Annotated in this window: 50 protein-coding genes (1 of these 50 cut by a window edge); 18 read left to right on the top strand and 32 right to left on the bottom strand. The window is 71.3% G+C overall.

The window, feature by feature from the left end; all coding sequences use genetic code 11:
- Positions 1-197: 197 nt before the first annotated feature.
- A complete protein-coding gene (locus tag ACZ45E_RS25215) occupies positions 198-587 on the bottom strand; it encodes a winged helix-turn-helix transcriptional regulator (RefSeq protein WP_468224304.1) in 390 nt (129 codons plus the stop codon).
- Positions 588-678: 91 nt separating this feature from the next.
- On the opposite strand from ACZ45E_RS25215, the gene ACZ45E_RS25220 reads away from it, so the two are divergent.
- The 5 genes from ACZ45E_RS25220 to ACZ45E_RS25240 all read left to right on the top strand — a co-directional run bounded on the left by ACZ45E_RS25220 (position 679) and on the right by ACZ45E_RS25240 (position 4,970).
- Positions 679-1,536, top strand: coding sequence for an SDR family oxidoreductase (locus ACZ45E_RS25220; protein WP_468224307.1), 858 nt, complete (start codon positions 679-681; stop codon positions 1,534-1,536).
- A 192-nt stretch (positions 1,537-1,728) separates the two neighbouring features.
- A complete protein-coding gene (rarD, locus tag ACZ45E_RS25225; RefSeq protein ID WP_468224694.1) occupies positions 1,729-2,646 on the top strand; it encodes an EamA family transporter RarD in 918 nt (305 codons plus the stop codon).
- Positions 2,647-2,706: 60 nt separating this feature from the next.
- Positions 2,707-3,156, top strand: coding sequence for a VOC family protein (locus tag ACZ45E_RS25230; protein WP_468224308.1), 450 nt, complete (start codon positions 2,707-2,709; stop codon positions 3,154-3,156).
- Positions 3,157-3,337: 181 nt separating this feature from the next.
- Positions 3,338-4,291: a M28 family metallopeptidase gene (locus ACZ45E_RS25235; protein WP_468224310.1), complete on the top strand. Its 954-nt coding sequence runs from the start codon at positions 3,338-3,340 to the stop codon at positions 4,289-4,291.
- 91 nt (positions 4,292-4,382) lie between these two features.
- Positions 4,383-4,970, top strand: coding sequence for a flavodoxin family protein (locus tag ACZ45E_RS25240; protein ID WP_468224312.1), 588 nt, complete (start codon positions 4,383-4,385; stop codon positions 4,968-4,970).
- 13 nt (positions 4,971-4,983) lie between these two features.
- Here the strand turns inward: ACZ45E_RS25240 and ACZ45E_RS25245 are convergent, their stop codons facing one another.
- The 4 genes from ACZ45E_RS25245 to ACZ45E_RS25260 form a co-directional block, all read right to left on the bottom strand.
- Positions 4,984-5,871, bottom strand: coding sequence for an ABC transporter permease (locus tag ACZ45E_RS25245; RefSeq protein WP_468224315.1), 888 nt, complete (start codon positions 5,869-5,871; stop codon positions 4,984-4,986).
- On the bottom strand, positions 5,858-6,796 hold the full coding sequence (locus tag ACZ45E_RS25250; protein WP_468224317.1) for an ABC transporter ATP-binding protein: 939 nt from the start codon (positions 6,794-6,796) through the stop codon (positions 5,858-5,860). Before ACZ45E_RS25250 ends, ACZ45E_RS25245 begins: the two co-directional genes overlap by 14 nt.
- A 221-nt stretch (positions 6,797-7,017) precedes the next feature.
- Complete coding sequence (locus ACZ45E_RS25255; RefSeq protein WP_468224320.1) at positions 7,018-8,217, bottom strand: LolA family protein; 1,200 nt, start codon at positions 8,215-8,217, stop codon at positions 7,018-7,020.
- 384 nt (positions 8,218-8,601) lie between these two features.
- Positions 8,602-9,612 (bottom strand): polyprenyl synthetase family protein, encoded by a 1,011-nt coding sequence (locus ACZ45E_RS25260; RefSeq protein ID WP_468224322.1) that lies wholly within the window; start codon positions 9,610-9,612, stop codon positions 8,602-8,604.
- A 215-nt stretch (positions 9,613-9,827) separates the two neighbouring features.
- Between ACZ45E_RS25260 and ACZ45E_RS25265 the strand changes: the two genes are divergently transcribed.
- Both ACZ45E_RS25265 and ACZ45E_RS25270 read left to right on the top strand, forming a co-directional pair.
- Positions 9,828-11,351, top strand: a complete 1,524-nt coding sequence (locus ACZ45E_RS25265) for a peptide MFS transporter (protein ID WP_468224696.1) — start codon at positions 9,828-9,830, stop codon at positions 11,349-11,351.
- Positions 11,352-11,378: 27 nt separating this feature from the next.
- Positions 11,379-13,394 carry a CocE/NonD family hydrolase gene (locus tag ACZ45E_RS25270; protein WP_468224324.1) on the top strand — a complete coding sequence of 672 codons (2,016 nt, stop codon included), beginning with the start codon at positions 11,379-11,381 and terminating at the stop codon, positions 13,392-13,394.
- 101 nt (positions 13,395-13,495) lie between these two features.
- Here the strand turns inward: ACZ45E_RS25270 and ACZ45E_RS25275 are convergent, their stop codons facing one another.
- The 3 genes from ACZ45E_RS25275 to ACZ45E_RS25285 form a co-directional block, all read right to left on the bottom strand.
- Positions 13,496-14,299 (bottom strand): HAD family hydrolase, encoded by an 804-nt coding sequence (locus ACZ45E_RS25275; protein ID WP_468224327.1) that lies wholly within the window; start codon positions 14,297-14,299, stop codon positions 13,496-13,498.
- A 140-nt stretch (positions 14,300-14,439) separates the two neighbouring features.
- Positions 14,440-14,892: a hypothetical protein gene (locus ACZ45E_RS25280; RefSeq protein WP_468224329.1), complete on the bottom strand. Its 453-nt coding sequence runs from the start codon at positions 14,890-14,892 to the stop codon at positions 14,440-14,442.
- Positions 14,893-14,942: 50 nt separating this feature from the next.
- Entirely contained in the window at positions 14,943-15,431 is a 489-nt protein-coding gene (locus tag ACZ45E_RS25285) for a hypothetical protein (protein ID WP_468224330.1), read from the bottom strand.
- Positions 15,432-15,711: 280 nt separating this feature from the next.
- On the opposite strand from ACZ45E_RS25285, the gene fahA reads away from it, so the two are divergent.
- From fahA to ACZ45E_RS25320, 7 genes are all read left to right on the top strand, one after another.
- Entirely contained in the window at positions 15,712-16,953 is a 1,242-nt protein-coding gene (gene fahA, locus ACZ45E_RS25290; protein WP_468224333.1) for a fumarylacetoacetase, read from the top strand.
- 213 nt (positions 16,954-17,166) lie between these two features.
- Positions 17,167-17,949 carry a GntR family transcriptional regulator gene (locus ACZ45E_RS25295; RefSeq protein ID WP_468224335.1) on the top strand — a complete coding sequence of 261 codons (783 nt, stop codon included), beginning with the start codon at positions 17,167-17,169 and terminating at the stop codon, positions 17,947-17,949.
- A gap of 33 nt (positions 17,950-17,982) precedes the next feature.
- Entirely contained in the window at positions 17,983-18,210 is a 228-nt protein-coding gene (locus tag ACZ45E_RS25300) for a 4Fe-4S dicluster domain-containing protein (protein WP_394433300.1), read from the top strand.
- 15 nt (positions 18,211-18,225) lie between these two features.
- Positions 18,226-19,584 (top strand): ABC transporter substrate-binding protein, encoded by a 1,359-nt coding sequence (locus ACZ45E_RS25305; RefSeq protein WP_468224339.1) that lies wholly within the window; start codon positions 18,226-18,228, stop codon positions 19,582-19,584.
- A complete protein-coding gene (locus ACZ45E_RS25310) occupies positions 19,581-20,438 on the top strand; it encodes an ABC transporter permease (protein WP_468224341.1) in 858 nt (285 codons plus the stop codon). Before ACZ45E_RS25305 ends, ACZ45E_RS25310 begins: the two co-directional genes overlap by 4 nt.
- Before the next feature lie 22 nt (positions 20,439-20,460).
- The gene (locus ACZ45E_RS25315; protein WP_468224343.1) at positions 20,461-21,297 is read left to right on the top strand and encodes an ABC transporter ATP-binding protein; all 837 of its coding nucleotides are present in this window, start codon (positions 20,461-20,463) and stop codon (positions 21,295-21,297) included.
- 35 nt (positions 21,298-21,332) lie between these two features.
- A complete protein-coding gene (locus tag ACZ45E_RS25320) occupies positions 21,333-24,035 on the top strand; it encodes a fumarate reductase/succinate dehydrogenase flavoprotein subunit (RefSeq protein WP_468224699.1) in 2,703 nt (900 codons plus the stop codon).
- Between the two features lie 99 nt (positions 24,036-24,134).
- Here ACZ45E_RS25320 and recQ read toward each other — a convergent pair whose 3' ends face one another.
- From recQ to ACZ45E_RS25395, 15 genes are all read right to left on the bottom strand, one after another.
- Positions 24,135-26,294: a DNA helicase RecQ gene (gene recQ, locus ACZ45E_RS25325; protein ID WP_468224345.1), complete on the bottom strand. Its 2,160-nt coding sequence runs from the start codon at positions 26,292-26,294 to the stop codon at positions 24,135-24,137.
- Positions 26,295-26,462: 168 nt separating this feature from the next.
- Entirely contained in the window at positions 26,463-28,112 is a 1,650-nt protein-coding gene (nuoN, locus tag ACZ45E_RS25330) for an NADH-quinone oxidoreductase subunit NuoN (RefSeq protein WP_468224347.1), read from the bottom strand.
- Positions 28,109-29,707 (bottom strand): NADH-quinone oxidoreductase subunit M, encoded by a 1,599-nt coding sequence (locus ACZ45E_RS25335; protein WP_468224349.1) that lies wholly within the window; start codon positions 29,705-29,707, stop codon positions 28,109-28,111. The genes nuoN and ACZ45E_RS25335 overlap by 4 nt, the downstream gene beginning before the upstream one ends.
- A 5-nt stretch (positions 29,708-29,712) precedes the next feature.
- Positions 29,713-31,665, bottom strand: a complete 1,953-nt coding sequence (gene nuoL, locus ACZ45E_RS25340) for an NADH-quinone oxidoreductase subunit L (RefSeq protein WP_468224351.1) — start codon at positions 31,663-31,665, stop codon at positions 29,713-29,715.
- 15 nt (positions 31,666-31,680) lie between these two features.
- Entirely contained in the window at positions 31,681-31,980 is a 300-nt protein-coding gene (gene nuoK / locus ACZ45E_RS25345) for an NADH-quinone oxidoreductase subunit NuoK (protein ID WP_003974374.1), read from the bottom strand.
- A complete protein-coding gene (locus tag ACZ45E_RS25350) occupies positions 31,977-32,798 on the bottom strand; it encodes an NADH-quinone oxidoreductase subunit J (protein WP_468224353.1) in 822 nt (273 codons plus the stop codon). Before ACZ45E_RS25350 ends, nuoK begins: the two co-directional genes overlap by 4 nt.
- Positions 32,798-33,433, bottom strand: coding sequence for an NADH-quinone oxidoreductase subunit NuoI (nuoI, locus tag ACZ45E_RS25355; RefSeq protein ID WP_468224355.1), 636 nt, complete (start codon positions 33,431-33,433; stop codon positions 32,798-32,800). Before nuoI ends, ACZ45E_RS25350 begins: the two co-directional genes overlap by 1 nt.
- Entirely contained in the window at positions 33,426-34,817 is a 1,392-nt protein-coding gene (nuoH, locus tag ACZ45E_RS25360) for an NADH-quinone oxidoreductase subunit NuoH (protein ID WP_468224357.1), read from the bottom strand. The genes nuoI and nuoH overlap by 8 nt, the downstream gene beginning before the upstream one ends.
- Positions 34,814-37,312 (bottom strand): NADH-quinone oxidoreductase subunit G, encoded by a 2,499-nt coding sequence (locus tag ACZ45E_RS25365; protein ID WP_468224358.1) that lies wholly within the window; start codon positions 37,310-37,312, stop codon positions 34,814-34,816. Before ACZ45E_RS25365 ends, nuoH begins: the two co-directional genes overlap by 4 nt.
- On the bottom strand, positions 37,309-38,676 hold the full coding sequence (gene nuoF / locus ACZ45E_RS25370) for an NADH-quinone oxidoreductase subunit NuoF (RefSeq protein WP_468224360.1): 1,368 nt from the start codon (positions 38,674-38,676) through the stop codon (positions 37,309-37,311). The genes ACZ45E_RS25365 and nuoF overlap by 4 nt, the downstream gene beginning before the upstream one ends.
- Positions 38,676-39,545, bottom strand: a complete 870-nt coding sequence (gene nuoE / locus ACZ45E_RS25375; protein ID WP_468224361.1) for an NADH-quinone oxidoreductase subunit NuoE — start codon at positions 39,543-39,545, stop codon at positions 38,676-38,678. Before nuoE ends, nuoF begins: the two co-directional genes overlap by 1 nt.
- Positions 39,542-40,864: an NADH-quinone oxidoreductase subunit D gene (locus tag ACZ45E_RS25380; RefSeq protein ID WP_468224363.1), complete on the bottom strand. Its 1,323-nt coding sequence runs from the start codon at positions 40,862-40,864 to the stop codon at positions 39,542-39,544. Before ACZ45E_RS25380 ends, nuoE begins: the two co-directional genes overlap by 4 nt.
- The gene (locus ACZ45E_RS25385) at positions 40,861-41,601 is read right to left on the bottom strand and encodes an NADH-quinone oxidoreductase subunit C (protein ID WP_468224364.1); all 741 of its coding nucleotides are present in this window, start codon (positions 41,599-41,601) and stop codon (positions 40,861-40,863) included. Before ACZ45E_RS25385 ends, ACZ45E_RS25380 begins: the two co-directional genes overlap by 4 nt.
- A complete protein-coding gene (locus ACZ45E_RS25390) occupies positions 41,598-42,152 on the bottom strand; it encodes a NuoB/complex I 20 kDa subunit family protein (RefSeq protein ID WP_018528252.1) in 555 nt (184 codons plus the stop codon). Before ACZ45E_RS25390 ends, ACZ45E_RS25385 begins: the two co-directional genes overlap by 4 nt.
- 34 nt (positions 42,153-42,186) lie before the next feature.
- A complete protein-coding gene (locus tag ACZ45E_RS25395; protein ID WP_007383963.1) occupies positions 42,187-42,546 on the bottom strand; it encodes an NADH-quinone oxidoreductase subunit A in 360 nt (119 codons plus the stop codon).
- 679 nt (positions 42,547-43,225) lie between these two features.
- On the opposite strand from ACZ45E_RS25395, the gene ACZ45E_RS25400 reads away from it, so the two are divergent.
- On the top strand, positions 43,226-44,062 hold the full coding sequence (locus ACZ45E_RS25400; RefSeq protein ID WP_468224366.1) for a C40 family peptidase: 837 nt from the start codon (positions 43,226-43,228) through the stop codon (positions 44,060-44,062).
- Between the two features lie 102 nt (positions 44,063-44,164).
- Here ACZ45E_RS25400 and ACZ45E_RS25405 read toward each other — a convergent pair whose 3' ends face one another.
- Both ACZ45E_RS25405 and ACZ45E_RS25410 read right to left on the bottom strand, forming a co-directional pair.
- A complete protein-coding gene (locus ACZ45E_RS25405) occupies positions 44,165-44,491 on the bottom strand; it encodes a putative quinol monooxygenase (RefSeq protein ID WP_468224368.1) in 327 nt (108 codons plus the stop codon).
- Positions 44,492-44,555: 64 nt separating this feature from the next.
- Positions 44,556-45,863: a geranylgeranyl reductase family protein gene (locus ACZ45E_RS25410; protein ID WP_468224369.1), complete on the bottom strand. Its 1,308-nt coding sequence runs from the start codon at positions 45,861-45,863 to the stop codon at positions 44,556-44,558.
- Positions 45,864-45,959: 96 nt separating this feature from the next.
- Between ACZ45E_RS25410 and ACZ45E_RS25415 the strand changes: the two genes are divergently transcribed.
- Both ACZ45E_RS25415 and ACZ45E_RS25420 read left to right on the top strand, forming a co-directional pair.
- Positions 45,960-46,463: a GNAT family N-acetyltransferase gene (locus ACZ45E_RS25415; protein WP_468224370.1), complete on the top strand. Its 504-nt coding sequence runs from the start codon at positions 45,960-45,962 to the stop codon at positions 46,461-46,463.
- 341 nt (positions 46,464-46,804) lie between these two features.
- A complete protein-coding gene (locus tag ACZ45E_RS25420) occupies positions 46,805-47,092 on the top strand; it encodes a PASTA domain-containing protein (protein ID WP_468224372.1) in 288 nt (95 codons plus the stop codon).
- Here the strand turns inward: ACZ45E_RS25420 and ACZ45E_RS25425 are convergent.
- The 7 genes from ACZ45E_RS25425 to ACZ45E_RS25455 all read right to left on the bottom strand — a co-directional run bounded on the left by ACZ45E_RS25425 (position 47,076) and on the right by ACZ45E_RS25455 (position 56,777).
- Positions 47,076-49,907, bottom strand: coding sequence for a zinc ribbon domain-containing protein (locus tag ACZ45E_RS25425; RefSeq protein WP_468224374.1), 2,832 nt, complete (start codon positions 49,905-49,907; stop codon positions 47,076-47,078). The genes ACZ45E_RS25420 and ACZ45E_RS25425 overlap by 17 nt on opposite strands.
- A 125-nt stretch (positions 49,908-50,032) precedes the next feature.
- The gene (locus ACZ45E_RS25430) at positions 50,033-50,722 is read right to left on the bottom strand and encodes a demethylmenaquinone methyltransferase (protein WP_468224376.1); all 690 of its coding nucleotides are present in this window, start codon (positions 50,720-50,722) and stop codon (positions 50,033-50,035) included.
- A gap of 445 nt (positions 50,723-51,167) precedes the next feature.
- Positions 51,168-51,761 carry an imidazolonepropionase-like domain-containing protein gene (locus tag ACZ45E_RS25435; protein WP_468224378.1) on the bottom strand — a complete coding sequence of 198 codons (594 nt, stop codon included), beginning with the start codon at positions 51,759-51,761 and terminating at the stop codon, positions 51,168-51,170.
- A 7-nt stretch (positions 51,762-51,768) separates the two neighbouring features.
- On the bottom strand, positions 51,769-52,968 hold the full coding sequence (gene mqnC, locus ACZ45E_RS25440) for a cyclic dehypoxanthinyl futalosine synthase (protein ID WP_468224381.1): 1,200 nt from the start codon (positions 52,966-52,968) through the stop codon (positions 51,769-51,771).
- A gap of 58 nt (positions 52,969-53,026) precedes the next feature.
- Positions 53,027-53,719 (bottom strand): prepilin peptidase, encoded by a 693-nt coding sequence (locus ACZ45E_RS25445; RefSeq protein WP_468224383.1) that lies wholly within the window; start codon positions 53,717-53,719, stop codon positions 53,027-53,029.
- Position 53,720: 1 nt separating this feature from the next.
- Positions 53,721-55,523 (bottom strand): serine/threonine-protein kinase, encoded by a 1,803-nt coding sequence (locus ACZ45E_RS25450; RefSeq protein WP_468224386.1) that lies wholly within the window; start codon positions 55,521-55,523, stop codon positions 53,721-53,723.
- Between the two features lie 381 nt (positions 55,524-55,904).
- Positions 55,905-56,777, bottom strand: coding sequence for a menaquinone biosynthetic enzyme MqnA/MqnD family protein (locus ACZ45E_RS25455; RefSeq protein ID WP_468224389.1), 873 nt, complete (start codon positions 56,775-56,777; stop codon positions 55,905-55,907).
- A 287-nt stretch (positions 56,778-57,064) separates the two neighbouring features.
- On the opposite strand from ACZ45E_RS25455, the gene ACZ45E_RS25460 reads away from it, so the two are divergent.
- Positions 57,065-57,211: the 5' portion of a cold-shock protein gene (locus ACZ45E_RS25460; RefSeq protein WP_003948780.1), read on the top strand. It continues 57 nt past the right edge of the window; 147 of the gene's 204 nt are visible here — the first part of the coding sequence; its start codon is at positions 57,065-57,067; its stop codon lies off the right edge, out of view.

The raw sequence follows: 57,211 nt of genomic DNA on the forward strand, positions 1-57,211 counted from the left end.
ACACCCAGATGGCCGACCAGCTCGACACCGCCATCGAACAACACGGCAAAGGCGACCTCACCGCCCTCCTCACCGGCGGCGACACCTGGACCGTCATCGGCTGAGACGGCCGCACGACACGGCTACGGGGAACGGCAGGGGCAGGGCCCGGACACGACGACACCGCGTCCGGGCCCTGCCCCTGCCGTGCCCCGCCGTCAGGCCCGCGCCTCGTCGTACCCCTGCCGGGCCTCGGTCACCCGGGCCATCCGCCGCTCCGTCCAGTCCGCGAGCGCCCCCACCTGCGCCGCCGCCTCCCGGCCTAGACCGGTGAGCGAGTAGTCGACGCGCGGCGGGATGACCGGCTTGGCGTCGCGGTGCACCAGGCCGTCCCGCTCCAGGGTCTGCAGCGTCTGCGTGAGCATCTTCTCGCTGACCCCGCCGATCTTCCGGCGCAGCTCGCCGAAGCGGAACGACCGCCCCTCCAGGGCGAGCAGCACGAGCACGCCCCACCTGCTCGTGACGTGCTCCAGGAGCTGACGCTCCGGGCAGAGCCCCGCGTCGCCCATCCCCCACTCGCGCACCTTGCCCGCCTTACTTACTTCCATACCAGTACCTTACTTCAAAGTGGGTACTTACGAATCCACAGTGCTAGCTCTACGGTGAGGAAAGAACCGCTCACACAAGGAGATTTCTGCCATGAGCCTCGTCATCACCGGAGCCACCGGGCACCTCGGCCGCCTCGTCGTCGAAGGGCTGCTCGCCGCGGGCGTGCCGGCCGGCGAGATCGCCGCGGTCGTACGCGACAAGGAGAAGGCCGCCGGCCTCGCCGCCCGCGGCGTCGAGCTGCGCATCGCCGACTACAGCGAGCCCGGCACCCTGGCCGGCGCCTTCCGCTCCGGCGACAAGGTGCTGCTGATCTCCGGCAGCGAGGTCGGGCAGCGCGTGGCCCAGCACCAGGCCGTGATCGACGCCGCGAAGGCCGCGGGCGTCGCCTCGCTCGCGTACACCGGCGTGCTGGGCGGGCCCGACGCCGACTTCGCGCTGGCCGACGAGCACAAGGTCACCGAGCAGGCGATCCTCGACTCCGGCCTGACGTACACGTTCCTGCGCAACGGCTGGTACCACGAGAACTACACCGACAACCTGGCCCCCGTCCTGGAGTACGGCGCCGTCCTCGCCTCCGCCGGTGAGGGCCGGGTCGCCTCCGCGTCGCGCGCCGACTACGCCGCGGCCGCCGTCGCCGTCCTGACCGGTGAGGGGCACGAGAACACGGCGTACGAGCTCAGCGGCGATGTCGCCTGGTCGCTCGCGGAGTACGCCGCCGAGGTCGCGAAGCAGTCCGGCAAGGAGATCGTCCACCGGAACGTGACGCCCGAACAGAACCGCGAGGTACTGCTCGGCGCGGGCCTGCCCGCACCCTTCGCCGAGATCCTCGTCGGCGTCGACACCGCCATCGAGCAGGGGCTGCTGGCCCGGCGGAGCGGGGAGCTCGCCCGTCTCATCGGCCGCCCCACGACGCCGCTCGCCGACGCCATCGCCGCGGCTCTGAAGTAGCCGCCCCCGCCGACAGGACCGTATGCCGATACGGGCATGACACGTACCGCCCCGCGGCGCTACCTTGCTTGGTGGCCGCCGCGGGGCTGCCGGGTGTCATGAGGAGGGTCCGTGCGGGACGGGGCGGCAGGAGAACCGGGTCGGGGCGACGAGGGCCGCACAGGGCTCATCAACGGGTTCGCGGCGTACGGGATGTGGGGCCTCGTGCCCCTGTTCTGGCCGCTGCTCAAACCCGCCGGGTCGGTGGAGATCCTCGCCCACCGGATGGCGTGGTCGCTGGTCTTCGTGGGCGTCGCGATGCTCTTCGTACGGAAGTGGGGCTGGGCCAGGGAACTGCTGCGGCAGCCCAGGCGGCTCGGGCTCGTGGCCGTCGGCGCCGCCGTCATCACCGTCAACTGGGGCGTCTACATCTGGTCCGTGAACTCCGGGCACGTGGTGGAGGCGTCACTGGGGTACTTCATCAACCCCCTCGTCTCCATCGCGCTCGGCGTGCTGCTGCTCAAGGAGCGGCTGCGGGCCGCGCAGTGGACGGCCGTCGGGGTCGGGCTGCTCGCCGTGCTCGTGCTGGCCGTCGGGTACGGGCAGCCGCCGTGGATCTCGCTGGTCCTCGCGTTCTCCTTCGGCACGTACGGGCTCGTGAAGAAGAAGGTGAACCTCAGCGGTCTCGAGTCGCTGGCCGCCGAGACCGCCGTCCAGTTCCTGCCCGCCCTCGCGTATCTGGTGTGGCTCGGGGCGCAGGGCCGTTCGACGTTCGCCTCGGAGGGCGCTGGGCACGCGGCGCTCCTCGCCTCGACGGGTCTCGTCACCGCCGTCCCGCTGGTGTGCTTCGGGGCGGCCGCGATCCGGGTGCCGCTGTCGACGCTCGGGCTGCTCCAGTACCTCGCGCCCGTCTTCCAGTTCCTGCTCGGGATCGTGTACTTCCATGAGGAGATGCCGCCGGAGCGGTGGGCCGGGTTCGGGCTGGTGTGGCTGGCGCTCGCCCTGCTGACCTGGGACGCGTTGCGTTCCGCCCGGGCCGGGCGGATCGCGCTGGCCCGGGCGGAGCTCGCCGCAGCCGGAGCGCTCGACGAGGCCGAGGCCGAGTCCGCTCAGCGGGGCTCGGCTGTCTGAACGCGCCGGGCCGGCCGCAGTAGGTCACGGCCGGACCTACTGCGGTTCTATAACTGGGGCATGACCTTTGACTGGAAGCTCGTCGTCGACGCCGCCGATCCGCATGCGCAGGTCGAGTTCTGGGCCGCCGCGCTCGGCTACGAGATCGAGGACAACTCCGCCCTGATCGAGCGGCTCCTCGGCCTCGGCGCCCTGACCGGGACCGAGACCGTCGAACGCTGGGGGCGCCGGGCCTTCCGGGACCTGGTCGCCGCCCGCCACCCCGAGGACCCGGTCGACGGGCAGACCGGGACCGGACTCGGGCGGCGCATCCTGTTCCAGCGCGTACCGGAGGCCAAGTCCGGCAAGAACCGGCTGCACATCGACATCCACGCCGGGGGCGAGCGGCGCGACGCCGAGGCCGCGCGGCTGACCGGCCTCGGCGCGAGCGTGCTGCGGTCCGTGGACGCGCAGGGCGGCCGGTGGCTGGTGCTGGCCGACCCGGAGGGCAACGAGTTCTGCTTGCAGTGACGCGCGGCGGTGATGGATCGCCCCCGGGCCACCCCGGGAGCACCCCGGGAGCACCCCGGGGTGCAAGTGCCCGGTATACGAACAGCGTTGACCGGATTGCGCTCTTGACGGTGCATCAGGGAGCCAGGACCATCGGGCCACCTCAATCCCCGTACCCGCCCAGGAATCAGGAGCCCCCCACATGGCCCTGCACCCCATACGCGTGCGGCTCGCAGCCGCGTCCCTGCTCACCGTCGGCGCCCTCGTCGCCGCCACTCCGGTCGGTGCGACCCCGGCCGGCGCGGCGCCCGACGTCGCCGCCGCGCCCGACATCCCGGTGGCGTCGGTCAAGGCCCACCTCGACCGGTTCCAGTCCATCGCCACCGCCAACGGCGGCAACCGCGCCCACGGCCGGCCCGGCTACAAGGCCTCCCTGGACTACGTGAAGGCGAAGCTGGACGCCGCCGGTTTCACCACCTCCGTCAAGCAGTTCACGTCCGGCGGCCGCACCGGCTACAACCTGATCGCCGACTGGCCCGGCGGCGACACCGGCCAGGTCGTCATGGCCGGCGCCCACCTCGACAGCGTCACGGCCGGGCCCGGCATCAACGACAACGGCTCGGGGTCCGCGGCGATCCTGGAGACCGCGCTCGCCGTCTCCCGCGCCCAGTTCAAGCCCGTCAAGCATCTGCGGTTCGCCTGGTGGGGCGCCGAGGAGCTGGGCCTGGTCGGTTCCCGGAACTACGTCAACTCGCTGGCCACCGGGGACCGTTCGCGGATCGCCGGTTACCTGAACTTCGACATGGTCGGGTCGCCCAACCCCGGCTACTTCGTGTACGACGACGATCCGGCCCTGGAGAAGGTGTTCAAGGACTACTACACCGGCCTGGGCGTCCCCACCGAGATCGAGACCGAGGGCGACGGGCGCTCGGACCACGCCCCCTTCAAGAGCGCCGGCATCCCGGTCGGCGGCCTGTTCAGCGGCGCCGACTACCGCAAGACCGCCGCCCAGGCCCAGAAGTGGGGCGGCACGGCGGGCAAGGCGTTCGACGCCTGCTACCACTCGGCCTGCGACACGGCCACGAACATCAGCACGACCGCGCTCGACCGCAGCAGCGACGCCATCGCCTACGCCCTCTGGGAGCTGGCCGGGTAGACGCACCCCGCTTTCCCGCTTCCCCTTCCGCGACTTACTTGCGTGTGCATATACTGCACACGCAAGTAAGTCGTGACCGCTAGGGGGAGCCATGACCGCCCGCACTTTCCTGTTCCTGCTCGGCAGCAGCCGCGCCGACGGCAACACCGAGATCCTCGCGCGCAAGGCCGCCGAGCAGCTGCCGCCGGACGCCGGGCAGCGCTGGATCGATCTGGCCCGGCACCCGCTGCCCGACTTCGAGGACCTGCGCCACGACAGCGACCACGTGCGCCCGCGCGGGGACAATGCCGCGCTGCTCCTCGACGCCACCCTCGCCGCCACCGACATCGTCATCGCGTCGCCGCTGTACTGGTACTCGGTCTCCGCCTCCACCAAGCGCTACCTCGACCACTGGTCGGGCTGGCTGCGCACCCCGGGCATCGACTTCAAGGCCACCCTCGCCGGGCGCACCCTGTGGGGCGTGACCGCGCTCGCGCACGAGGAGGAGGTCGTCGCGGACCCGCTGGTCGCCACCCTGCGCAACTCGGCCGCGTACATGGGCATGCGCTTCGGCGGCGTACTCCTCGGCAACGGCAGCAAGCCCGGCGACGTACACCAGGACGAGGCGGCGCTGGCCCGCGCCAAGACGTTCTTCGCGCAGGAGGCACCGCTCGCCGCGTTCCCCTACGAGCAGCGGTAGGGCGCGGCGACGGCTACGCGGTGATGTCCTTCGCCGTGAAGCGGGCCCAGGCCGCCGAGCCGAACACCGCCGCGTACAGCGCCTGGAGTTCGAGGTTCTTGGTGAGGTCGTCCCAGTAGACCGGGTCGCGCATCAGGTCGGCGAAGGACAGCCAGTGGTGCGAGAAGAAGTATGGCTGGATCGTGTGCAGTTGAGGGATCTGGTCGAGGATCTGGACGGTGATCAGCAGGCCCACCGTCGTCGCCATCGCCGCGACGCCGCTGTTCGTCAGCGTGGAGACGAACAGCCCGAGGGCCGCGATGCCGATGAGGGACGCCGCCACCATGAGGGCGATGAGGAACGCCCGCCACAGCCCCTCGCCGAAACCGATCCGCGTACCGGAGATGGTGACGACGTCGCCCAGCGGGAAGAGGATCGCGCCCGTGACGAGCGCCGAGACGGCGACGACCACCGTCGCCACCAGGCAGAACGCCATCGTCGTCACGTATTTGACGAGCAGGAGGCGGCTGCGGCCGGCCGGGGCGACCAGGAGGTAGCGCAGCGTCCCGGCGCTCGACTCGCCCGCCACCGCGTCCCCCGCGACGACGCCGACCGACATGGGGAGGAAGAACGGGAGTGTCGCCGCCAGGGCCGTGAAGACCAGGAACAGCCCGTTGTTGGTGATCTGGGCGATGAAGGCCGGCCCGCCGCCGCCCTCGGGGCCTCCCCCGCCGAACGACTGCCCGTCGCTCGTCTCGATCTTCACCGCCACGCCGATCAGGACCGGGACGCCGGTGAGGACCGCGAGCAGCGCGAGCGTGCGCCAGCGGCGGAACGTCGTGGTCAGCTCGTTGCGCAGCAGGCCGAACGTCCACAGCGGACTGACCCGCGGGGCGGTGCGTACCGCCTCAGCCCGCGACATCGAAACCCTCTCCGGTCAGGGCGACGAACGCGTCCTCAAGGGACGCCCGCTCCACGCCGAAGCCGCGCACGCGGACGCCCGCGGTGACCAGTGCCGCGTTCAGTTCGGCCAGCTCCCTCCCGGCGGGCGGTGGTTCGGCCATCACGCGGTCGTCGGCCGTCTCCAGGACCGTGAGGTCCAGCTCCTTGAGCACCCGGACCGCGTCGGCCGGGTCGGGGGTGGTGACGGTCAGCTTCCCCCGGGTGCCCGCCGCCAGTTCGGCGACCGGGCCCTGGGTGATCAGGCGGCCCCTGGCCATCACCGCGGCGTGCGTGCAGACCTGCTCGATCTCGTCGAGGAGGTGGGAGGAGAGGAAGACCGTGGTGCCGTCGGACGCCAGCTCCCGCACGAGGCTTCGGATCTCGCGCATGCCCTGCGGGTCCAGGCCGTTCGTCGGCTCGTCCAGGACCAGGAGGCGGCGCGGCTGGAGCAGCGCCGCGGCCAGGCCCAGGCGCTGCTTCATCCCGAGCGAGTACGCCTTCGCCTTCTTCGCCGCGGCGGCCGTCAGACCCACCCGGTCCAGGGCCTGGGCGACCCGCGCCTTGCGGGTCCGCGGGTCGGCGGCCGGGTCGGCGGAGTCGTAGCGCAGCAGGTTGTCGCGGCCGTTCAGGAAGCCGTACAGGGCCGGGCCCTCGATGAGCGCGCCCACCTGCGGCAGGACGGCGCGGGCGGCGCGGGGCATGGGCCGGCCCAGCACCCGGGCGGTGCCCGCTGTCGGCTCGATCAGGCCCATCAGCATGCGGATGGTGGTGGTCTTGCCCGATCCGTTCGGCCCGAGGAAGCCGAAGACGGCGCCTTCCGGGACGGTCAGACTGAGCCGGTCCACCGCCGGTGGTCCGCCGCGGTACCGCTTGGTGAGCTCCTGGGTCTCGATGACCGGCGTCATGCCCCTCCCCCATCACCTGCCTCGTCCACGAGCGGTGGGGGGGGGGGGGGGGGGGGGGGGGCCCTCCCCCCCCACCCCCCCCCCCCCCCCCCCCCCCCCCCCCCCCCCCCCCCCCCCCCCCCCCTCCCCCCCTCCCCCCCCCCCCCCCCCCCCTTCCCTCGCGCGGGCCGGGGCAACCCCCCCCCCCCCCCCCCCCCCCCCCCCCACCGGCCGCCGTTCCGTCAGCCCGCGTCGGCCGCCTTCACCAGCGCGTCCTTGGTGACCGCTCCCGCGTAGACCTTCCCGTCCCCGGTGATCAGTACGTTCACCAGGCGGGTCGAGTACACGGTGCCGGACCCGAACTTCCCCGTCACCTTGTCGCCGAGGGAGTCGAGGAACTTCTGCGCGTCGCCCGGCATGTCGCGCGACGCGGTGCCGGAGGCGAGGCCCGCGACACCGGAGTCGCCGGGCAGCTTCAGCTCGGCGACCGAGGTCCAGCCCTCGCCGATCACCTTGAGGCCGTCGAGGCTCCCGGCGCCCTTCGGCGCCCGCTTCGCCCGGTCCCTGTCCCGCGCCGGCAGCTCGTCGGCCTCGGTGACCTTGGTGCCCTTCGACGGCTTGAAGTCGAAGGTGGACGCGGCCGGTTCACCGAAGTCGACCTTGGTGAAGCCCGCGTCGACGACGGCCGCGCCGCCGCTCGCCGGGGTCAGCGTGAACTTCAGCGGCGTACCGGTCTTCGCGTCCACGGAGACCGTGATCGCGCCGACCGTCGAACCGGACTGCTTGGGCTTGATCTGCAGCCGGTACGCGTCACGGCCGGCGACCTGCGCCGTGCCGTCGACGGTGTACGACGTCGTGGCGCCGGACGCCTTCAGGATCTCGTCCGTGAGCTGCTTCGGCGTGGCCGGCACCTCGGACGGACGCTTCTTCGCCCGGTCTCCGGACGCGCCCCCGGCGTCCTTCGCGTGGTACGCCTCGTCCGACGCGCTGTCGTACGCCCATACGTCGGCGCCCTTGTGGATCACGCTGTACTCGGACGCGTCGTCCAGGATCGACAGCTTCTGCCGCTCCTGGCCGTCCGCCGCGATCCGCAGCGTGTGCGTACCGGTGGCGAGTTCGGTCAGCTTCGCCTGCGGGTCGGCCGACGAGGAGCCCTTGCCGCCGGTGCCGGGCAGCCCCGAGGCCGCACCGCCCAACGACGGCAGGCCCAGATCCGTGTGGATCTTCACGGTGCCCGACAACTGTTCGGTGTCCGACTTGGCGATCTTCTCGATGAGTTCCCGGGCGGTGATCTTCGGGAGATCCGGGTCGCCCGAGTCGGCGAGCGCCGGGACGAGCCCGATCGTCACCGCGGCCACCCCCACCACGGCCACGGGGACCGCGTACCGGGCCGCCTTGCGGCGCCCGGAGCCCTGGCTGTCTTCGGATTCGTACGGTGCCATGCTGTTGCCCTACCTCCGTGTTCGGCGGCGGCCTACCGTCCTGTGCACACGTCGTCTGTCGATTCGGATGCGCTTCGCGCTCGTCCACCCCAAGCCGCCATTCTCACCCGAATTGGTCAGGAGTGGTGTAACCAATCTGACCGAACCGGCCACCTCGAAGCGTCAGACCGCGGGATCAACTCCGCCTACGCCTACGGGATGACACGGCGGGGCGCCGCGTCCCCCGACCCGTAGGGGTGCCGCCACGAAGGCCGCACCGGCCGGCTCGGGGAGGGTCGCGGCCGGCCGCGACCCGCCGCGGCACGGCGGCGCGGACCGGCGGGGTGGGCGCCCGGACCGAGAGCTCCGGGCCTGTGACCTACGTCACAGTGCAACGACAGGCTCTCAGCCCGCCCGGTGCACCACCGCGTCGCAGAGTTCCACCAGCGCCGCCTTCGCCTCGCACTCCGGGAGCGGGGCCAGCACCCCGCGGGCCTCCTCCGCGTACCGCACGGTGTCGCGGCGGGCCTGCTCCAGGGCGGGGTGGACGCGCAGCCGTTCGATCGCCTCGGCGAGTCGCGCGTCGTCCGCGAGGTCGGAGTCGAGCAGCTCGACCAGGGCCTGGTCGTCGGGGAGGCCGAGCAACCGGGCGCGCTCGCGCAGGCGCAGCACCGGCAGCGTGGGGATGCCCTCGCGCAGGTCGGTGCCGGGGGTCTTGCCGGACTCGTGCGAGTCGGAGGCGATGTCGAGCACGTCGTCGGCGAGCTGGAAGGCGACGCCGAGCCGCTCGCCGTACTGGGTCAGCACGTCCACGACGGTCTCGTCGGCGCCGGACATCATCGCGCCGAACCGGCATGCCACGGCGATCAGCGAGCCGGTCTTGCCGGAGAGCACGTCCAGGTAGTGGTCGACCGGGTCGCGGCCGTCGGCCGGGCCCGCGGTCTCCAGGATCTGGCCGGTGACCAGGCGCTCGAACGCCTCGGCCTGGATGCGGACGGCGTCCGGGCCGAGGTCGGCGAGGATGTGCGAGGCGCGGGCGAAGAGGAAGTCCCCGGTGAGGACCGCGACGGAGTTGTCCCAGCGCTGGTTGGCGCTCTGCACGCCGCGGCGCACGTCGGCCTCGTCCATCACGTCGTCGTGGTAGAGCGTCGCGAGGTGGGTGAGCTCGACGACGACGGCGGAGGGCACGATGCCCGGCGCGTACGGGTCGCCGAACTGGGCGGCGAGCGTCACGAGCAGCGGCCTGAAGCGCTTGCCGCCGGCCCGCACCAGATGCTGGGCGGCCTCCGTGATGAAGGGGACCTCGCTCTTGGTCGCTTCGAGCAGCCCCTCCTCGACAGCCACCAAACCTGCCTGGACATCGGCTTCGAGAGCCTGGTCCCGCACGCTAAGACCGAAAGTCCCGACGACGGTCACGAGAGGTTCTCCTGTCTGCTGACGATCACGACGCTCACATGGCGAACTCGGTCGATCATTCGGTCGTTCATTCGGTCGATCACACAGTTTGTCGATGTGTCGCTGCCATCACTCAAGTCAGCGTATCCGGTCGCGTTTCGATCACAGGTGGCGCCCGCCCGGACAACCCGGACCGGGCGCCTCTCCGGCGCCCCCGGTATGTTCTTGATCAGCCGATACGACCGGGAGTACGCACTTTGTCCCGCATCACGACCGACCCCGACCCCGCGGCCGGACCGCCGCCGGGGGACGACACCGCCTTCTTCGGACAGCCACGCGGCCTGCTCACGCTCTCCGGCCTGGAGGTCTGGGAACGCTTCTCGTTCCTCGGCATGCAGGCCATCCTCGTGCTGTTCTTCGCGGACACCGTCGCACACGGCGGCATGGGCATGGCCGCCGGCACGGCCGCCTCGGTCTCGGCCGCGTACGGCACCCTCGTCTACCTGGTCTCCGTCGGGGGCGGCTGGCTCGCCGACCGGATCCTCGGCTCGTACCGCGCCGTCCTGTGGGGCGGCATCCTCATCGCCTGCGGCCACTACTCGATGGCGGTGCCCACGCCGACGATGACCTGGGTCGGGCTCGGCCTGATCAGCGCCGGTACCGGGCTGCTCAAGCCGAACGTGGCCTCCATGGTCGGCAAGCTCTACCGCACCGACGACCAGCGTCGCGACGCCGGTTTCGCGCTGTACTACATGGGCATCAACATCGGCGCCTTCGCCGGACCGCTGATCACCGGCTGGCTCGGCGACCACAAGGGCTGGCACTGGGGCTTCTCCGCTGCCGCCGTCGGGATGACCCTCGGCCTGATCCAGTACGTCGCCGGGCGGCGCCACCTGGCCGGGCGCAAGCGCACCGCCGAGTTCGCGCTGCCGCCCGAGGGGATGCGCCGGGCGGTGCGCACGATGATCGTCGGCGCTGTCGTGGTGGCGGCCCTCGCCGTGCTCCTGGCCTCGGTCGGCTGGCTCACGATGGACCGTTTCGTCGACTGCCTCACCGTCGTGTCGGTGATCGCCCCGGTCGTGTACTTCACCGTGATGTTCAAGAGCCCGCGCGTCGCGGCCGACGAGCGCGGCCGCCTCCGTCCCTACCTGGTCCTCTTCGTCGCGTCCGTCGCCTTCAACTTCATCCTCTTCCAGGCGTACTCGACGATGATGCTGCTGGCCGCGACGAGCGCCGAGACGAGCCTCTTCGGCTTCCACTTCCCCGCGAGCTGGTACGCCTCCGCGCTCGGCGCCTTCGAGGTCGCCCTGGCGCCCGTGGTGGCGGGCGTGTGGGCCCGGATGGGCCGGCGCCAGCCGCACGCCTCCAACAAGATCGCCTTCGGCGTGATCCTGGGCGGCCTGTCCTTCCTGCTCATGGTCGTGCCGACGGCCGGTCACGGTGACGGCTCGTACCGGATGGCGGTCTGGTGGATCGTCGGCTCGTACCTGCTGCTCGGCCTCGGCGACATCCTCGTGGAGACGTCGGGCATGTCGGCGACGACGAAGCTCGCCCCGCGCGCCTTCGCCAGCCAGACCATGTCGCTCTGGTTCCTCTCCCTCGCCCTCGCGAACGGCATCCAGGCACAGACCGTGAAGCTCTACGGCGAGGTCTCCAACCCCGCCTATTTCGGCGTCAACGGCGCCGTCGCCGTGGCCGTCGGAGTCGCCGTCATCGCCCTGGCGCCGTGGTTGCGCCGCACCATGCACCCCGTTCACTGACGCCACCGACGCCACCGAGGAACTCCCATGAGCACTCCGAGCACTCCCAAGGTCCGGACGACCTTCCCGTACGGAACGGTCCGCGAGGACATCCGCGTACCCCTCTCCGACGGGACGACGCTCTTCGCGCGCGTCTGGCGCCCGGTCACCGAGGAACCCGTCCCGGTCCTCCTCGAATACCTGCCCTACCGGCTCTCCGACTGGACGGCGCCGCGCGACTGGCAGCGCCACCCCTGGTACGCGGGGCACGGCTACGCCTCCGTCCGCGTCGACGTGCGCGGGCACGGCAACTCCGAGGGCATGCCCGGCGACGAGTACGACGCGCAGGAGCTCGCGGACGGCGTCGAGGTCGTGCACTGGCTGGCCGCGCAGCCCTGGTCGAGCGGCAAGGTCGGCATGTTCGGCATCTCCTGGGGCGGTTTCAACTCCCTCCAGATCGCGGCCCTCGCACCTGAGCCGCTCAAGGCGATCGTCACCGTGTGCTCCGCGGACGACCGCTACGACAACGACGTGCACTACATGGGTGGTTCCGTCCTCGCCGTGGACATGCACGCGTGGGCGGCGACGATGCTCGCCTTCGTGTCGCGCCCGCCGGACCCGCTCTTCGTCGGCGACCGCTGGCGCGACATATGGACCGCCCGGCTGGAAGGCGTCGAACCCTTCATCGACACCTGGCTGCGCCACCAGACCCGCGACGAGTACTGGCGGCACGGCAGCGTCTGCGAGGACTACTCGGCGATCAAGGCGGGCGTCCTCGCGGTGGGCGGCTGGCACGACCCGTACCGCGACACCGTGCTCCGCCTCGTGGAGGCGCTCCCCGCCGAACAGGTCCGCGGCATCATCGGGCCGTGGTCGCACCAGTACCCGGACCGCGGCCTGCCGCCGGGCCCGGCGATCGGCTTCCTCCAGGAGACGCTGCGCTGGTGGGACCACTGGCTCAAGGGCGAGGACCGTACGGACGTGATGGCCGAGCCCGCGCTGCGCTCCTGGATCAGCGACTCGCACCCGCCGGCCACGGTCTACCCGGAGCTGCCGGGCCGCTGGGTCGGCGAACCCTCCTGGCCCTCCCCGAACGTCACCCCCGTCTCCTACGCGCTCCAGGGCAGCCCGGTCCTCGTACGCTCCCCGCAGCAGACGGGTCTGGACGCGGGCCGCTTCTTCCCGTTCGGCAACGACGCGGACCTGCCGCCCGACCAGCGGGACGAGGACGCGAAGTCGGCCTGCTTCGAGTTCGAGGTGGACACGGACGTACGGGTACTGGGCCGCCCGCGCGTCACGGCGCGGCTCACCAGCACGGTGCCCCGGGGCCAGATCGTGGCCCGCCTCTGCGACGTCGCGCCGGACGGTTCCTCGACCCTGGTCACCCGCGGCGTCCTCAACCTCGGCTCGCGGCACGGCCGGGCCGCCTCCGTGCCCTGGCTGCCGGGCAGCACCGAGGACGTCACCTTCGAGCTGAACGGCATCGGCCACACCTTCCCCGCCGGACACCGCATCCGCCTCGCGGTCTCCTCGGCGTACTGGCCCTGGATCTGGCCCCAGCCCGGCTCGGCCACCGGCTTCACCCTGACCCCGGTGGGCAGCACCCTCGAACTCCCGGTCCGCTCCGGCGACCTGGGCGCCGGAATCACCTTCGAGGAGCCCGAGCAGTCCGAGCCGCTGGGCGTGGTGTATCCCGCGTCGCTGGACGAGCCGCGCCCCGAGCGGCTGGTCGTACGGGACGTGGCCAAGGGCGAATGGCGCCTCGAGGTCGACCCCCGGTACGGCGGCACGCGGGTGTACCCGGACGGCCTGGAGTTCACCGAGGACGCCGTGGAGACGTACGTCATCCAGGAGGACGACCCGCTCTCCGCCCGCACCCGCTCCGACTGGTCGATCCGCCTGCACCGGCCGGATCTCTCCTGGGACGCGACGGTCCGGACACGGTCCGAGATCTCCTGCACGGAGCAGGAGTTCGTCACATCGAGCGAGGTGGTGTGCCGGGACGGGGACGAGGTGGTGTTCCACCGGACGTGGGAGGAGCGGATTCCGCGGACGGCGGGGTGAGCCGGGGTCCGGCGCCGGGCCGGGCGGGCGAGGCGGGGTGAAGCCCGGTCCCTGTCCCTGTCCCCGGCCCAGGGGTGCGGAAGCGCCGCGTCCGGGGCGGCTCAGCCGAACAGCCGCTCCAGCACCTCAGCCACCCCGTCCTCCTCGTTCGACGACGTCACCTCGTCGGCGACCGCCTTGAGTTCGGGGTGCGCGTTGGCCATCGCCACCCCGCGCGCCGCCCAGCCGAACATCGGAACGTCGTTCGGCATGTCGCCGAAGGCGATCGTGCCGGCGGGGCCCGCGCCGAGCCGGTCGGCGGCCAGTTCGAGGCCCGTCGCCTTGGTCACGCCACGCGGCTGAAGTTCGACGGTGCCGGGGCCGGACATGGTGACGGAGGCGAGGGGGCCGACCGCGGCGCGGGCCACGGTCGCCAACTCGTCGTCGCTCAGGCCGGGGTGGCGCAGCAGGACCTTGCTGATGGGTTTCGCCCACAGGTCGGCGCGGCGGTGCACCTGGACGGCGGGGAGCGTGGGGTGCGGCATGAGGTAGCCGGGCTCGATGAGGGTCGGGCCGTCGACCCCGTCCTGGTCGACGGCCGCGTGGACCTGGCCCACCTCCGCCTCGATCTTCCCGAGCGCCTGCTCGGCCAGCTCCCGGTCGAGGGTGAGTGACCAGAGCAGCCGGTCGTGCGCCCCGTCGTACAACTGCGCGCCCTGCGCGCACACCGCGAGCCCTCCCCCGCCCAGCTCGTCGAGGAGCGGCTTCACCCGGGGCGCGGGGCGTCCGGTCACCACGATGTGCCGGGCCCCCGCCGCGACGGCTGCGGCCAGGGCGGCGCGGGTCCGGGCCGAGACGGTGTCGTCGCCGCGCAGCAGCGTCCCGTCCAGGTCAGTGGCGATGAGGGCATATGCGGGTGCGGCCATGATCCGAAGAATACGGACCGGCCGCCCCGGCGAACCGTCGAGTACCGGCCGCCCTGGCGCGCTCCATCTCTTCGAGCTAAGCGGCGGTCAACCTCAGGCCTCAGGAGGGCAGTTGTAGTACAAGGGGCCGTCGCGGGCGGTCACCGGGTGCCCGCCCGGGACACGTAGGACTCGAAGCAGTACTCGGCCTCGATGATGACGACGAGCCTGTCGAGTGACGGGGACAGGAACATCCAGGGGTCCTCGACCGCGGCGCGCAGCCGCGCCGCCCAGCCCGCCGCGGGAAGGTCGCACTCCAGCCAGGGGCGCAGGCCCACATGACTGGCCACGTAGAGCTTCCCGGTCATGCCGTGCGCGCTGAGCTGGGCTTCGATCCACGCGTCGAGTTCCTCCTGCGGGGTGTCGTCGGAGAGGAGTTCGTCCGGCTCCGTGCCCGTCGACCGGGACCGGTCGATCGCCCCGCGGACCCACCCCGGCTCCCCGCCGGGCGGCAGGGCGTGTCCGGTGCCCAGGTCGCCCAGTTCCGCCTCCATGACCTCCAGGGCCACCTGGTCCCGGCGCTCACGGAGCTTCTGTCGCAGCTTGCTCTCCATCGCGTCGCTCCTGTTCCTGCCCCGGGTCCCGCCGGGGGTTCGGCGGCACCTCACCCGTGCGCGGCCGCCAGGTGCCGCGCCGACCGCGGTGACGCCAACTCCGTGCCGCACCCGAACCGCGTCACCGGCCCGTACGACGATCCGCCGAGCATGCCCGTGAAGTACAGCCCCGGGACGGACGAGACGTGGCCGGCGGCGAGCCGCGGTGCCTCCCGGCCGACCGCGGTCCGCGTGCGGAGGCCGTCACCCGGGAAGGGCGTCGCCGCCAGGTCCACGCGGTATTCCGTCCCCGCGATCACCTGGTCCGCGGACAGCTCCTGGCAGCCGCCCGCGTGCGTGCGGACGATGAGGACGGGGGTACCGCCCTCCGCCACCGAGGCCCCTTCGACCGCGGCGACGTCCCGCACCGCCACCTTTCCCTCGAACCGCTCGCGCAACCACCGCGCGCCCAGCGGACCCGGCATCCGCTTGACGAGGAAGTGCCTTGCGCGCGGGAGCAGTTGGCGGTAACGGCGCGGGGAGCGCGTGAGCGCGTACACGGACCGGGCCCGGCCGGAGGGGGTCTGCCGCGGAGGCCGGGGCGAGTGTGCGGGTGGTGGCGCGGGCCGGGTGCGGTTCGGGGCGCCGTCGTGGGACCGGCCGAGGTTCCGCCCCGAGCGCCGCCGCCTCCAGGGCGGACCGGCCCGCATCGACGCCACGCCGGAACCGACCACTCCATCAACGGGTCATTCGGACATTGCGAACTCTTCAGGCACTGCCCGAACCCCCCTTCCCCCACGTAACGTGAACCGCACTCGACGGAAAGAGAGGCAGGTAGGCATGGCCGGCACTCCCGAGCACACCCCGCTCGACCTCCCCGAAGGCGACCCCTTCGGCCCGCACAACCTTCCCTACGGAGTCTTCTCCACGGCCCCCGGCGGCGAGCGCCGCGTCGGGGTCCGCCTCGGCGACCACGTCCTCGACGCGGGCGCCGCCGCCGCGGCCCTCGGCTCCCCCTACGTCTCGCTCCTGGCCAGGCCCAGCCTCAACACCCTGCTGGCGGCGGGCCGTACGGCCTGGTCCGACGTGCGCCGCGCGCTCACCGCCTGGGTGACGGTGCCCGCCCACCGCGCCACCGTCCTGCCCTTCCTCCACCCGCTCTCCTCGGTCACGCTGCACCTCCCCTTCGAGGTCGCGGACTACGTCGACTTCTACGCCTCCGAGAACCACGCCTCGAACCTCGGCCGCCTCTTCCGCCCCGACGAGGAGCCGCTGAAGCCCAACTGGAAGCATCTGCCGGTCGGTTATCACGGCCGGTCCGGCACGGTCGTGGTCTCCGGGACCGACGTCGTACGCCCGTCGGGGCAGCGCAAGGGCCCGGCCGACCCGGCCCCCGTCTTCGGGCCCTCGGTCCGCCTCGACATCGAGACGGAGGTCGGCTACGTGGTCGGGACGCCCTCCGCGCAGGGCACCGCCGTGCCGCTCTCCTCCTACCGCGACCACGTCTTCGGACTCTGCCTCCTCAACGACTGGTCGGCGCGCGACATCCAGTCCTGGGAGACCGTGCCGCTCGGCCCGCACCTCGGCAAGTCCTTCGCGACGTCGGTCTCCGCGTGGATCACGCCGCTCGACGCCCTGGACGCGGCGCGCGTGGCCGCGCCCGCGCGCACGGTCCCGCTGCTCCCCTACCTGGACGACGCCGATCCGTCCCTGGACCCGGCCGGCTACGACCTGCGCATCACCGTCTCCCTCAACGGCCACGTCATCTCCGAACCCCCCTTCTCCGGCATGTACTGGACCGGCGCCCAGATGCTGGCCCACATGACGGTCAACGGCGCCTCGCTGCGCACCGGCGACCTCTACGGCTCCGGCACCATCAGCGGCACCGAGGAGAACGAGCGCGGCTCGCTCATCGAGATGACCTGGAACGGGCAGCGCCCCCTCGAACTCCCCGACGGCAAGCGGGGTTTCCTGGAGGACGGCGACGAAGTGACCCTCTCGGCCTGGGCCCCGGGCCCGGACGGCACCCGGGTGGGCCTCGGCGACGTCACAGGCAGGATCGTGGCGGCGCCGCCCCTCTAAGGGCGCGGGGAACGGCGCGAGCAACCACGCTCCGGGCCGCACCCGCACACGACCCCAGTACCCCGACGGCGCGCAGGCGCCAGGTGGCGCGGGTGGCAGATCGCCCCCACCCGCGCCCCATCGCCGCAGGTCACCGGCGAACCGCCGGAGGCACCCGGTGGCGCAACACAACAGCAACACCACCCCGCCCCACCCCCGGCTATCGTCCGTCCCATGCCCGCCGCAGACCGCGTACGAGACGCCACCGGAGCCGGGGCGACCACCGTCGCCGCCCGGCGCCGGCGGCTGCGCGCGGACCAGGCCCGACAACTCGCCGACCTCCTGCGGTACCAGATCCTCGCGGGCCGCTTCCCGGCCGGGGTGCTCCCCCACGAGGAGAGCATCGGCGCCGACTACCGCGCCTCGCGCAACACCGTCCGCCAGGCGCTCGGCCTGCTCTGCGCCGAGGGCCTCGTGGCCCGGCAGCCGGGCGTCGGCACGACCGTCCGCGCCCAGAAGTACCCGCACGGCCTCGACCGGCTGATGGGCCTCGCGGAGACCCTGCACGAACACGGCCACGTCACCAACGAGGTCCGCACCGCCGGCCCCGTCTCCGCGCCCGCCCCGGTCGCCGAACGCCTCGGCCTGCCGCCGGGCGCCGACGTCCTCTACGTGGAACGGCTGCGCCGCCTCGGGGGCCTGCCGCTCTCCCTCGACCTGACCTATGTCCCCCTCGACATCGGCCTCCACCTCCTCGACGCCGACCTGGAGAACACGGACGTCTTCCGGCTCCTGGAATCCATCACCGGGCAGCCGCTGGGACATGCCGACATCACCCTTGAGGCCGTCACCGCCGACGCGCACTCCGCCACCGTCCTGCAGGCACCGCGCGGCGCCGCCCTGTTGATGCTGGAGCGCCTGACGCACCTGGCCGACGGGCGCCCCGTCGACCTGGAGTTCATCCGCTTCCGCGGCGACCGCATCACGATGAGCGGCCAGCTGCGCCGCTCCCTCTAGAACGCTTTTGCTCGCACCTTCCTGGAGACAGCCATGCCTTTGGCGCCCCAGCGGGCCGACGTGCCCGTGACCATCGACGAGTCGAAGTGCATCGACGGCTGCACCCTGTGCGTCGACATGTGTCCACTCGACTCCCTCGCCATCCACGAGGACAGCGGCAAGGCCTACATGCACGTCGACGAGTGCTGGTACTGCGGCCCGTGCGCGGCCCGCTGTCCCACCGGAGCCGTCACGGTCAACATGCCCTATCTGCTCCGGTGAGAGGCCCGAACCCGTATGAAACGCCCCGTAGTCGCGGTGCTCGCGCTCGCCCTGATCACCCCCCTCGCCGCCTGCGGCGGTTCCGCGTCGGCGGGTGACGACTCGACGGTCACCGTGACCGTCGGCTACCAGTCCAAGACCATCAACACCGTCACGGCCGGTACGTTGCTGCGCTCCCTCGGCGCGTTCGAACGCGAGCTGCGGACGCTCGGCGCGAAGAACGGCACCACGTACAAGGTGAAGTGGGAGGACTACGCGACCGGCGCCCCGATCACCGCGCAGATGGCCGCCGGGAAGACCGACATCGGCTCGATGGGCGACTTCCCTCTCCTGCTCAACGCGGCCCGCGGCAAGCAGTTGGGCCGGCCGACGAAGCTGGTCTCGGTCACCGGGTACAACCTGCGCGGCGGCCTCAACACCGTCGTCACGGCGCCCGACTCGACCCTGACGAACCTCACCGACCTGCGCGGCAAGAAGGTGTCGACCAGCATCGGATCGGCCGCCGACGGCACCCTCGTACGCGCCCTGCGACGCGCGGGTCTCGACCCCGACAAGGACATCCGCAAGCTCAACCAGCAGCCCGCCGTGGGTGCTTCTGCCCTGTCGGCGGGGAGTGCGGACGCCCTGTCCCAGTTCGTGGCGTGGCCGGGCCTGCTCGCGTACCAGGGCAAGGCGAAAGCGCTGTACGACGGCGCCGAGCTGAACCTGCCGACGTTCCACGGCGTCACCGCGCGCGAGGACTTCGCCAAGAAGCGGCCCGCCGTCCTGGAGGCGTTCCTTCGGGCGCAGCAGGACGCCACGGACTACCTGAACGAGCATCCGGTGCCCGCGGCCCAGAAGGTCGCGAAGGCGACCGGCCTCCCGGCGGAGGTCGTCCTCCTCTACAACGGCGCTCAAGGCATCGCCACCTTCGACCCGACCCTCAAGCCGCGCCTCGTCGCCGCCCTGAAGAAGGACGTGCCGGTCCTGAAGGCGGCGAAACTGGTGGGCGACGTCGACGTCGACTCCTTCGTCGACGACCAGTACGTACGCCGCGCCCTCGGCTCCGCCGCGTACGACAAGCTGCTCCCCGCCACCGCACCGCGACCGCGCCCGGAGGTGTGGACGAAGGGCGCCTCCACGACGCGCTCCTTCGACTCCCCGACGCAGCTGCTGCGCCACGTGTCCACGCACCCGAAGTCCGTCCGGGCCGCCTACGTGCCGGACACCCGCACCGGCACCCTCTGGTTCGCCGACCGGGCCGTGTGGGTCGCGGACGGCTCCGCCCTGAAGCCGTTCGTCTCCGAGGCGGGCGCACGGACGTACGTGTCCGCTCATGCCGGTGCCTCCGTGCTCGACTCGTACGCGGACGCCCTGCGACGGGCGGCGTCATGAGGCGGCGCGAACAGCACCCGGGACCCGGGCAGCGCGCACGGTACCGGCGGTACGCGCTGCGCCTCGCCTCCCTCGCCGCCTTCCTCGCCCTGTGGCAGTCGCTGACCGCGCGGGACGTCGATCTGTGGCTGCGCTTCTCGCAGTTCCCCACCGTCACCGATGTCGCCGGGGCCTTCGGGGACCGGCTCGGCACCGGCGCCTACTGGCAGGACGTGACCGACAGCCTGGAGCGGATCGCGACGGGGTTCGTGCTCGCCTCCGTCGCGGGCATCGGCCTGGGCACCGCCGTGGCCCGCTCGCGGCTGGCCGAGGACCTGCTCGGGCCGCTGCTCGAAGTGGTCCGGCCGATCCCGGCGATCGCGCTCGTACCCGTGGCGATCCTGCTCTTTCCGAGCAACGAGCAGGGCATCGTCTTCATCACCTGCGTCGCCGCGTTCTTCCCCGTCCTCGTCGCCACGCGGCACGCCGTGCGGGCCCTGACGCCCGTATGGGAGGAAGCCGTGCGGACCATGGGCGGCGGGCGGTGGCGGGTACTGCGCTCGGTGGTGCTGCCGGGCGCGCTGCCCGGCATCCTGGGCGGCCTCTCCGTCGGGGTCGGCGTCTCGTGGATCTGTGTCATCTCGGCCGAGATGATCTCCGGCGAGTACGGCGTCGGCTACCGCACCTGGCAGGAGTACACGGTCCTCGACTACCCCGGCGTGTTCGTCGGGATGGTGACCATCGGCGTCCTGGGCTGGGCCACCTCCACCGCCGTCGAGGTGGCCGGCCGGCGCCTGACCCGCTGGCTGCCGCGCCGCGCGGTCGCCGGCGGACGCGGGAAGGAGCCGGTGAACCATGCGCCGCGGATCGTCTGAACCCGGGAAGGAACGAGCCGGAGTGCAGCGTGTCGGAGCGCAACGCGTCGGAGCGCACCACTCAGAAGCGCACCACGCCGGAGTGCACCGCGCCGCACCGGAGGGCGCCCACATCGTCCTGCGCGATGCCTCCCTCGGCCGGCCCGGCGCGGCCGTGCTCGACGGCGTGTCGGTGGACGTGTCACCGGGGCAGGTACTGACCGTCGTCGGCCCCTCGGGCTGCGGCAAGTCGACGCTGCTGCGCACCCTCGCCGGACTCCTCGCCCCGCTCGCCGGAGCGGTCACGGTGGACGGCACCCCCGTGCGCGGGCCCGGCGCCGAACGGGCCCTCGTCTTCCAGGAGGACGCCCTGCTGCCCTGGCGGGACCTGCGCGCCAACGTCGAACTGCCCCTCGCCATCGCCGGATCGCCCCGCGCGGAACGCCGAGCCCGCGCCGCGCACTGGCTGACCCGCGTCGGACTCGACGGCCTGGAACGCCGCCTCCCGCACCAGGTGTCCGGCGGGCAGCGCCAGCGCGTCCAGCTCGCCCGGGCCCTGGCGGGCGCGCCCCGCGCCGTCCTCATGGACGAACCGTTCGGCGCGCTCGACGCACGGACCAGGGCCGGGATGCAGGACCTCCTCGTCGACGTGTGGCGGGACACCGGCGCGAGCGTCGTCTTCGTCACGCACGACGTCGACGAGGCCCTCTTCCTCGGCGACCGCGTCGCCCTGCTCGACGCGGGCCGCCTCACCGCCGTCCACGACGTACCCCGTCCCCGGCTGCGCGCCGCCCGCGACGACCCGGCCACGACGGAACTGCGCCGCTCGGTGCTGGCCGCGCTCGGCGCGCACACCCTCCAGGAAGCCCCGCTCTCGTGACCGCTCTTGTGAAAGGCCCCGCCGTGGACAGCCCCCTGGAGATCCCCGCACTCGCCGACGCCGAAGAGCTGTCCTGCGACGTCCTCGTGATCGGCGGCGGCACCGCGGGCACCATGGCCGCGCTGACCGCCGCCGAGCAGGGCGCGCGCGTGCTGCTCCTGGAGAAGGCGCACGTCCGGCACTCCGGTGCCCTGGCCATGGGCATGGACGGCGTCAACAACGCCGTGATCCCCGGCCGGGCCGAACCCGACGACTACGTAGCCGAGATCACCCGTGCCAACGACGGCATCGTGGACCAGTCCACCGTCCGGCAGACCGCGACCCGCGGCTTCGACATGGTGCGGCGCCTGGAGTCGTACGGCGTGAAGTTCGAGAAGGACGAGCACGGCGAGTACGCGGTCCGCCAGGTGCACCGCTCCGGTTCCTACGTGCTGCCCATGCCGGAGGGCAAGGACGTCAAGAAGGTCCTGTACCGGCAGTTGCGGCGGCGCGAGATGCGCGAGCGCATCCGCATCGAGAACCGGGTCATGCCGGTCCGGGTCCTCACCGCCGGCGGCCGCGCGGTCGGCGCGGCCGGTTTCAACACCCGCACCGGGCGGTTCGTCTCGGTCCGCGCGGGCGCCGTGATCCTCGCGACGGGCGCCTGCGGCCGCCTCGGCCTGCCCGCCAGCGGCTACCTCTACGGCACCTATGAGAACCCCACCAACGCCGGGGACGGCTACGCCATGGCGTACCACGCGGGCGCCGCCCTCACCGGCATCGAGTGCTTCCAGATCAACCCGCTGATCAAGGACTACAACGGCCCGGCCTGCGCCTACGTCGCGAACCCCTTCGGCGGCTACCAGGTCAACCGGCACGGCGAACGGTTCGTCGACTCCGACTACTGGTCGGGGCAGATGATGGCGGAGTTCGCCGCCGAGGTGGCCTCCGACCGCGGCCCGGTCTACCTGAAGCTGAGCCACCTCCCCGAGGAGTCCGTCGCCGCCCTCGAAGGGATCCTGCACACCACCGAACGCCCCACCCGCTCCACCTTCCACGCCGGCCGGGGGCACGACTACCGCACCCACGACATCGAGATGCACATCTCCGAGATCGGCCTGTGCGGCGGCCACTCCGCCTCCGGGGTCCGCGTCGACGACCACGCCCGCACCACCGTGCCCCGCCTCTACGCCGCCGGTGACCTGGCCTGCGTCCCGCACAACTACATGATCGGCGCGTTCGTCTTCGGCGACCTCGCGGGCCTCGACGCCGCCCAGCACCCCTGCTACGAGGGCGAGTTGCCGCCGGACCAACTGCGCGCCGCGCACGAGCTGATCTACCGCCCGCTGCGCCACCCGGACGGCCCGCCGCAGCCCCAGGTCGAGTACAAACTGCGCCGCTTCGTGAACGACTACGTGGCGCCGCCCAAGTCCGGCGCGCGGCTCTCCCTCGCCGTCGAGCACTTCGAACGGATGCGGGCCGACATCGCCACCATGGGCGCCCGCACCCCGCACGAACTGATGCGCTGCGCCGAGGTGTCGTTCATCCGCGACTGCGCCGAGATGGCGGCCCGCTCCTCGCTGGCCCGCACCGAATCGCGCTGGGGCCTCTACCACGAGCGCACCGACCATCCGGCGCGCGACGACGCCCGGTGGTTCCACCATCTCGACCTCCGCAAGTCCCCCGCGGGCGCCATGGAGTTCACGGCGCGCCCTGTCGATCCCTACGTCGTCCCCGTGGACGGATTCACCCCGACCGGCGGCCCGTCCCGCCACCTCGGCGAGGTCCACCCGCTCCAGGTCGCCACGGCGGGCGCCCGGGAACTGGCCCCGGCCGGCTCCGCCACCACCACCCGCACCGCGGAGGGCTCACCCGGCGTGGCCGCCCCCGCCACCCGCTCGCCCCGCATCCTCGAACTGAACGCCCTCGCCGAACGCGACCCCGAACTCGCCGACCTCACCCCCTACTTGACCGACCCCGACCCCACCGTGCGCAGGGCCGCCCTCGCGACCCTCACCGAGACCGCGCCGCCCGGCACTGGTCCCGCCCTCGCCGCCGCCCTCGGCGACGAGGCGCCCGAGGTACGGGCCGCCGTCTGCGCCTCCCTGCGCGAACTCGTCGAAGTCCTGCCGCCCGAACCCGAGTTGGGCCGGGCCCTGCTCGACGCGCTCGGCCACGGCGACCCGCGGGTGCGGGCCACCGCCCTGGACACGCTGCGCGCCCTGCGCCTCGGCCGCGCCGCCGCCTACCCGCCCCTGCTCGGCGACCCGGACATCGAGGTCCGTATCGCCGCGGTGCGGGCCCTGGTCTCCGTCGACGCCCTGGACGTGCTGGCCTCGGCCGTCGGCGACCCGGCCCGCGAGGTACGCGTCGCCGTGGCCCGCGGTCTGGCCGACCCCGACGCCCTGGCCCCGCTCCTCGCCGACCCGGACGCCCTGGTCCGCGCGGCGGCCTTCACCACCTTGGGCGGCACGGGGTGCCCGCCCCGGTACGAGGCGTCGGCCACCGCGGCCCTCGGCGATCCGGCCTGGCAGGTACGCGCGGGCGCGGCCACGGCGCTCGGCGGCGCCACCGGCTCCGGACCCGCGATCGAGGCCCTCGCCGGGGCGCTGACCGACGCCAACGCGGACGTCCGCAAGGCCGCCGTCCTCGCCCTGCGCCGCCACGCGCCCACCACGCCTCGCGCCCGCGCGGCCCTGGCGACGGCGGCCGAGGACTCGGACGCGGATGTCAGGGCGTACGCGACCCGCACGGTCTGAGCCGTACGCGGCTCGCGTGGCCGGTGCGGCGTGCCGGGCGTCGTGCGGGGCGCCCACCCGGAGCGGCGTGCGGGGTCCGCGCCGGCGCGGCCTCCCCCGTCACCAGTCGATCTCCTCGGGCTCGGGCTCCAGGTCGGGCTCGGCCCAGAACCCGGGGTCCTCGGCATCGGCGCCCCGAACAGCGGCGCCCCGACCGGGGGTGCCCTGACCGGGGGCGTCTTGACCGGGGGCGTTCTGACCGCTGGGGTTCTGACCTCTGGGGTTCTGGCCGGCGCCGTCCCGGCCGGCGGTGTTCTGGCCGTCGGCGTGCTGAGCGGCGCCGTCCTGGCCGGCGGCATCCTGGCCGGCGGCGTTCTGACCGGGGGCGTTCTGACCGGCGCCGTCCTGGCCGTCGGCGTGCTGGCCGGGTGCCCCCTGGCCGCCGTCGTCCAGCGCGGCCAGGACCCCGAGCACTCCCTCGCCCCAGGTCGCCAGCTTCTTCTCGCCGACCCCGCCGATGGTGCCCAACTGGGCAACCGACGTGGGCCGTTGCATGGCGATCTCCTTGAGCGTCGCGTCATGGAAGATGACGTACGCCGGGACCCCGTTCTCCTTCGCCTGCGCCCCGCGCCAGGACCGCAGCGCCTCGAAGACGGGCATCAGCTCCTCGGGCAGGTCGGCCGCGGGGGACTTGGCCCTGCGCTCGCGCGCGGCGGCCCGCGTCACCGCCTTCGGTGCCTCCTTGCGCAGCCGCACCTCCCGCTGCCGCCCGAGCACGCTCCCGCTCTCCTCGGTGAGCACCAGCGTGCCGTACTCGCCCTCGACCGCGATGAGGGACTGGGCCAGCAACTGCCGCACCACGCCCCGCCATTCGTCCTCCGCCAGCTCGTCGCCGATACCGAAGACGGAGAGCTGGTCGTGGTCGAACTGGATGATCTTGGCGGTGCGCTTGCCGAGCAGGATGTCGATGATCTGGCCCGCGCCGAACTTCTGCCGCCGCTCCCGGTCCAGGCGCACCACGGTGGAGAGGATCTTCTGCGCGGCGACGGTGCCGTCCCAGGTCTCGGGCGGGGTCAGGCACGTGTCGCAGTTGCCGCAGGCCGCGGGCGCCTCCTGCCCGAAGTAGGTCAGGAGCTGGGCGCGCCGGCACTGCGCCGTCTCGCACAGCGCCAGCATCGCGTCGAGGTGGGCGGAGGCGCGGCGGCGGAACGCCTCGCCCCCCTCCCCCATGTTGATCAGCTTCCGCTGCTGGACGACGTCCTGGAGCCCGTACGCCATCCAGGCCGTGGACGGCAGCCCGTCCCGCCCGGCGCGGCCGGTCTCCTGGTAGTACCCCTCGACCGACTTCGGCAGGTCCAGGTGGGCGACGAAGCGGACGTCCGGCTTGTCGATGCCCATGCCGAAGGCGATGGTCGCGCAGACGACCATGCCCTCCTCGCGCAGGAACCGGGACTGGTGCGCCGCGCGCGTGCCCGCGTCGAGGCCCGCGTGGTACGGCACCGCGGTGATCCCGTTCCGGCAGAGGAACTCCGCGGTCGCCTCCACCGACTTGCGCGACAGGCAGTACACGATGCCCGCGTCACCCTCGTGCTCCTGCTTGAGGAAGGTGAGCAGCTGCTTCTTCGGGTCGGCCTTGCCGACGATCCGGTACTGGATGTTGGGCCGGTCGAAGCTCGCCACGAAGTGCTTGGCGTCCGGCATGCCCAGGCGCTGGGTGATCTCCTGGTGCGTGGCGTGTGTCGCCGTCGCGGTCAGGGCGATGCGCGGCACGTCGGGCCAGCGCTGCCCGAGCACCTCCAGGGCCAGGTAGTCCGGGCGGAAGTCGTGGCCCCACTGCGCGACACAGTGCGCCTCGTCGATGGCGAAGACGGAGATCTTGCCGCGGGAGAGCAGACCCAGCGTGGCGTCGAGCCGCAGCCGCTCGGGCGCCAGGTACAGCAGGTCGAGCTCGCCCGCGAGGAACTCGGCCTCGACGGTGCGCCGCTCGTCGAAGTCCTGCGTCGAGTTCATGAACCCGGCGCGCACACCGGCCGCCCGCAACGCGTCCACCTGGTCCTGCATCAGCGCGATCAGCGGGGAGACGACGATGCCGGTGCCGGGTCTGACCAGGGCCGGGATCTGGTAGCAGAGCGACTTCCCGCCGCCGGTCGGCATGAGGACGACGGCGTCCCCGCCGCTCACCACATGCTCGATGACCGCTTCCTGCTCGCCGCGGAACGCGTCGTACCCGAAGACGCGGTGGAGCGTGGCAAGCGCCTCGCTCTCGGTCACCTCGCTCATACCCTCAGTCCCATTCATCGCCTGTCCCCCACGCGCCGTGGATCGACGTCTCCAGCAACGATAGGGGTCCGCACCGACAGCCCCCGAAGTTATCCACAGGCTGGGGTTCACCGGACAGCGAAAAGCCCGGCCCCGCGCGGGGACCGGGCTTTCCGATGCGGTCGGCGCCTACCGGACGAAGACCCCGGCCTGGCTCGCCAGGTCGAGGAAGTACTGCGGCGCGACGCCGAGCACGACCGTGACCGCGACACCCACCGCGATCGTCGTCATGGTCAGCGGCGACGGCACGGCGACGGTCGGTCCGTCCGCCTTCGGCTCGCTGAAGAACATGAGGACGATCACCCGGATGTAGAAGAACGCGGCGATCGCCGACGAGATCACACCGACCACGACGAGCGCGCCCGCGCCGCCCTCCGCCGCGGCCTTGAACACCGCGAACTTCCCCGCGAACCCGGAGGTCAGCGGGATACCGGCGAAGGCGAGCAGGAAGATCGCGAAGACCGCCGCCACCAGGGGTGAGCGCCGGCCGAGCCCCGCCCACTTCGACAGGTGTGTCGCCTCGCCGCCCGCGTCGCGCACCAGCGTCACCACGGCGAAGGCGCCGATCGTGACGAAGGAATACGCGCCCAGGTAGAAGAGGACCGACGAGACGCCGTCCGGGCTCGTGGCGATGACACCGGCCAGGATGAAGCCGGCGTGCGCGATGGACGAGTAGGCGAGGAGCCGCTTGATGTCGGTCTGCGTGATCGCGACGATCGCGCCGCCGAGCATCGTGACGATGGCGACGGCCCACATGACCGGCCGCCAGTCCCAGCGCAGCCCGGGCAGGACCACGTAGAGCAGGCGCAGCAGCGCGCCGAACGCGGCGACCTTCGTGGCCGCCGCCATGAAGCCGGTGACCGGTGTCGGGGCGCCCTGGTAGACGTCCGGGGTCCACATGTGGAAGGGGACGGCGCCGACCTTGAACAGCAGGCCCATGACGACGAGTGCCATGCCGATGAGCAGCAGCGCGTCGTTGCCCATGGTGTCGGCGAGGGCCGGGTCGATGTTCTGGACCGAGCCGTCGGCGACGCTCGCGATGGTCGCGTACGAGACCGAGCCCGCGTAGCCGTACAGCAGCGCGATACCGAACAGGGTGAAGGCGGAGGCGAACGCGCCGAGCAGGAAGTACTTGACCGCGGCCTCCTGCGACATGATCCGCTTGCGGCGGGCCACGGCGCACAGAAGGTAGAGCGGGAGGGAGAAGACCTCCAGGGCGATGAAGAGCGTCAGCAGGTCGTTGGCCGCCGGGAAGACCAGCATGCCGCCGATCGCGAAGAGCACGAGCGGGAACACCTCGGTGGTGGTGAACCCGGCCCTGACCGCGGCCTTCTCACTGTCGCTGCCCGGTACGGACGCGGCCTGCGCAGCGAACGAGTCGATGCGGTTGCCGTGCGCCTCCGGATCGAGCCTGCGCTCCGCGAACGTGAAGATCGCGACCAGGCCGGTCAGCAGGATGGTGCCTTGCAGGAAGAGGGCCGGGCCGTCGACGGCGATCGCGCCCATGGCCGCGATGTGCGCCTTGGTCGTGCCGTAGCCACCGGCGGCGAGTCCGACGACCGCCGCGAAGGCGGCGGCGAGCGCGACGACCGACAGGAACACCTGCACGTAGTAACGGGACTTGCGGGGCACGAACGCCTCGACCAGGACCCCCAGGACGGCGGCACCGATGACGATCAAGGTCGGGGACAATTGCCCGTACTCGATCTTGGGTGCGTCGATCTTGGAGATCGGATCGGCGGCAGTTGTCCACAGGCTGTGGACGGCTGAAGCGCTCACTTGTGGGCCGCCTCCACTTCCGGCTTCGGGTCCTTCTTCTGGACGTCGGACATGGTGTGCTTGACCGCCGGGTTCACCAGCTCGGTGAGCGGCTTCGGGTACACACCCAGGAAGATCAGTACGCCGATCAGCGGGACCACGACCGCCAGCTCGCGCACCCGCAGGTCGGTGATGCCCTCGGTCGAGGGCTTCACCGGGCCGGTCATGGTGCGCTGGTAGAGGACCAGCGTGTAGAGCGCGGCGAGGACGATGCCGAAGGTGGCGATGATGCCGATGACCGGGTAGCGCGCGAACGTGCCGACCAGGACCAGGAACTCACTCACGAACGGGGCGAGCCCCGGCAGCGAGAGCGTCGCGAGCCCGCCGATCAGGAACGTGCCGGCGAGCACCGGGGCGACCTTCTGCACGCCCCCGTAGTCCGCGATGAGCCGCGAGCCGCGCCGCGAGATCAGGAACCCGGCGACGAGCATCAGCGCGGCGGTCGAGATGCCGTGGTTGACCATGTAGAGCGTCGCGCCGGACTGGCCCTGGCTGGTCATCGCGAAGATGCCCATGATGATGAAGCCGAAGTGCGAGATCGACGCGTACGCCACCAGGCGCTTGATGTCGCGCTGGCCCACCGCGAGCAGTGCTCCGTAGATGATGCTGATGAGGGCGAGGACCAGGATGACCGGTGTCGCCCACTTGCTCGCCTCCGGGAAGAGCTGGAGGCAGAAGCGGAGCATCGCGAACGTGCCGACCTTGTCGACCACCGCCGTGATCAGCACGGCGACCGGGGTCGTGGCCTCCCCCATCGCGTTCGGCAGCCAGGTGTGCAGCGGCCACAGCGGGGCCTTCACCGCGAAGGCGAAGAAGAAGCCGAGGAAGAGCCATCGCTCGGTGTTGGTCGCCATGTCGAGCGAACCGTTGGCCCGCGCCTCGGCGATCTGCTGGAGCGAGAAGTTCCCCGCCACCACGTAGAGGCCGATGACGGCCGCCAGCATGATGAGGCCGCCGACCAGGTTGTAGAGGAGGAACTTGACGGCCGCGTACGAGCGTTGGGTGGCCGCCTCCTTCTCGCCGTGCGGGCCCGCGCGGTCGCCGAAGCCGCCGATGAGGAAGTACATCGGGATGAGCATGGCTTCGAAGAAGATGTAGAAGAGGAAGACGTCGGTGGCCTCGAAGGAGATGATCACCATCGCCTCGACCAGCAGGATCAGGGCGAAGAAGCCCTGTGTCGGCCGCCACCGCCCCGCGGCGAAGCTGCCGAGGGACTCGGCACCGGTCTCCTGCGGGTCCGCGTCGTGCCATCCGGCGAGGATCACGAACGGGATCAGCAGCGCGGTCAGTGCGACGAGCGCGACCCCGATGCCGTCCACGCCCACTTCGTAGCGGACCCCGAAGTCGGCGATCCACGCATGGGACTCGGTGAGTTGGTAGCGGCCGCCGTCCGGGTCGAAACGGACCGCGACCAGCGCCGCGAGCACCAGCGTCCCGACCGAGACGAGGAGCGCGAGCCACTTGGCCGCGGTGCGTTGCTTCGCCGGCACGGCGGCCGTGGCGATCGCGCCCACGGCCGGAAGCACCGCCGTCGCTGTCAGCAGAGGAAAGGACATCGGTATCAGACCGCCCTCATCAGCAGGGTGACGGCGGTGATGAGCGCCGCGCCGCCGAACATCGAGACGGCGTACGAGCGCACGTAGCCGTTCTGGAGCTTGCGCAGCCGGCCGGAGAGTCCGCCCACCGAAGCCGCCGTCCCGTTGACCACCCCGTCGACCAGGGTGTGGTCGACGTAGACCAGCGAGCGGGTGAGGTGCTCGCCGCCGCGGACGAGGACGACGTGGTTGAAGTCGTCCTGGAGCAGATCGCGCCGGGCGGCGCGGGTGAGCAGCGAGCCGCGCGGGGCGAGCACCGGAACCTCGCGGCGCCCGTACTGGACCCAGGCCAGGCCCACACCGATCACCAGGCACACCATGGTGGCGCCGGTGACCACGCCCGCGCTGACCGGCGCGTGGCCGTGGTCGTGCCCGGTGACCGGCTCCAGCCACTTCAGGAAGCGGTCGCCGATGGAGAAGAAGCCACCCGCGAAGACGGAGCCGACGGCGAGCACGATCATCGGGATCGTCATGGACGACGGCGACTCGTGCGGGTGCGGCTCGTCGTGGACACCGCGCGTCTCGGCGGCGGGCTCGGCGCTGGGCTGCTCCGGCGACCGGGTCGCCCGGTTCTTCCAGCGCTCCTCACCGAAGAAGGTCATGATCATCACGCGGGTCATGTAGAACGCGGTGATCGCGGCGCCGAGCAGGGCGACGGAGCCGAGGATCCAGCCTTCCGTCCCGCCCTTGGCGAACGCCGCCTCGATGATCTTGTCCTTGGAGAAGAAGCCGGACAGACCCGGGAAGCCGATGATGGCGAGGTACCCGAGGCCGAACGTCACGAAGGTGACCGGCATGTACTTCCTGAGGCCGCCGTACTTGCGCATGTCGACCTCGTCGTTCATGCCGTGCATGACCGAGCCGGCGCCGAGGAAGAGCCCGGCCTTGAAGAAGCCGTGCGTCACCAGGTGCATGATCGCGAAGACGTAGCCGATGGGGCCGAGCCCCGCGGCGAGCACCATGTAGCCGATCTGCGACATCGTCGAGCCCGCGAGGGCCTTCTTGATGTCGTCCTTCGCGCAACCGACGATCGCACCGAACAGCAGCGTGACCGCGCCGACGATGGTGACGACCAACTGCGCGTCCGGGGCGCCGTTGAAGATCGCCCCGGACCGCACGATCAGGTACACGCCCGCGGTCACCATGGTCGCCGCGTGGATGAGGGCCGAGACCGGGGTCGGGCCCTCCATCGCGTCCCCGAGCCAGGACTGGAGCGGGACCTGCGCCGACTTGCCGCACGCGGCGAGCAGCAGCATCAGGCCGATCGCGGTGAGCTTGCCCTCGGAGGTGTCACCGACGCTGCCGAGGACCGGCTCGAAGGCGAACGTCCCGAAGGTCGTGAACATCAGCATGATCGCGATCGACAGACCCATGTCACCGACGCGGTTGACCAGGAACGCCTTCTTCGCGGCGGTGGCCGCGCTCGGCTTGTGCTGCCAGAAACCGATGAGGAGGTACGAGGCGAGGCCCACACCCTCCCAGCCGACGTACAGCAAAAGGTAGTTGTCGGCGATGACGAGGAGGAGCATCGCCGCGACGAACAGGTTCAGGTAGCCGAAGAAGCGGCGGCGCCGCTCGTCGTGCTCCATGTACCCGATGGAGTACAGGTGGATCAGCGTGCCGACCCCGGAGATCAGCAGGACGAACGTCATCGACAGCTGATCGAGCTGGAAGGCGACGTCCGCCTGGAAGCCCTCGACCGGGATCCAGCTGAACAGGTGCTGACTGAGCGTGCGTTCCTCCGCGCCCTTGCCGAGCATGTCGGTGAAGAGCACGACGGCGATCACGAAGGAGACGGCCGCGAGCAGCGTGCCGAGCAGGTGGCCCACCCGGTCGAGTGCCCGCCCGCCGCACAGCAGTACGGCCGCTCCCAGCAAGGGCGCCGCTACCAGCAGCGCGATCAAGTTCTCTGCGTTCATGTGGTTCGCGGCCCCTTACAGCTTCATCAGGCTGGCGTCGTCGACCGAGGCCGAGTGGCGGGAACGGAACAGCGACACGATGATCGCGAGCCCGACCACGACCTCCGCGGCGGCGACGACCATCGTGAAGAACGCGATGATCTGGCCGTCGAGATTGCCGTGCATCCGCGAGAACGCGACGAACGCGAGATTGCACGCGTTCAACATCAGCTCGATGCACATGAACACCACGATCGCGTTCCGCCTGATGAGCACGCCGGTGGCACCGATCGTGAACAACAGGGCGGCGAGATAGAGGTAGTTGACCGGGTTCACTTCGACGCCTCCTCTGAACGCTCCAGACGGTCGGTCGAGCGCTGCTCCAGTGCCTTCAGGTCGCGGAGCGCCTCACCGGAGACGTCACGGACCTGACCGCGCCGGCGCAGCGTCTGCATCACCGTGAGCTCCGACGGGGTGCCGTCCGGCAGCAGGCCGGCGATGTCCACCGCGTTGTGCCGGGCGTAGACGCCGGGGGCGGGCAGCGGCGGCAGGTGCTTGCCCTCGCGCACGCGCTGCTCGGCCAGCTCCCGCTGGGTCTTGGCCCGCTCGGTGCGCTCGCGGTGCGTGAGCACCATGGCGCCGATGGTGGCCGTGATGAGCAGGGCGCCGGTGATCTCGAAGGCGAAGACGTACTTGGTGAAGATGAGGGTCGCGAGGCCCTCGACGTTCCCGTTCGCGTTCGCCTTGCCGAGCCCGTTGAACTGGTTCAGCGACGCGTTCGCGATCCCCGCGACCAGCAGGACACCGAAGCCGAGCCCGCACAGGGCGGCCAGCCAGCGCTGCCCCTTGATGGTCTCCTTCAGGGAGTCCGCGGCGGTGACGCCGACCAGCATGACCACGAAGAGGAACAGCATCATGATCGCGCCGGTGTAGACGACGATCTGCACGATGCCCAGGAAGTACGCACCGTTGGCCAGGTAGAACACCGCAAGGATGATCATGGTCCCGGCGAGGCACAGGGCGCTGTGCACGGCCTTCTTCATGAGGATCGTGCACAGCGCGCCGATCACGGCGACCGTGCCGAGGACCCAGAACTGGAAGGCCTCGCCGGTGGAGGTACCCGCGGAGAGTGTGACGGTGGCGAGCTGCGTCATCAGCTGATCACCTTCTTCGACGCGGGCTCGCCGTCCCCGAAGGTCGCGGCCCCCTCCTGCGGCGTCTCGCCCTTGGACAGGGCCACCTGACGCACGGTGCCGGGCGCCGCCTCGGTCACCAGCCCCTGGTAGTAGTCCTGCTCGTCGGTGCCGGGGAAGATCGAGTGCGGCGACTCGACCATGCCCTCTTCGAGCCCGGCGAGCAGCTGCTCCTTGGTGTAGATCAGGTTGGCGCGGCTGCTGTCGGCCAGCTCGAACTCGTTCGTCATCGTCAGCGCGCGCGTGGGGCACGCCTCGATGCACAGGCCGCACAGGATGCAGCGGGCGTAGTTGATCTGGTAGACGCGGCCGTACCGCTCGCCCGGGGAGTAGCGCTCCTCCTCGGTGTTGTCCGCGCCCTCCACATAGATGGCGTCCGCCGGGCAGGCCCATGCGCACAGCTCGCAGCCGACGCACTTCTCCAGGCCGTCCGGATGGCGGTTGAGCTGGTGCCTGCCGTGGAAGCGGGGAGCAGTGGTCTTCTCCTGCTCCGGGTACTGCTCGGTCAGCCGCTTCTTGAACATGGCCTTGAAGGTCACGCCAAAACCGGCGACAGGGTTCTGGAACCCGGGCTTGGTGTCTTTCTCGTCAGCCATCGGACGCCTCCTTTCCCTCACTAGATCCGCCGAGTGATTCGTCACTCGCAGTATCGGGCCCACCACTGGCAATCAACTCCCGCTCGTGCCTCGGGCGTCGGCGCGGCACGGGCGGCAGGGTCTGTCCGGGCAGCGGAGGCACGGGGAATCCGCCCGCCATCGGGTCGAAGGCGACGGGCTCCTCGGCCTCCGCACGCTGCTTGGCCCCCCGGTCGCGGAAGATGTCCACGACGAACGACAGCAGCAGGATCACGAGGATGGCGCCGCCGACGTACAGGGCGATGTCCGCGAAGTCGTAGTTCTCGTTGTGCAGGGTCCGCACGGTCGCGACGAGCATCAGCCACACCACGGAGACCGGGATGAGCACCTTCCAGCCGAGCTTCATCAGCTGGTCGTAGCGGACCCGGGGCAGCGTGCCGCGCAGCCAGATGAAGAAGAACAGCAGCAGCTGGACCTTGATGACGAACCAGAGCAGCGGCCACCAGCCGTGGTTCGCGCCCTCCCAGAACGTCGAGACGGGCCACGGTGCGCGCCAGCCGCCCAGGAAGAGCGTCGCGGAGACCGCGGAGACCGTCACCATGTTCACGTACTCGGCGAGCATGAACATCGCGAACTTGATGGACGAGTACTCGGTGTTGAAGCCGCCGACGAGGTCGCCCTCGGACTCCGGCATGTCGAACGGGGCGCGGTTCGTCTCGCCGACCATCGTCACGATGTAGATCAGGAACGAGACCGGCAGCAGGACGATGTACCAGCGGTCGTGCTGCTGGGCGACGATCTCCGAGGTCGACATCGAGCCCGAGTACAGGAAGACCGAGGCGAACGCGGCACCCATCGCGATCTCGTACGAGATCATCTGCGCGCAGGACCGCAGGCCGCCCAGGAGCGGGTACGTGGACCCGGAGGACCAGCCGGCGAGCACGATGCCGTAGATGCCGACGGAGGCGACCGCGAGGATGTACAGCATCGCGATCGGCAGGTCGGTGAGCTGCATCGCCGTACGGTGGCCGAAGATCGAGACCTCGTTGCCCGAGGGCCCGAACGGGATCACGGCGATCGCCATGAACGCGGGGATCGCGGCGATGACCGGCGCGAGGACGTAGACCACCTTGTCCGCGCGCTTGACGATCAAATCTTCCTTGAGCATCAGCTTGATGCCGTCGGCGAGCGACTGGAGCATGCCCCAGGGGCCGTGCCGGTTCGGACCGATGCGCAGCTGCATCCAGGCGACGACCTTGCGCTCCCACACGATGGAGAACAGCACGGTCACCATCAGGAAGGCGAAGCAGAACACCGCCTTGACGACGACCAGCCACCACGGATCGGTGCCGAACATCGACAGGTCTTCGAGTGCCACTGGGCCCAGTGCCGTGGGGCTGCTCATGACTGCACCTCCGGGGCTCCGGCGAGGGCCGGGCCGATCTTCACCAGGTCGCCGGGGACGGCACCGGTGTCCGAAGCGACGCCGCCGCCCGCGGAGTTGAGCGGCAGCCACACCACGCGGTCCGGCATCTCCGTGACCTGGAGGGGCAGCGCGACCGCGCCCGCGGGCCCGGTGACGGCGAGCACGTCGCCGTGTTTCACGCCCAGTTCGGCGGCCGTGGCGGCGGACACGCGCGCGTGGGCGGCATGCCGCGTACCGGCGAGCGCCTCGTCGCCGTCCTGGAGGCGGCCCTGGTCGAGCAGGAGCCGGTGCCCGGCGAGTACGGCCTCACCGACGGCCGGACGCGGCAACTGGCCGCCGGTCTCCAGCGGCTCACTCGCGTGCGGACCGTCCCAGTTGCCCAGGCGGTCCAGCTCACCGCGCGCGGCCCGCAGATCGGGCAGCCCCAGATGTACGTCCATGGCGTCGGCCAGCATCTGCAGCACGCGCGCGTCCGTGGGCGCTACGCGGCGCGTCATCTGGTCGGGCTTGAGCGCGGTCTCGAACATCCGCACCCGGCCCTCCCAGTTGAGGAACGTGCCCGCCTTCTCGGCGACCGCGGCCACCGGGAACACCACGTCCGCGTGCTCGGTGACCTCACTGGGCCGCTGCTCCAGAGAGACCAGGAATGCGACCTCGTGAAGTGCTTCACGCGCGCGCACCGGATGCGGCAGGTCGGCGATCTCGACCCCCGCGACGACGAGGGCCCGCAGTTCGCCGGTGGCGGCGGACTCGATGATCTGCCCGGTGTCCCGCCCGTAGCGGTGCGGCAGCTCGGCCACTCCCCAGGCCGCGGCGACTTCGTCCCGCGCGCGCGGGTCGGTCACCGGACGGCCGCCCGGCAGCAGCGAGGGCAGCGCGCCGGCCTCGACGGCGCCGCGCTCACCCGCACGGCGCGGGATCCACACCAGCTCGGCGCCGGTCGCGGCCGCGGCCCGCACGGCGGCGGTGAGGCCGCCCGCGACGGCCGCGAGCCGCTCACCGACGACGAGCACGGCACCTTCGCCGCGCAGCGCTTCCGCGGCGGCGGCGCCCCCCTCCGCCAGGCCGACCCCGGAGGCGAGCGCGTCCAGCCACTCGGTCTCGGTGCCGGGCGCGGCGGGCAGCAGCGTGCCGCCGGCCTTCTCCAGGCCGCGCGTCGCGTGCGTGGCGAGCGAGAAGACCCGCTGGCCGTGCCCACGCCATGCCTTGCGGAGCTTGAGGAAGACGCCGGGCGCCTCCTCCTCCGACTCGAAACCGACGAGAAGCACCGCGGGGGCCTTCTCCAGCTTCTTGTACGTGACACCGCTGCCGTCCAGATCACGGCCCCGGCCCGCGACGCGCGCGGCCAGGAAGTCGGCCTCCTCGCTGCTGTGCACGCGCGCGCGGAAGTCGATGTCGTTCGTGTCGAGGGCGACGCGGGTGAACTTGCTGTACGCGTACGCGTCCTCGACCGTCAGCCGGCCCCCGGTCAGCACACCGGCCCGGCCGCGCGCCCCGCCGAGCCCCCGGGCGGCGACCTCCAGGGCCTCCGGCCAGGACGCGGCCCGCAGCTCACCGGAGCCGGAATCACGCACCAAGGGCGTCGTCAGCCGCTCCGGCCGCTGCGCGTACCGGAAGCCGAACCTGCCCTTGTCGCAGATCCACTCCTCGTTGACCTCGGGGTCGTCGGCCGCCAGGCGGCGCATCACCTTGCCGCGCCGGTGATCGGTACGGGTCGCGCAGCCGCCGGCGCAGTGCTCGCACACCGAGGGCGACGACACCAGGTCGAAGGGGCGGGAGCGGAATCGGTACGCCGCCGAGGTCAGCGCCCCGACCGGACAGATCTGGATGGTGTTCCCGGAGAAGTACGACTCGAAGGGGTCGCCCTCGCCCGTGCCGACCTGCTGGAGCGCGCCGCGCTCGATCAGCTCGATCATGGGGTCGCCCGCGATCTGGTTCGAGAACCGCGTGCACCGCGCACACAGCACGCACCGCTCACGGTCGAGCAGCACCTGCGTAGAGATCGGTACCGGCTTCTCGTACGTCCGCTTCTTGCCCTCGAACCGCGATTCGGACCGGCCGTGCGACATCGCCTGGTTCTGCAGCGGGCACTCGCCGCCCTTGTCGCAGACCGGGCAGTCCAGCGGGTGGTTGATGAGCAGCAGCTCCATCACGCCGTGCTGCGCCTTCTCGGCGACGGGCGAGGTGAGCTGGCTCTTGACCACCATGCCGTCGGTGCAGGTGATGGTGCAGGACGCCATCGGCTTGCGCTGACCCTCCACCTCCACGATGCACTGGCGGCAGGCGCCGGCCGGGTCGAGGAGCGGATGGTCGCAGAACCGGGGGATCTCGATGCCGAGCAGTTCGGCGGCCCGGATGACCAGCGTGCCCTTGGGGACGCTGATCTCGATGCCGTCGATCGTCAGCGAGACGAGATCCTCCGGCGGTACGGCCGCCTCGCCGCCCCCGGAGGGAGCGTTGGTGGTCACAGTCACGCGTTCACCTCCGTGCGGTGCTGGTCGGTCCCGTCCGCCCAGAGCGTCGAGCGGGCCGGGTCGAAGGGGCAGCCCTTGCCCGTGATGTGCTGCTCGTACTCCGCGCGGAAGTACTTGAGCGAGGAGAAGATCGGCGAGGCGGCGCCGTCGCCGAGGGCGCAGAACGACTTGCCGTTGATGTTGTCGGCGATGTCGTTCAGCTTGTCGAGGTCGTCCAGGGAGCCCTTGCCGGCCTCGATGTCGCGGAGCAACTGCACGAGCCAGTACGTCCCTTCGCGGCAGGGTGTGCACTTGCCGCAGGACTCGTGGGCGTAGAACTCGGTCCACCTCGTGACGGCGCGCACGACGCACGTCGTCTCGTCGAAGCACTGGAGCGCCTTGGTGCCGAGCATCGACCCGGCGGCGCCGACACCCTCGTAGTCGAGGGGGACGTCGAGGTGTTCCTCGGTGAACATCGGGGTCGAACTGCCGCCCGGCGTCCAGAACTTGAGTTGGTGGCCGGGCCGGATGCCGCCGCTCATGTCGAGGAGCTGGCGCAGCGTGATGCCGAGCGGGGCCTCGTACTGGCCGGGCGAAGCGACGTGGCCGCTGAGCGAGTAGAGCGTGAAGCCGGGCGACTTCTCGCTGCCCATCGACCTGAACCAGTCCTTGCCCCGATGGAGGATCGCGGGAACCGACGCGATGGACTCGACGTTGTTCACCACAGTGGGGCACGCGTAGAGGCCCGCGACGGCAGGGAAGGGGGGACGGAGTCGCGGCTGACCACGGCGGCCTTCGAGCGAGTCCAGGAGTGCGGTCTCCTCACCACAGATGTACGCGCCCGCGCCGGCGTGCACGGTGAGCTCAAGGTCGAGACCGGACCCGAGGATGTTCTGCCCGAGATACCCCGCGGCGTAGGCCTCGCGCACGGCCTCGTGCAACCGCCTTAGTACGGGGACCACTTCACCGCGCAAGTAGATGAACGCGTGCTCGGAACGGATCGCGTAACAGGCGATCACGATGCCCTCGATGAGGCTGTGCGGGTTCGCGAAGAGGAGCGGGATGTCCTTGCACGTCCCCGGCTCCGATTCGTCGGCGTTGACAACTAGATAGTGCGGCTTGCCATCACCTTGAGGGATGAACTGCCACTTCATCCCGGTCGGGAATCCGGCGCCTCCGCGCCCGCGAAGCCCCGCGTCCTTCACATAGGCGATGAGATCGTCCGGCGCCATCGCGAGGGCCTTGCGCAGCCCCTCGTATCCGTCGTGCCGGCGGTACACATCCAAAGACCAGGACTTGTCCTCGTCCCAAAAGGCGGAAAGGACCGGTGCGAGCACCTTCTCCGGGCTGGTGTCGTTGTTCTCGATCTCGGCTGCCAACGTCATCACTCCCCCTCCTCGGCGGCAGGACCCGCTGGGTTGGCCGGGTCGGAGGCCGATGTGTCCTGCGGCGCGTCGTGCGAGCTCAGGTGCTCGGCGGGCGACGGCTCGTGCGGCGCGTCGCTCTCCACGACCTCGGTGCGCGGATGGACCACGCGCGCGGGCGGCGTCTCGCCCTTGGCGAGCCGGAGTCCGATCAGGGAGGCGGGCCCGGCGCTGCCGCTCGCCTCGACGGCGCCCTCGCGCCGGTCGGGGAAGCCGGCCAGGATGCGCGCCGTCTCCTTGAAGGTGCACAACGGGGCGCCGCGGGTGGGTGACACCTGCGTCCCCGCGCGCAGGTCGTCGACGAGCCGCTTGGCGGACTCGGGCGTCTGGTTGTCGAAGAACTCCCAGTTCACCATCACCACCGGGGCGAAGTCGCAGGCCGCGTTGCACTCGATGTGCTCCAGCGTGACCTTGCCGTCGTCCGTGGTGCCGCCGTTGCCGACGGCGAGGTGCTCCTGGAGCGCCTCGAAGATGGCGTCGCCGCCCATGACGGCGCACAGGGTGTTGGTACAGACACCGACCTGGTAGTCGCCGCTGGGCGCCCGCCGGTACATCGAGTAGAAGGTCGCGACGGCCGTGACCTCGGCGGTGGTCAGGTCGAGCAGGTCGGCGCAGAACCGCATGCCGGTGCGTGTGACATGGCCTTCCTCCGCCTGGACGAGGTGGAGCAGCGGGAGCAGCGCCGAGCGGGAGCCGGGGTAGCGGGAGATGATCTCCTTCGCGTCCGTCTCCAGCCGGGCACGGACATCGTCCGGGTAGGTGGGCGCGGGCAGTTGGGGCATGCCCAGGCTGACGCCCTGCCCAGCAGCATCCGTGGAACTGGTGGTCACCGGTCGACGCCTCCCATCACGGGGTCGATGGATGCGACAGCGACGATGACGTCGGCGACCTGGCCGCCTTCGCACATCGCCGCCATCGCCTGAAGGTTGGTGAAGGACGGGTCGCGGAAGTGGACCCGGAAGGGGCGGGTGCCGCCGTCGGAGACGACGTGCACGCCCAGTTCGCCCTTGGGTGACTCCACGGCGCTGTACGCCTGTCCCGGCGGGACGCGGAACCCCTCGGTCACCAGCTTGAAGTGGTGGATGAGGGCTTCCATGGAGGTGCCCATGATGTTCTTGATGTGGTCGAGCGAGTTGCCGAGGCCGTCGGGGCCGAGGGCCAGCTGGGCGGGCCAGGCGATCTTCTTGTCGCCGACCATCACCGGCCCCGGGGCGAGCCGGTCCAGGCACTGCTCGACGATGTGCAGCGACTGGCGCATCTCCTCCAGGCGGACCAGGAAGCGGCCGTAGGAGTCGCAGGTGTCGGCGGTCGGGATCTCGAAGTCGTAGTTCTCGTAGCCGCAGTACGGGTCCGTCTTGCGCAGGTCGTGCGGGAGTCCTGCCGAGCGCAGGATCGGACCGGTGGCGCCGAGGGCCATGCAGCCGGTGAGGTCGAGGTGGCCGACGTCCTGCATGCGGGCCTTGAAGATGGGGTTCCCGGTGGCGAGCTTGTCGTACTCGGGCAGGTTCTTCTTCATCTTCTTCACGAACTCGCGGAGCTGGTCCACCGCGCCGGGCGGCAGGTCCTGGGCGAGTCCGCCGGGCCGGATGTACGCGTGGTTCATGCGCAGGCCGGTGATCAACTCGTAGAGGTCGAGAATGAGTTCACGATCACGGAAGCCGTAGATCATGATGGTGGTCGCGCCGAGTTCCATACCGCCGGTGGCGATGCAGACCAGGTGCGAGGAGAGCCGGTTCAGCTCCATGAGCAGGACGCGGATGATGCTCGCCCGGTCGGGGATCTCGTCCGTGATGCCGAGGAGCTTCTCGACGGCGAGGCAGTACGCCGTCTCGTTGAAGAACGGCGTCAGGTAGTCCATGCGCGTCACGAACGTGGTGCCCTGCGTCCACGTGCGGTACTCGAGGTTCTTCTCGATGCCTGTGTGCAGATAGCCGATGCCGCAGCGGGCCTCGGTGACCGTCTCGCCGTCGATCTCCAGGATCAGCCGCAGCACGCCGTGCGTGGACGGGTGCTGGGGGCCCATGTTGACGATGATGCGCTCGTCGTCGGACGTGGCGGCGGACTGGACGACCTCGTCCCAGTCACCGCCGGTGACCGTATATACGGTGCCCTCGGTCGTGGCGCGAGGAGTTGCGTGGGGTGTGGTCACGAGTACGACCTCCGCTGGTCCGGAGCCGGGATCTGGGCGCCCTTGTACTCGACGGGGATACCGCCGAGGGGATAGTCCTTGCGCTGCGGGAAGCCCTGCCAGTCGTCCGGCATCATGATCCGCGTCAGCGCGGGGTGGCCGTCGAAGACGATGCCGAAGAAGTCGTACGTCTCGCGCTCGTGCCAGTCGTTGGTCGGGTAGACGGCGACCAGGGACGGCACGTGCGGGTCCGCGTCGGGCATGGAGACCTCGAGGCGGATCAGCCGGCCGTGGGTGAGCGACCGCAGGTGGTAGACGGCGTGCAGCTCGCGGCCCTTGTCGCCGGGGTAGTGGACCCCACTCACCCCTGTGCACAGCTCGAAGCGCAGGGCCGGATCGTCGCGCAGTGTGCGGGCGACGCGGACCAGGTACTCGCGCTCGATGTGGAAGGTGAGCTCGTCGCGGTCGACGACCGTCCTGTCGATGGCGTTGGCGGGGACGAGGCCCTGTTCCTCCAGGGCCCCCTCCAGCTCGTCGGCGACCTCGTCGAACCATCCGCCGTAGGGGCGGACGGACTCGCCGGGCAGCCGGACCGAGCGGACGAGTCCGCCATATCCGGATGTGTCACCACCGTTGTCGGCGCCGAACATGCCGCGCTGGACCCGGATCTCCTCGCCCTGGTCGCCGCGCTGCCCGGGAAGGTTCGCGGCACTCAGGTCCTTCTCGGGGTTGGCCCCGTCGTTCTGCGCGTCACTCACCGCAGCAGCCCCTTCATCTCGATCGTCGGGAGCGCCTTGAGCGCCGCTTCCTCCGCCTCACGGGCCGCCTCCTCGGCGTTCACGCCGAGCTTGGAGGACTGGATCTTCTGATGGAGCTTGAGAATCGCGTCCATCAGCATCTCGGGCCGGGGCGGGCAGCCGGGCAGATAGATGTCGACCGGCACGATGTGGTCGACGCCCTGCACGATCGCGTAGTTGTTGAACATGCCGCCCGACGAGGCGCAGACGCCCATCGAGATGACCCACTTGGGGTTGGGCATCTGGTCGTAGACCTGACGCAGGACGGGCGCCATCTTCTGGCTCACCCGGCCCGCGACGATCATCAGGTCCGCCTGGCGAGGCGACCCGCGGAACACCTCCATGCCGAACCGCGCCAGGTCGTAGCGGCCCGCGCCCGTCGTCATCATCTCGATGGCGCAGCACGCGAGGCCGAACGTGGCGGGGAAGACGGACGACTTGCGCACCCACCCCGCGGCCTGCTCGACGGTGGTCAGAAGGAATCCGCTCGGCAGCTTTTCTTCGAGTCCCATTGGTCTGTGGCTCCTGGTCTCCCCTGTGCGGGGTTCAGTCCCATTCCAGGCCGCCGCGCCGCCATACGTACGCGTACGCGACGAAGACGGTGAGCACGAAGAGCAGCATCTCTACGAGCCCGAAAACCCCCAGGGCGTCGAAGGTGACGGCCCAGGGGTAGAGGAAGACGATCTCGATGTCGAAGACGATGAAGAGCATCGCCGTCAGGTAGTACTTGATGGGGAAGCGCCCGCCGCCGGCCGGCGTGGGGGTCGGCTCGATCCCGCACTCATAAGCCTCTAGCTTGGCCCTGTTGTACCGCTTTGGACCGATAAGCGTGGCCATGACCACGGAGAAGATCGCAAAGCCTGCCCCGAGGGCTCCCAGTACGAGGATGGGCGCATACGCGTTCACCGCTCCTCGCTCCTCTCAGTCGGCACTGACTGCTGGCGGTCACGGGCCCGCACCCCGCCTCACGCAAACGGTCGAAGATCGCTTACATGTGAAGCAGGTCACAAGCCCAACTTGCCCCGCATACTATGCCTGCTCCTCTGTGATCTGCGACACGGGGTGCGCCAACTCGTTTGTGATCTCCACCACCTGACGAAGGATCATGAAGTCGGATGAGCGGTGATCTTCACACTCGAAGCGCCTGAGTGATCACCAGAGGTGACAACTTGCCTCGTCATGGCTGGTGGGGAGGTCCGTCGCACTATCAAGAGGCGGGCACCGGGGGCAAATTGGTGCTGGACGCGAGTGGCTGATAGTGGACGTCGTTCACACCCCAGAGGGAAAGGTGTGGACGGAGGTGGACGAGGGGCCGACCCTTAGGGGTCTCATGTGACCTGCATCACGCGGCAGGTAACGCCCCGGAAACCGGGCTTGGCCAACGGTGTCAACGAGTGGTAGGCGTCGGGTAATTCGGACGTATTGCTGAAACGGCGTGATCACAGCCTGGATCAAGGTTGTCCGTATTGCCCTTTACGGCGTCAATAAGGGCCGCAACACGCCCGATTCGCGCCGCAACTTCACAACTGTGGCGCACCACACGTTTCTTGATGGGAACCGTGAAGCCCTGATAGCGGTTGTACTCATGTCCCACACCGCTCACATACCCAGCCACCGGAAGCCCCGTCGCAGCGCCTCGAAGATGGCCCTGCGCGCCGGAGTCACCGGTGGCGTACTCAGCACCCTCGCCGTTGCTGGTGCGTCCGGTGCGGCGAACGCTGCCGAGCCCGTGACGCAGACCATCGAACTGCCCACGCTCACCACCGACCTGTCCTCCCAGGTCGCCCAGTCCGCGGACGCCACCCAGCAGGCCGCGGCCAACTACCAGCTCCAGGCCGAGCGCGACGAGGCCTTCGCCAACGCCGCCAAGCAGGCCAAGAAGGACCAGGCCGACGCCGAGAAGAAGGCGGAGGCCAAGAAGAAGGCCGAAGCCGCGGCCAAGGAGAAGGCCGAGCGCGAGGCAGCCGCCCAGCAGGCCGCCTCCCGCTCCAGCGAGCGCACGACGCTGTCCGCCTCCTCCGCCTCGGCCTCGGCCTCGGCCTCCACCACCGTGGCCGCCCCGGCCAGCGGCTCGGTCGGCGGCGTCCTCAGCTTCCTGCAGGCCCAGGTCGGCGACGCGTACGTGATGGGTGGCACGGGCCCGAACTCGTGGGACTGCTCCGGCCTCGTCCAGGCCGCGTTCAAGCAGGCCGGCGTGGACCTGCCGCGTACCTCCCAGGAGCAGTCGACCGCCGGCACCGCGGTCTCCCTCTCCAACATCCAGGCGGGCGACATCCTGTACTGGGGCGGCGCGGGCTCGGCGTACCACGTCGGCGTCTACATCGGCAACGGCCAGTACCTGGACGCCGCCAACCCCTCCAAGGGCGTCGTCATCCAGGACCTGTCCGGCTACCCGGCGAGCGGCGCGGTCCGCGTCCTCTGAGACTGTCCGAGTACGGCGGTCCTCCGAGACTGTCCGAGTACGGCGAAGGCCGCCACGCCCGGTTCGGGGCGCGGCGGCCTTCGTACGTTGTTTCCCCGGCTCTCAGCCCTGCGGGGCCAGCTCCCCCATCGCGCCCCAACCCTCGTTCGGGATCTCGGCGTTGATGATCTCGGGGGTGGTGGCGATGAGCGGCGCCATCGCGGCGAGACCGGCCTTGAAGTGGTCGGAGGCGACGTGCACCGCGCCCGCGTCACCGTCCCGGAAGCCCTCCAGGAGGACGTACTGGTTCGGGTCCTCGACACTGCGCGACCAGTCGAAGAAGAGGTTGCCCTCCTCGGCGCGGGTCGCGGCCGTGAACGCGGCGGTCTTCTCCAGCCAGGAGTCGGCGTGCTCGGGGCGGGCGGTGAACTTCACTGCGATGAAAATCATGGCTCCACCCTGCCCCTGACGCGCGGCGCCGCCAAATCGCGCCGCGCCTCCCGGGACGTACGGTTCACGCCTTCGGCGCGACCTTGCTCAGCCCGTTGATGATGCGGTCCATGGCGTCGCCGCCGGTGGGGTCCGTCAGGTTGGCGAGCATCTTCAGCGTGAACTTCATCAGGATCGGGTGGGACAGCCCGCGCTGCGTCGCGATCTTCATGATCTTCGGATTGCCGATCACCTTCACGAAGGCGCGGCCCAGCGTGTAGTAACCCCCGTAGGTGTCCTTGAGCACCTTCGGGTAGCGCTGGAGGGCCAGTTCGCGCTGGGCGTCGGTGGCGCGCGCGTGTGCCTGCACGATGACGTCGGCCGCGATCTGGCCGGACTCCATGGCGTACGCGATGCCCTCGCCGTTGAACGGGTTGACCAGGCCGCCCGCGTCACCGACCAGCAGGAGGCCCTTGGTGTAGTGCGGCTGGCGGTTGAAGGCCATCGGCAGGGCCGCGCCGCGGATCGGCATCGTCATGTTCTCCGGGGTGTAGCCCCAGTCCGCCGGCATCGACGCGCACCAGGCCTTGAGGACCTCGCGCCAGTCGAGCTCCTTGAACGCCTTGGAGGAGTTGAGGATGCCGAGGCCGACGTTGGACGTACCGTCGCCCATGCCGAAGACCCAGCCGTAGCCGGGAAGGAGCCGGTCCTCGCCGGGGCCGCGCTTGTCCCACAGCTCCAGCCAGGACTCCAGGTAGTCGTCGTCGTGGCGGGGCGACGTGAAGTACGTGCGCACCGCGACGCCCATCGGGCGGTCCTCGCGCCGGTGCAGACCCATGGCGAGGGACAGCCGGGTGGAGTTGCCGTCCGCCGCGACGACGAGCGGGGCGTGGAAGGTGACGTCACGCTTCTCGCCCGAGTCGCCGAGCTTCGCGTGGACGCCGGTGATCCGGCCGGTGCGGTCGTCGATGATCGGCGCGCCCACGTTGCACCGCTCGTACAGCCGCGCGCCGGCCTTCTGTGCCTGGCGGGCGAGCTGTTCGTCGAAGTCGTCGCGCTTGCGGACCAGACCGTAGTCCGGGTAACTGGCGAGATCCGGCCAGTCCAGCTGGAGCCGGACACCGCCGCCGATGATGCGCAGGCCCTTGTTGCGCAGCCAGCCCGCCTCTTCGGAGATGTCGATGCCCATGGAGACGAGCTGCTTGGTGGCGCGCGGTGTGAGGCCGTCGCCGCACACCTTCTCGCGGGGGAACGCGGTCTTCTCCAGGAGCAGGACGTCGAGCCCCGCCTTCGCCAGGTAGTAGGCGGTCGTCGAACCGGCAGGACCGGCCCCGACGACGATCACATCTGCGCTGTGCTCAGCGTTGCCGAGTCGCTTGGGCTGCTCGGTCACGGCGGGTTCTCCCCAGGCTCGAAAACAGTGTGCCGTCCGGCACGGACATGGGCAGTCTATTCAGCGGCATCGATCACCCAGCCGAAGGGCCAGCCCATGAGTCGAGTCCTGCCCGCCGTGGATCTGCGTGTCCCCACGCACGAGGACGCCTTCGCCTGGCACCGGGTCTTCGACCACCCGGACGTCATGGAGTTCCACGGCGGTGCCTCGGCCGAGCTGTCCGTCTACGAGGAGCTGACCGCGCGCCAGCGCCGGCACGACGCCGAGCGCGGGATCTGCCTGTGGACGATGACCGACGAGTCCGGCCAGGTCATCGGGTTCACCGGCGCGCAGCCCTGGGAGCGCGCGTGGGGCCCGACCGGTGAGATCGAGATCGGCTGGCGGCTCGGGCGCGCGCACTGGGGCCAGGGGTACGCCACGGCCGCCGCGGTCGCCACCCTGGAGCGGGTCCGGGCGGCGGGCGTCACCAGCGTCGTCGCGATGGTCGACGCGCTCAACGAACGCTCGATCGCGGTGACCCGGCGCCTGGGCATGGAGCGGTTCGAGACGTTCGTGACACCGACGGGGCGCCAGGGGCACTGCTTCCGGCTGGAGCTTTAGCGCACGCCGGTTCTGTGGCCCAGCCGGTTCTGCGGCGCACGCCGGTTCTATGGCGCACGCCGACTCTGTGGGCCACCCCGGCTCAGCGGCGCACGCCGGTTCTATGGCGCACGCCGACTCTGTGGGCCACGCCGGCTCAGTGGCGCACGCCGGTGCCTCGGCGCGCGCCGCGCTCGTGGCGCGTCCTCGATCGGAGCGCGGGGGGCGGGAGTTGTGGTGGTCGCGCCGTTCCGCGCGGCGCCTCCCGGGGGCTACCCTTCCGGTACCTCCTGGGGGTGACCTCTGTGCACATTCCACCCGAGAACCCACTGGAAGTCCGGGTTCCGAAACTGGTCGGTCTGATGGCGGTCGACGCGCGCAGCACGGCCGAGGGCCACGGCGTGCGCCTCGCGACCCCGGACCGGCCCGACTTCCCCCTGACGGCCGTCGACTACGTGGTGCGCCAGTACCCGCTGCCCGGCGCCGAGGTCCCCCGGGACGCAGCGGTCACGATCTGGTTCGACCTCGGCGAGGGAGAGAGCGGCGGTGGGGGCGCGGGCGTGCGCGTGCCCCGCGAGCCGGGCCCGCGGGGCGGTGGCATGCGCCGTGAACTGAACGAACCGGCCGCGCCGTTCACTCCGTGTCAGTGAGACGCCAGGAGTCGAGGCCGACCTGGTAGGTACCGGACAGTTCGGTCCAGGCGTCCTCCTTGCCCGTCAGGAAGATCGTGTACTCGGTGCCGTCGGCGGCGATGTACGACTGGTCGACGCCGTGGATCGTCTGCCCGGCCTCGTTCTCGTACGTGTACTCCCAGATGGCTCCGGGCTTGCCCTGAAAGGTGTTCGTGTCGAGGAGGACGCGCCGGTAGCCCGTCGTGTCCTTGTCCTCCTGGAGGTGCTTCTCCATGGCGAGGAGGTTGCCGTGCGAGGTGTAGGGCGCGTTCGGGATGACGCCGACGATGTACTTCTCCGTGTCGGTGCTGCCCGCGTACGTGATCTGGCTGCCGCGCTTGACGCCGACGCGGCCCCACAGGTCCGGGATGACGAAGGAGAAGCCCTTCTCGTCGAAGACCTGGTGGTAACCGGCGGGTACGACGGGCGCGCCGGTGGGCGCGGCGGCGTTCTCGGTCGGGGTCGGGGTCGGCGTGGGAGTCGGGGTCGGTGCCGGCGTCGGGGGTCGCGTCTGGTTCTGGGTCGGCGTCGGGCTCTGCTGCTCGGAGCGGGTGGAGTTGGGTTTGTCGTCCGCGGCGTTCTTCTTGCCATCGCCGCCGTCCTGGAACAGCAGCACACCGGCCGCCACCCCACCGCCGATGACGAACGCGCCGGCGATGGTCCCGACCCAGACCCCGACGCGCCGCTTCCGGGCGGAGCCGGCGGGCGGGGGCGGGGCGAGCAGGAAGGCGGCGGGGTCGTACGGGGTCGGCCCCGGCCCGTACGCGGGTCCCTGGCCGGGCAGCGCGGACGGAGGAGTCGGAACGGGCGCGGGGGCAGGTGCCGGGGCGGGCACGGGGGTGTGACTGCGCAGGAGCCCCGGGCCCATGGTCAGGGCCTGATCGAGAGCGGGCGGCGGGGCGGGGGCCGGGGGTTGGTCGGATGCGGCCGCGTCAGCGGAGGCCGGCGCCTTGCTGAAGTTGGGGCTGGGAGCGGGTGTGGGTGCGGGCGGGGGTGTGGGTGTGGAGTCGGGTCCGGGCGCGGGGTCCGCTGCCGGGCCCGACGGCGAGCCCTGGCCGGGTGCAGACGCCTGGCCGGGTGCAGACGCCTGACCGGACACCGGCGCCGGGTCGGACGGCGGGACCGGGCCGGACATCGACGCCGGGTCGGACGGTGGGACCGGGCCGGACAAGGGGGCCGGGCCGAACGGTGAAGGCGGGCCGAACGGTGAAGGCGGCCCGGGGGCGCCGGAGGTCGGTGTCTGGGCGGCACCCGGCATCGGTCCCCAGCCGGAAGCCGGTGCCTGGCCCGGCAGCGCCGGAAGCAGGGGCGGTACGGCGCCGGTGCTCAGGCCCGCCATCCGCATCAGGTACGGCACGAGGAACGCCGTGCCGGCCGTCCACAGCAGTCCGAACAGCAGCGCGTCCGGGACGCTCAGGCCCACGTCGATGTGGCCCGAGCCGCTGCCGAAGAAGTCGAGGTCCCCGGCGAACTCCGCGCCGAGGCCGCCGACCCCGGCGAGCAGCAGGAACAGGCCGAAGAAGAGCCCGGCGGAGAGGAGTTGTTCCCGCCGGTCGAGCGAGCGCCGCACGGTGAGCACGCCCACGAACAGGGCGCAGACCAGCCCGGCGGCGAGGACGTAGACGACGGCGCCCGAGCCGAGTTCGTCGCCGATCCGGGACAGCCCGAACGACTCCTTCTCGTAGCCACCGCCCCCGAGCGACGACGAGCCCCGGCCCTCGATCTCCAGCGGAGCGCCCCAGCACACGCCGAGCACGGCGAGGGCGGCGTTCGGCAGCAGCATCAGTCCGGCGCCGAGCGCCGCCGCGGCCGAACCGTCGAAGTCGGAGGAGTCACCGGCGTCGGAGGGGCCGGAAGAACCGTCCTCGCCGAAGATCGCGAGTCCGATCCAGCCGAGCGTCAGGGCGATCGGCAGCACCCAGCCCAGGGCACGCACCGCCGTACCGAAAGCGCGCACCGTCATCCGCACACCCGGCCGGGCGGTCGCCACCCGGTACTTCAGGTCGTCGCCGTGCAGCACTCCCCCGGCGACCGCGCAGGCGAGCAGCAGCGTCCACAGCGCGGTCAGGAACGGCGCCGTGGACAGCGACACCTCGTCGATCTCCGGCTGCCCGATCAGCGCGAGCACCAGCGTCGCGCCGGTCACCAACAGGGCGACCCGCACCGCCGCTTCGAGCCCCGCGCTCGCACCGGCCGCGCCACCGGGCGTGCCGGGCACGGTCCGCGCGTACAGGCGCGTGCGCAGCATCCGTACGCCGATGACGAGCGCCACGATCCACACCACGGTGACCAGGAGCGGTACGACGGAGAGCGACGCGGTGCCGGAGGAGCCGGAGTCGTAACCGCCGTACAGCGATCCGCCGGAGTCCGCTCCGGAGACCTCCAGGCTGCCGCCGAGCCCCTGGAGCAGTACGGCGAGGGCGATGCGCATCCGGTCCGCGAAGCCCACGGCGACGTCGCCGGAGTCCTGCCCGTAGGAGGGGATGGCGAGGGCGGACGCGGCGATCAGCAGCAGCCCGACCGGCCACAGCGCGGCCTGCGCCGCCCCGGCCCAGTCGCCGCGCAGCGCACGGCCGAGGAACTGCCCGACGGCCGAGGGCCGGTCGGGGCCCGGGGCGTGCGCGGGCGGCGGCGGGCCCAGGGGGGCAGGAACCGCGACGGGCGGGGCGCCGGGAGGGGGTGGGGGTGCGGACGGGGGCACGGGCGCGGCCGCGGACCGGTCCCGGCCGCATCTCATGCAGAAGCGGGCCTCTTCAGGAGCCTCGGCTCCACAGTGCGGGCAGGACGACGGCATCTGGTGGCTCCGTGATGGTCCAGGGGCGATCGGGTGACGTGCCGTCACCGGACGTCACCCCGTAATCACAGGACTCATCTTCGTCGTGCCCCGGTTCCCGTCAACTGCAATACCCAAAACGGGACTTACTTGATACCGCGGTGCAGCGCGACGATGCCGCCGGTGAGGTCGCGCCAGGCCACCCGCTGCCAGCCGGCGCCCTGGAGGCGGGCGGCCAGCTCGGGCTGGGTGGGCCAGGCCCGGATCGACTCGGCGAGGTAGACGTACGCGTCCGGGTTCGAGGAGACGGTGCGCGCGACCGGCGGCAGGGCCCGCATCAGGTACTCGGTGTAGACCGTGCGGAACGGGGCCCACGTGGGGTGGCTGAACTCGCAGATGACGACACGGCCGCCCGGCTTGGTCACGCGGTACAGCTCGCGCAGCGCCTGGTCGGTGTCCTGGATGTTGCGCAGCCCGAAGGAGATGGTCACCGCGTCGAACGTGTCGTCCTTGAACGGCAGCCGCATGCCGTCGCCCGCGGTGAACGGCATCCACGGGTGGCGCTTCTTGCCGACCCGGAGCATGCCGAGCGAGAAGTCGCAGGGCACGACGTACGCGCCGGCCCGCGCGAACGGCTGCGAGGACGTGGCGGTCCCGGCGGCCAGGTCGAGGATCTTCTGCGCCGGGCGCGCGTCGACCGCCTTGGCGACCTCCTTGCGCCACAGCCGCGCCTGCCCGAGGGAGAGCACGTCGTTGGTGAGGTCGTACTTCTCCGCCACGTCGTCGAACATCGAAGCGACTTCGTGCGGCTGCTTGTCCAGGGATGCGCGGGTCACCCGCCCATTGTGGCAGGGCGGCCCCTGCCATCGGGCAACCGGGATGCGTCTGCGGGGGGCGGGTCTGGCACCCGGGGCTGATCTCATCGCCGAGGGCGGGTCCGGCCACTCGGGGCGGATTCGTCGCCGAGGGCGGGTCCGGTCACTCGGGGCGGATTTGTCGCCGAGGGCGGGTCCGGTCACTCGGGGCGGATTTGTCGCCGAGGGCGGGAGGCGTCTGCCGGGGGGCGGTCTCGTCGCGGGCCGACGGCCGGTGGGGGCGGGCCGCGCAGTTCCCCGCGCCCCTGAGATGCGCACTTCGTGCGGCATCTCAACGGGCCGCTGGGGCTGCGGCGAAGCCGCATGCACCAGGGGCGCGGGGAACTGCGCGACCAGCCACGACGAGACACGTACGTACAAGACGGCCGAACCCGGCAGACGCCAAGGGGCCCGCGGAACCGCGCGGTCAGCGCCCCCGGTACACGAGCCGCCCACCCAGCACGGTCGCCACACAGGTCGCGGCCCCCCGCCGCACAAGCTCCGCGCGGTCCGCGACGTCGAACACCGCGAACCGGGCCGGGCCGCCCACGACCAGTCCGGGCAGCAGGACCAGCGGTTTCGGGGAGAGGGAGACGGGCCCGGACAGCCGGTCGGGGCGCGCGGCGAACAGGAGCCCGGACCGCTGCACAACCTCCAGGACCGGCCTGGCCCGCAACTCCCCGGCCAGGGCCACCGTGCCGTGCGCGAACAGCCGCTGCACACCCCGGCGGGCGCTGGCCCCGAGCCGTGCCGGGTCCGCGCGGAAGATCGCCCGCGCCCGCTCCCCGCCGATCGGCGTCGTGCCGTACGTGCCGGCCTCGCGCGGATCGGGGTGGTAGGTGTGCTCCAGGATCTCCGGACCGTACGGGTTGAGCAGCCCGGGGGTGAGGATGCCGGGCCAGCGCCGCACCCGCGCCTGCGGGGCGGCGGCGGCCAGCTCCTCGTACGGGCCCACGGCCTTGACGTACTCGCCGTCGACGAGGACGGACGATCCGTCGGCGACGGTGTGGAGAGTCAGCAAGACGCCCTCAGTTGGTGGCGACGAGCTTCAGCTCGGGGTGGGCCGTCCCGCCGTCGATCGCGGTGGACGAGATGTGGGACATGACGCGCTCGTCGACCGGGTCGTTCGCCGGGTCGTCGTGCACGACGAGGTGCTCGTACGTGGTGGCGCGCTGCGCGGGGACGCGGCCGGCCTTGCGGATCAGCTCGATGATCTCCATGCGGTTCGAGCGGTGCTTGGCACCGGCCGAGGAGACGACGTTCTCCTCCAGCATGATCGAGCCGAGGTCGTCCGCGCCGTAGTGGAGCGAGAGCTGGCCGACCTCCTTGCCCGTGGTCAGCCAGGAGCCCTGGATGTGCTGGACGTTGTCGAGGAAGATCCGGGCGATCGCGATCATCCGCAGGTACTCGAAGAGCGTGGCCTGCGTGCGGCCCTTGAGGTGGTTGTTCTCCGGCTGGTACGTGTACGGGATGAAGGCGCGGAAGCCGCCCGTCCGGTCCTGTACGTCGCGGATCATGCTGAGGTGCTCGATGCGCTCGGCGTTGGTCTCGCCGGTGCCCATCAGCATGGTGGAGGTCGACTCGACGCCCAGGTTGTGGGCGGTCTCCATGATCTCCAGCCAGCGCTCGCCGGACTCCTTCAGCGGGGCGATCGCCTTGCGCGGGCGCGCGGGCAGCAGCTCGGCGCCGGCACCGGCGAAGGAGTCGAGGCCCGCGGCGTGGATGCGCTGGATCGCCTCCTCGACGGAGACCTTGGAGATCCGGGCCATGTGCTCGACCTCGGACGCGCCGAGGGAGTGGATGACCAGCTGCGGGTACGCCTTCTTGATCGCGGAGAAGTGCTCCTCGTAGTACTCGACCCCGTAGTCCGGGTGGTGGCCGCCCTGGAACATGATCTGCGTGCCGCCCAGCTCGATCGTCTCCGCGCAGCGGCGCAGGATGTCGTCGAGGTCGCGGGACCAGCCCTTCTTGGTGTCCTTCGGGGCCGCGTAGAAGGCACAGAACTTGCACGCCGTGACGCACACGTTCGTGTAGTTGATGTTCCGCTCGATGATGTACGTCGCGATGTGCTCGATGCCCGCGTACTTGCGGCGGCGGATCGCGTCGGCGGCGGCGCCGAGCGCGTGCAGCGGCGCGTCGCGGTAGAGCACCACGGCCTCTTCGGGGGTGATCCGCCCACCGGCGGCGGCACGGTCGAGGACGGACTGCTGAGCGGCCTTCTCGGTCACCGGGCGTGCCCCTTTCGGAGGATCTGAACAAATTCAGGGCGGACCGTCTCAGCGTACGTCAGGCCCCCAGGGCGCCCAGCAGAACCCCCACGCAGACCCCCGCCATCATGAAGGGCCCGAACGGCATCTCCGTGCGGCGGCCCGCCCGCCGGGTCACGATCAGCACCCCGGCGTACAGGCCGTTGAACAGCACCCCCGCGAACGCCCCGAGGAAGAGCACGCCCCACCCGTACCAGCCGAGCGCCGCCCCGAGCCCGAGCGCCAGCTTCACGTCCCCGAACCCCATCCCCTTCGGGTAGACGAGGAGCAGCAGCAGGTACCAGCCGCCCAGGCCGGCCGCGCCGAACAGCGCGCCGCGCCACGATCCGCCGGGCTCGGGCAGTACGGCGGCGGCGCCGAGCGCGAGCAGCGCGAGGGCGGCCAGCGGCAGCGTGAGCACGTCCGGCAGCCGGTGCACGGCGAAGTCGACGGTGGCCAGCAAGGTGCACACGGGCGCGAGCAGGAGCCAGGCGCCCAGCTCGGGCCGGGTGCCGGTGGCCGCCGCGAGCAGGGCGCAGACGAGGGCGGTGCAGAACGAGAGGACCAGGGTGCTCGGTCCGTAGCGCGCCGTGCCGAGCCAGCCGCGGATCGGCCGTCCGTCGGGGTCCTCGGCGCGCCACGGCTCCTCCGGCTCCACGGAGAGGCGGTAGGCGGGGCGCGGCAGCAGCAGCCCGGCGGCGGCGCCCCACAGGGCGGCGATGACGCTCAGCACGTCAGCCGATCCGGTCGAGGTCGGCCGTGGGGTTGCCCGCCTGCGGATACCGCGAGGTGTACTTCAGCCCGGCGCCGTCGCGGGTGAGGTGCACGGTGTGGGTGCCGGCGGCGCAGGTGCCCGGGTTGTCCGGCGCGGCCTTGCCGTCGGCCACGAGTTCCTTGTCGCCGACGGACTTCAGCGTCAGTACGTCGACACACTGGATGCCCAGCGGATCGGTCGACGTCACCTTGCCGACCTCCCGGCCGACGGCGGCCTGTTCCAGATCGACGCGGAACGTGCCGAAGGAGATGCCCGCCTGGACGGCCGGGCCGTCCCAGGCGCCGAGGTAGAACTTCGGCACGGCCGCCGCCCCCGTCGGCTGCGCCGACCCCGACGGCTGCGACCCCGTCGGCGGGGCCGAGCCCATGGGCGGGGCGCTCGTCGTGGGGGCGCCGCCGTCGGCCCCCACTCCCCCGTCACCCGAGTCGTCGGGGAGCATGTTCACCACGAGGACCCCGCCGACCGTGACCGCCGCCAGGGCGCCGGCCACCGCGAGCGCCACCGAGCAACTCACTCTGCGCCCGCGGCCGTTCGCGGACGTGGGCGCCGATGTCGCCGACACCGAGACGGAGAACCGGCCGGGCGCGGCGTCCCGCGGCGCGGCGGCCGCCTTCCCGCCCCCGGCCGCCGCCCCGCCCTCGCCCGGCACCTCGGCCCGTGCGCCCTCGGCCCGTACTCCTTCGGCCCGTGCTCCCTCGGCCGGTGCCTCTGTCCGCGGCACCGGCACCGGCACCGCCGCGTACGCCGGGTCCGGTGGCCCGAAGACCCCGGCCGGTACCGGGTTCCCCGTCACCGCGGGGCTGGAGAAGCCCACCGGGCCCGAGACCGGCGCGGGCGACGGGGTGCCCTCCAGGTCGAGGAGCTGTACCGCGCCCCGCGACATCTGCTCCACCAGCGCCCCGGGGAGCCAGCCCGCCGCGACAAGGCGCGCGGCGCCCTCGGGCGCGAGCCGCCGCGCCACCTCCCCGGGCGTGGGCCGCGCGGCCGCGTCCTTGGCCAGGCAGGCCTCCGCCACCGCACGCAGGTCGCCGGTGAGCGCGCCGAGTCGGGGTGCCTCGTGGACGACCTTGTAGAGCAGCGCCGCCGACGAGTCACCGGGGAACGGGGACTCTCCCGTCGCCGCGTACACCAGCACCGCGCCGAGCGAGAAGACGTCCGCGGCGCCCGTGACGCCCTTGCCGAGGATCTGCTCGGGCGCCATGTATCCGGGCGAGCCGACGGAGACGCCGGTGGATGTCAGCGACGCCGTGTTGTCGGTGGCCCGCGCGATCCCGAAGTCGATGAGCCGCGGCCCGTCCACCGTCAGCAGCACGTTGGAGGGCTTCACGTCCCGGTGCACGAGGCCGAGACCGTGCACGGCCGCCAGCGCCTCCGCCAGGCCCGCGCCGAGGACCCGCACCGAGTGCTCGGGCAGCGTCCTGGGAGGACCGTCGGCGCCGCCCGGCCCGGCACCGGCCGCCTGCGCGAGCGAGGGGCCCGCGACGTACCCCGTCGCCACCCACGGCACCCGCGCCCCTGGATCCGCGTCGAGCACCGGAGCGGTCCACGCCCCGCCGACCCGGCGCGCCGCTTCCACCTCGCGCCGGAACCGCGCCCGGAACTCCTCGTCGAGCGCGAAGTGCGGGTGCACCACCTTCACGGCGACGGTCCGGCCACCGGCGCTGCGGCCCAGATACACCCGGCCCATACCGCCGTGCCCGAGCCGGCCGAGGAGCCGGTAAGGACCCACTGTCGCCGGATCGTCCGCCTCGAGCGGCTGCATCCCGTGAACCTCCCCCGAGCTCTCCCCCCGTGCGGCCGGAACCAGCCGTACCGCGCGCGTGCCTCAGCAGCGTAGCCCCGTGGCACGAATGCCGGGAGTTCATGTTGATTTCGTCCCGGGAGGGTGGAATTCGGTTGCGGGGTGCGGCTTCCTTGCGGGGTGCGGCTGTCTTGTGGCTTACGGCTGTCTTGCGGGGTGCGGTTGCCTTGTGGCCTACGGCTGCCTTGCGGGGTGCGGTTGCCTTGTGGCCTACGGCTGTCTTGCCGGGTGCGGCTGTCTTGTGGCCTACGACTGTCTTGCGTTCGGCCTTATGGCCATCCCCGCCTTTACCTGAATTCCCCTGCGGACTTCGGTCCAATTCCGCGCAGGCCGGGCACGGGATCAGCGCGAGAGCAGTTCCACCGTCACGTCCGCGGGAAATCCGGTCGTCGGTCCCACCCGCCGCGCGAACTCCTTGACGCCGTCCAGCTGCGCCGCCCCGAACCGGAAGTCGAGCGTCGTGAAGTACTCCTCCAGAACGGCCTCGTCGAAGACCTCCCAGCGCGCCGCCTGCTCGGCGACCTTGGTGACCTCCTCCAACGACACGTCCCGCGACGTCAGGAACGCCTCGTGCACCTGGCGCGTGATCAGCGGCTCCCGCGCCGCGTACTCCTTGCGCGCCGCCCACACCGCGAAGACGAACGGCAGCCCCGTCCACTCCTTCCACATCGCCCCCAGATCGTGCACCTGGAGTCCGAGCCGCGGGGCGTCGTGCAGATTGGCCCGCAGCGCCGCGTCCCCGATGAGTACGGCCGCCTCCGCGTCCTGCATCATCAGTCCGAGGTCCGGCGGGCACGTGTAGTACTCGGGCTGTACGCCGACCCGCTCGGCGAGCAGCAACTGCGCCAGCCTGACCGACGTACGCGACGTGGAACCGAGCGCCACGCGCCGGCCGTCGAGCTGGTCGAGGGGCACCTGCGACACGATCACGCAGGACATCACGGGTCCGTCGCAGCCCACGGCCAGATCGGGGAAGGCGACCAGCTGGTCGGCAGCCTTCAGGAACTCGACCAGAGTGATCGGACCGATGTCCAGGCCACCCTCGACCAACTGCTCGCTGAGCTTCTCCGGGGTGTCCTTCGTGAGCTCGAAATCGAGGAGCGATCCCGTCCTGGCGAGGCCCCAGTACAGAGGCATGCAGTTCAGGAACTGGATGTGGCCGACGCGCGGCCTGGTGCGCCGCGCGGCCTGAGGAGTCTCGGGAGAATTGTCCACATCGGTGAGGCTAGACCCCATGAGGTACGGTGCATGCTCCGGGTCGCGCACACCGCGGTCCCGCTTCGGGCCTCCGTCAAACCTCCGGGTGACGTGATCTTGCCCCCTATTGCTTTCCGCTGCCTGCGTGCTAAGCTCGCCGCAAGTTGCAGTTTGGTTTCCCTTGCAGTACAGAGCCTGCGGAGCATGTAACCGCGGGCTCTCGTCGTATTCAGACTTTTGCAGTTGTTCGCAAGCGCATTTGCAGGTTCTGGAGCAGGGCGACCCTTTGGCCCATAGGAGGGCTTATGGCTACCGGAACCGTGAAGTGGTTCAACGCTGAAAAGGGCTTTGGTTTCATCGCCCAGGAAGGCGGCGGCCCGGACGTCTTCGTCCACTACTCGGCGATCAACGCGAACGGCTTCCGCTCCCTCGAGGAGAACCAGGCCGTGACC

Source organism: Streptomyces sp. NPDC030991 (assembly GCF_055571235.1).

What these genes read in the sequence shown, in the direction of transcription:
- ACZ45E_RS25220 (WP_468224307.1), top strand. Translation starts at nt 679, where the DNA reads ATGAGCCTCGTCATCACCGGAGCCACCGGGCACCTCGGCCGCCTCGTC.
- ACZ45E_RS25450 (WP_468224386.1), bottom strand. Translation starts at nt 55,523, where the DNA reads ATGCAGCCGCTCGAGGCGGACGATCCGGCGACAGTGGGTCCTTACCGG.
- ACZ45E_RS25415 (WP_468224370.1), top strand. Translation starts at nt 45,960, where the DNA reads ATGAGTCGAGTCCTGCCCGCCGTGGATCTGCGTGTCCCCACGCACGAG.
- ACZ45E_RS25245 (WP_468224315.1), bottom strand. Translation starts at nt 5,871, where the DNA reads ATGTCGCGGGCTGAGGCGGTACGCACCGCCCCGCGGGTCAGTCCGCTG.
- ACZ45E_RS25240 (WP_468224312.1), top strand. Translation starts at nt 4,383, where the DNA reads ATGACCGCCCGCACTTTCCTGTTCCTGCTCGGCAGCAGCCGCGCCGAC.
- recQ (WP_468224345.1), bottom strand. Translation starts at nt 26,294, where the DNA reads ATGAGCGAGGTGACCGAGAGCGAGGCGCTTGCCACGCTCCACCGCGTC.
- ACZ45E_RS25230 (WP_468224308.1), top strand. Translation starts at nt 2,707, where the DNA reads ATGACCTTTGACTGGAAGCTCGTCGTCGACGCCGCCGATCCGCATGCG.
- ACZ45E_RS25305 (WP_468224339.1), top strand. Translation starts at nt 18,226, where the DNA reads ATGAAACGCCCCGTAGTCGCGGTGCTCGCGCTCGCCCTGATCACCCCC.
- ACZ45E_RS25390 (WP_018528252.1), bottom strand. Translation starts at nt 42,152, where the DNA reads ATGGGACTCGAAGAAAAGCTGCCGAGCGGATTCCTTCTGACCACCGTC.
- ACZ45E_RS25235 (WP_468224310.1), top strand. Translation starts at nt 3,338, where the DNA reads ATGGCCCTGCACCCCATACGCGTGCGGCTCGCAGCCGCGTCCCTGCTC.
- ACZ45E_RS25335 (WP_468224349.1), bottom strand. Translation starts at nt 29,707, where the DNA reads ATGTCCTTTCCTCTGCTGACAGCGACGGCGGTGCTTCCGGCCGTGGGC.
- ACZ45E_RS25250 (WP_468224317.1), bottom strand. Translation starts at nt 6,796, where the DNA reads ATGACGCCGGTCATCGAGACCCAGGAGCTCACCAAGCGGTACCGCGGC.
- nuoI (WP_468224355.1), bottom strand. Translation starts at nt 33,433, where the DNA reads ATGGCTGACGAGAAAGACACCAAGCCCGGGTTCCAGAACCCTGTCGCC.
- ACZ45E_RS25280 (WP_468224329.1), bottom strand. Translation starts at nt 14,892, where the DNA reads ATGGAGAGCAAGCTGCGACAGAAGCTCCGTGAGCGCCGGGACCAGGTG.
- rarD (WP_468224694.1), top strand. Translation starts at nt 1,729, where the DNA reads ATGTGGGGCCTCGTGCCCCTGTTCTGGCCGCTGCTCAAACCCGCCGGG.
- ACZ45E_RS25275 (WP_468224327.1), bottom strand. Translation starts at nt 14,299, where the DNA reads ATGGCCGCACCCGCATATGCCCTCATCGCCACTGACCTGGACGGGACG.
- nuoF (WP_468224360.1), bottom strand. Translation starts at nt 38,676, where the DNA reads ATGACGTTGGCAGCCGAGATCGAGAACAACGACACCAGCCCGGAGAAG.
- ACZ45E_RS25310 (WP_468224341.1), top strand. Translation starts at nt 19,581, where the DNA reads ATGAGGCGGCGCGAACAGCACCCGGGACCCGGGCAGCGCGCACGGTAC.
- nuoH (WP_468224357.1), bottom strand. Translation starts at nt 34,817, where the DNA reads ATGAGCAGCCCCACGGCACTGGGCCCAGTGGCACTCGAAGACCTGTCG.
- ACZ45E_RS25300 (WP_394433300.1), top strand. Translation starts at nt 17,983, where the DNA reads ATGCCTTTGGCGCCCCAGCGGGCCGACGTGCCCGTGACCATCGACGAG.
- nuoL (WP_468224351.1), bottom strand. Translation starts at nt 31,665, where the DNA reads ATGAACGCAGAGAACTTGATCGCGCTGCTGGTAGCGGCGCCCTTGCTG.
- ACZ45E_RS25425 (WP_468224374.1), bottom strand. Translation starts at nt 49,907, where the DNA reads ATGCCGTCGTCCTGCCCGCACTGTGGAGCCGAGGCTCCTGAAGAGGCC.
- ACZ45E_RS25350 (WP_468224353.1), bottom strand. Translation starts at nt 32,798, where the DNA reads ATGACGCAGCTCGCCACCGTCACACTCTCCGCGGGTACCTCCACCGGC.
- ACZ45E_RS25420 (WP_468224372.1), top strand. Translation starts at nt 46,805, where the DNA reads ATGGCGGTCGACGCGCGCAGCACGGCCGAGGGCCACGGCGTGCGCCTC.
- ACZ45E_RS25400 (WP_468224366.1), top strand. Translation starts at nt 43,226, where the DNA reads ATGTCCCACACCGCTCACATACCCAGCCACCGGAAGCCCCGTCGCAGC.
- ACZ45E_RS25255 (WP_468224320.1), bottom strand. Translation starts at nt 8,217, where the DNA reads ATGGCACCGTACGAATCCGAAGACAGCCAGGGCTCCGGGCGCCGCAAG.
- ACZ45E_RS25405 (WP_468224368.1), bottom strand. Translation starts at nt 44,491, where the DNA reads ATGATTTTCATCGCAGTGAAGTTCACCGCCCGCCCCGAGCACGCCGAC.
- fahA (WP_468224333.1), top strand. Translation starts at nt 15,712, where the DNA reads ATGGCCGGCACTCCCGAGCACACCCCGCTCGACCTCCCCGAAGGCGAC.
- ACZ45E_RS25295 (WP_468224335.1), top strand. Translation starts at nt 17,167, where the DNA reads ATGCCCGCCGCAGACCGCGTACGAGACGCCACCGGAGCCGGGGCGACC.
- ACZ45E_RS25270 (WP_468224324.1), top strand. Translation starts at nt 11,379, where the DNA reads ATGAGCACTCCGAGCACTCCCAAGGTCCGGACGACCTTCCCGTACGGA.
- ACZ45E_RS25215 (WP_468224304.1), bottom strand. Translation starts at nt 587, where the DNA reads ATGGAAGTAAGTAAGGCGGGCAAGGTGCGCGAGTGGGGGATGGGCGAC.